General features: G+C 62.0%; 52 protein-coding genes (1 of these 52 running past the window's edge). 27 read left to right on the top strand and 25 right to left on the bottom strand.

Annotated elements, in window-relative coordinates:
- Both CK627_RS02210 and CK627_RS02205 read right to left on the bottom strand, forming a co-directional pair.
- Positions 1-480 carry the 5' portion of a DMT family transporter gene (locus tag CK627_RS02210; RefSeq protein WP_017785514.1) on the bottom strand. 420 nt of this gene lie to the left of the window's left edge, so only the first 480 of its 900 coding nucleotides appear in the window; it begins with the start codon at positions 478-480; its stop codon lies beyond the left edge, outside the window.
- A gap of 148 nt (positions 481-628) precedes the next feature.
- Positions 629-1,069 carry a DUF2214 family protein gene (locus CK627_RS02205; RefSeq protein ID WP_005306181.1) on the bottom strand — a complete coding sequence of 147 codons (441 nt, stop codon included), beginning with the start codon at positions 1,067-1,069 and terminating at the stop codon, positions 629-631.
- A 109-nt stretch (positions 1,070-1,178) separates the two neighbouring features.
- Here CK627_RS02205 and CK627_RS02200 point away from each other — a divergent pair, with 109 nt between their 5' ends.
- Positions 1,179-2,789, top strand: coding sequence for a sensor domain-containing diguanylate cyclase (locus CK627_RS02200; RefSeq protein WP_095591582.1), 1,611 nt, complete (start codon positions 1,179-1,181; stop codon positions 2,787-2,789).
- Positions 2,790-2,804: 15 nt separating this feature from the next.
- Here CK627_RS02200 and CK627_RS02195 read toward each other — a convergent pair whose 3' ends face one another.
- From CK627_RS02195 to CK627_RS02170, 6 genes are read right to left on the bottom strand one after another with little or no spacing between them, the layout of a single operon-like run.
- Positions 2,805-3,464, bottom strand: coding sequence for an HAD family hydrolase (locus tag CK627_RS02195; RefSeq protein WP_095591581.1), 660 nt, complete (start codon positions 3,462-3,464; stop codon positions 2,805-2,807).
- Between the two features lie 39 nt (positions 3,465-3,503).
- Positions 3,504-4,511 (bottom strand): ABC transporter ATP-binding protein, encoded by a 1,008-nt coding sequence (locus CK627_RS02190; RefSeq protein ID WP_095591580.1) that lies wholly within the window; start codon positions 4,509-4,511, stop codon positions 3,504-3,506.
- A 6-nt stretch (positions 4,512-4,517) separates the two neighbouring features.
- Positions 4,518-5,294: an ABC transporter permease gene (locus CK627_RS02185; RefSeq protein WP_095591579.1), complete on the bottom strand. Its 777-nt coding sequence runs from the start codon at positions 5,292-5,294 to the stop codon at positions 4,518-4,520.
- Positions 5,287-6,186, bottom strand: a complete 900-nt coding sequence (locus CK627_RS02180; RefSeq protein ID WP_095591578.1) for an ABC transporter permease — start codon at positions 6,184-6,186, stop codon at positions 5,287-5,289. Before CK627_RS02180 ends, CK627_RS02185 begins: the two co-directional genes overlap by 8 nt.
- Positions 6,186-7,019 (bottom strand): alkaline phosphatase family protein, encoded by an 834-nt coding sequence (locus CK627_RS02175; protein ID WP_065017566.1) that lies wholly within the window; start codon positions 7,017-7,019, stop codon positions 6,186-6,188. Before CK627_RS02175 ends, CK627_RS02180 begins: the two co-directional genes overlap by 1 nt.
- A 10-nt stretch (positions 7,020-7,029) precedes the next feature.
- Positions 7,030-8,076, bottom strand: coding sequence for an ABC transporter substrate-binding protein (locus CK627_RS02170; protein ID WP_005306158.1), 1,047 nt, complete (start codon positions 8,074-8,076; stop codon positions 7,030-7,032).
- A 213-nt stretch (positions 8,077-8,289) separates the two neighbouring features.
- On the opposite strand from CK627_RS02170, the gene CK627_RS02165 reads away from it, so the two are divergent.
- Entirely contained in the window at positions 8,290-9,093 is an 804-nt protein-coding gene (locus CK627_RS02165) for a UTRA domain-containing protein (RefSeq protein ID WP_095591577.1), read from the top strand.
- Between the two features lie 70 nt (positions 9,094-9,163).
- Here the strand turns inward: CK627_RS02165 and CK627_RS02160 are convergent, their stop codons facing one another.
- Both CK627_RS02160 and CK627_RS02155 read right to left on the bottom strand, forming a co-directional pair.
- Positions 9,164-9,928 (bottom strand): helix-turn-helix domain-containing protein, encoded by a 765-nt coding sequence (locus tag CK627_RS02160; RefSeq protein ID WP_005306152.1) that lies wholly within the window; start codon positions 9,926-9,928, stop codon positions 9,164-9,166.
- Positions 9,929-10,373: 445 nt separating this feature from the next.
- Positions 10,374-11,288: a LysR family transcriptional regulator gene (locus CK627_RS02155; RefSeq protein ID WP_010635876.1), complete on the bottom strand. Its 915-nt coding sequence runs from the start codon at positions 11,286-11,288 to the stop codon at positions 10,374-10,376.
- Between the two features lie 257 nt (positions 11,289-11,545).
- On the opposite strand from CK627_RS02155, the gene CK627_RS02150 reads away from it, so the two are divergent.
- From CK627_RS02150 to CK627_RS23180, 9 genes are all read left to right on the top strand, one after another.
- A complete protein-coding gene (locus tag CK627_RS02150; protein WP_011707661.1) occupies positions 11,546-11,878 on the top strand; it encodes a hypothetical protein in 333 nt (110 codons plus the stop codon).
- Between the two features lie 30 nt (positions 11,879-11,908).
- The gene (locus CK627_RS02145) at positions 11,909-12,595 is read left to right on the top strand and encodes a pirin family protein (RefSeq protein ID WP_005306141.1); all 687 of its coding nucleotides are present in this window, start codon (positions 11,909-11,911) and stop codon (positions 12,593-12,595) included.
- Between the two features lie 40 nt (positions 12,596-12,635).
- Entirely contained in the window at positions 12,636-13,028 is a 393-nt protein-coding gene (locus tag CK627_RS02140) for a DoxX family protein (protein ID WP_024941255.1), read from the top strand.
- Between the two features lie 223 nt (positions 13,029-13,251).
- Positions 13,252-16,617: an exodeoxyribonuclease V subunit gamma gene (recC, locus tag CK627_RS02135; RefSeq protein WP_095591576.1), complete on the top strand. Its 3,366-nt coding sequence runs from the start codon at positions 13,252-13,254 to the stop codon at positions 16,615-16,617.
- Positions 16,617-20,222 (top strand): exodeoxyribonuclease V subunit beta, encoded by a 3,606-nt coding sequence (recB, locus tag CK627_RS02130; protein ID WP_095591575.1) that lies wholly within the window; start codon positions 16,617-16,619, stop codon positions 20,220-20,222. Before recC ends, recB begins: the two co-directional genes overlap by 1 nt.
- Entirely contained in the window at positions 20,219-22,258 is a 2,040-nt protein-coding gene (gene recD / locus CK627_RS02125) for an exodeoxyribonuclease V subunit alpha (RefSeq protein ID WP_095591574.1), read from the top strand. Before recB ends, recD begins: the two co-directional genes overlap by 4 nt.
- Positions 22,259-22,318: 60 nt before the next feature.
- Positions 22,319-22,885 (top strand): hypothetical protein, encoded by a 567-nt coding sequence (locus tag CK627_RS22455; protein ID WP_157737149.1) that lies wholly within the window; start codon positions 22,319-22,321, stop codon positions 22,883-22,885.
- Positions 22,849-23,208 carry a Shedu anti-phage system protein SduA domain-containing protein gene (locus CK627_RS02120; RefSeq protein ID WP_157737148.1) on the top strand — a complete coding sequence of 120 codons (360 nt, stop codon included), beginning with the start codon at positions 22,849-22,851 and terminating at the stop codon, positions 23,206-23,208. The genes CK627_RS22455 and CK627_RS02120 overlap by 37 nt, the downstream gene beginning before the upstream one ends.
- Positions 23,209-23,216: 8 nt before the next feature.
- Complete coding sequence (locus CK627_RS23180) at positions 23,217-23,354, top strand: hypothetical protein (protein ID WP_367643835.1); 138 nt, start codon at positions 23,217-23,219, stop codon at positions 23,352-23,354.
- Positions 23,355-23,744: 390 nt separating this feature from the next.
- Here CK627_RS23180 and CK627_RS02110 read toward each other — a convergent pair whose 3' ends face one another.
- Positions 23,745-24,689 carry a LysR substrate-binding domain-containing protein gene (locus tag CK627_RS02110; RefSeq protein ID WP_095591571.1) on the bottom strand — a complete coding sequence of 315 codons (945 nt, stop codon included), beginning with the start codon at positions 24,687-24,689 and terminating at the stop codon, positions 23,745-23,747.
- Between the two features lie 71 nt (positions 24,690-24,760).
- Here CK627_RS02110 and CK627_RS22790 point away from each other — a divergent pair, with 71 nt between their 5' ends.
- Positions 24,761-24,937 carry a hypothetical protein gene (locus CK627_RS22790; protein WP_162851583.1) on the top strand — a complete coding sequence of 59 codons (177 nt, stop codon included), beginning with the start codon at positions 24,761-24,763 and terminating at the stop codon, positions 24,935-24,937.
- A gap of 418 nt (positions 24,938-25,355) precedes the next feature.
- Here CK627_RS22790 and CK627_RS02105 read toward each other — a convergent pair whose 3' ends face one another.
- Entirely contained in the window at positions 25,356-25,754 is a 399-nt protein-coding gene (locus tag CK627_RS02105) for a VOC family protein (RefSeq protein ID WP_095591570.1), read from the bottom strand.
- Between the two features lie 75 nt (positions 25,755-25,829).
- Here CK627_RS02105 and CK627_RS02100 point away from each other — a divergent pair, with 75 nt between their 5' ends.
- From CK627_RS02100 to CK627_RS02090, 3 genes are all read left to right on the top strand, one after another.
- The gene (locus CK627_RS02100; protein WP_167385241.1) at positions 25,830-26,768 is read left to right on the top strand and encodes a helix-turn-helix transcriptional regulator; all 939 of its coding nucleotides are present in this window, start codon (positions 25,830-25,832) and stop codon (positions 26,766-26,768) included.
- A 188-nt stretch (positions 26,769-26,956) separates the two neighbouring features.
- Positions 26,957-27,958, top strand: coding sequence for a sensor domain-containing diguanylate cyclase (locus CK627_RS02095; protein ID WP_095591569.1), 1,002 nt, complete (start codon positions 26,957-26,959; stop codon positions 27,956-27,958).
- A gap of 149 nt (positions 27,959-28,107) precedes the next feature.
- Complete coding sequence (locus CK627_RS02090; protein WP_005306108.1) at positions 28,108-28,527, top strand: hypothetical protein; 420 nt, start codon at positions 28,108-28,110, stop codon at positions 28,525-28,527.
- Positions 28,528-28,584: 57 nt separating this feature from the next.
- Here the strand turns inward: CK627_RS02090 and CK627_RS02085 are convergent, their stop codons facing one another.
- The 3 genes from CK627_RS02085 to CK627_RS22785 all read right to left on the bottom strand — a co-directional run bounded on the left by CK627_RS02085 (position 28,585) and on the right by CK627_RS22785 (position 29,725).
- The gene (locus CK627_RS02085) at positions 28,585-28,935 is read right to left on the bottom strand and encodes a hypothetical protein (RefSeq protein WP_005306105.1); all 351 of its coding nucleotides are present in this window, start codon (positions 28,933-28,935) and stop codon (positions 28,585-28,587) included.
- Positions 28,936-29,154: 219 nt separating this feature from the next.
- Positions 29,155-29,481 carry a hypothetical protein gene (locus CK627_RS02080; protein WP_005306102.1) on the bottom strand — a complete coding sequence of 109 codons (327 nt, stop codon included), beginning with the start codon at positions 29,479-29,481 and terminating at the stop codon, positions 29,155-29,157.
- Positions 29,482-29,551: 70 nt separating this feature from the next.
- Positions 29,552-29,725 carry a hypothetical protein gene (locus CK627_RS22785; RefSeq protein WP_017780879.1) on the bottom strand — a complete coding sequence of 58 codons (174 nt, stop codon included), beginning with the start codon at positions 29,723-29,725 and terminating at the stop codon, positions 29,552-29,554.
- Between the two features lie 179 nt (positions 29,726-29,904).
- Here CK627_RS22785 and CK627_RS02075 point away from each other — a divergent pair, with 179 nt between their 5' ends.
- The 3 genes from CK627_RS02075 (at position 29,905) to CK627_RS02065 (ending at position 33,613) form a co-directional block, all read left to right on the top strand.
- Entirely contained in the window at positions 29,905-30,627 is a 723-nt protein-coding gene (locus tag CK627_RS02075; protein WP_005306095.1) for a response regulator, read from the top strand.
- Between the two features lie 10 nt (positions 30,628-30,637).
- On the top strand, positions 30,638-32,023 hold the full coding sequence (locus CK627_RS02070; protein ID WP_005306091.1) for an ATP-binding protein: 1,386 nt from the start codon (positions 30,638-30,640) through the stop codon (positions 32,021-32,023).
- Between the two features lie 102 nt (positions 32,024-32,125).
- Positions 32,126-33,613, top strand: coding sequence for a transporter substrate-binding domain-containing diguanylate cyclase (locus CK627_RS02065; protein ID WP_095591568.1), 1,488 nt, complete (start codon positions 32,126-32,128; stop codon positions 33,611-33,613).
- A gap of 34 nt (positions 33,614-33,647) precedes the next feature.
- Here CK627_RS02065 and CK627_RS02060 read toward each other — a convergent pair whose 3' ends face one another.
- From CK627_RS02060 to CK627_RS02045, 4 genes are all read right to left on the bottom strand, one after another.
- Positions 33,648-35,594: a ligand-gated channel protein gene (locus CK627_RS02060; RefSeq protein ID WP_095591567.1), complete on the bottom strand. Its 1,947-nt coding sequence runs from the start codon at positions 35,592-35,594 to the stop codon at positions 33,648-33,650.
- Between the two features lie 370 nt (positions 35,595-35,964).
- Positions 35,965-36,174, bottom strand: coding sequence for a transcription antiterminator/RNA stability regulator CspE (cspE, locus tag CK627_RS02055; RefSeq protein WP_005306081.1), 210 nt, complete (start codon positions 36,172-36,174; stop codon positions 35,965-35,967).
- A gap of 488 nt (positions 36,175-36,662) precedes the next feature.
- Positions 36,663-36,947 carry a YjbD family protein gene (locus CK627_RS02050; protein ID WP_017765555.1) on the bottom strand — a complete coding sequence of 95 codons (285 nt, stop codon included), beginning with the start codon at positions 36,945-36,947 and terminating at the stop codon, positions 36,663-36,665.
- Positions 36,948-37,042: 95 nt separating this feature from the next.
- Positions 37,043-37,921: a cation diffusion facilitator family transporter gene (locus tag CK627_RS02045; RefSeq protein WP_005306075.1), complete on the bottom strand. Its 879-nt coding sequence runs from the start codon at positions 37,919-37,921 to the stop codon at positions 37,043-37,045.
- Between the two features lie 451 nt (positions 37,922-38,372).
- Here CK627_RS02045 and CK627_RS23135 point away from each other — a divergent pair, with 451 nt between their 5' ends.
- A complete protein-coding gene (locus CK627_RS23135) occupies positions 38,373-38,495 on the top strand; it encodes a hypothetical protein (RefSeq protein ID WP_005306071.1) in 123 nt (40 codons plus the stop codon).
- A gap of 83 nt (positions 38,496-38,578) precedes the next feature.
- Here the strand turns inward: CK627_RS23135 and CK627_RS02035 are convergent, their stop codons facing one another.
- Positions 38,579-39,337 (bottom strand): substrate-binding periplasmic protein, encoded by a 759-nt coding sequence (locus CK627_RS02035; RefSeq protein WP_095591566.1) that lies wholly within the window; start codon positions 39,335-39,337, stop codon positions 38,579-38,581.
- A 169-nt stretch (positions 39,338-39,506) separates the two neighbouring features.
- Positions 39,507-40,082, bottom strand: coding sequence for a single-stranded DNA-binding protein (locus tag CK627_RS02030; protein ID WP_005306061.1), 576 nt, complete (start codon positions 40,080-40,082; stop codon positions 39,507-39,509).
- A gap of 516 nt (positions 40,083-40,598) precedes the next feature.
- Between CK627_RS02030 and CK627_RS02025 the strand changes: the two genes are divergently transcribed.
- The 6 genes from CK627_RS02025 (at position 40,599) to CK627_RS02000 (ending at position 50,757) form a co-directional block, all read left to right on the top strand.
- Positions 40,599-41,258: a LuxR C-terminal-related transcriptional regulator gene (locus CK627_RS02025; RefSeq protein ID WP_024942757.1), complete on the top strand. Its 660-nt coding sequence runs from the start codon at positions 40,599-40,601 to the stop codon at positions 41,256-41,258.
- A 95-nt stretch (positions 41,259-41,353) separates the two neighbouring features.
- Positions 41,354-44,182, top strand: coding sequence for an excinuclease ABC subunit UvrA (uvrA, locus tag CK627_RS02020; RefSeq protein WP_095591565.1), 2,829 nt, complete (start codon positions 41,354-41,356; stop codon positions 44,180-44,182).
- Between the two features lie 141 nt (positions 44,183-44,323).
- A complete protein-coding gene (locus CK627_RS02015; RefSeq protein WP_167385239.1) occupies positions 44,324-46,009 on the top strand; it encodes a sensor domain-containing diguanylate cyclase in 1,686 nt (561 codons plus the stop codon).
- Between the two features lie 447 nt (positions 46,010-46,456).
- Complete coding sequence (locus CK627_RS02010; protein WP_005306049.1) at positions 46,457-47,068, top strand: OmpW family outer membrane protein; 612 nt, start codon at positions 46,457-46,459, stop codon at positions 47,066-47,068.
- Positions 47,069-47,287: 219 nt separating this feature from the next.
- The gene (locus CK627_RS02005; RefSeq protein WP_095591564.1) at positions 47,288-49,267 is read left to right on the top strand and encodes a HAMP domain-containing methyl-accepting chemotaxis protein; all 1,980 of its coding nucleotides are present in this window, start codon (positions 47,288-47,290) and stop codon (positions 49,265-49,267) included.
- A gap of 8 nt (positions 49,268-49,275) precedes the next feature.
- A complete protein-coding gene (locus CK627_RS02000) occupies positions 49,276-50,757 on the top strand; it encodes an ABC transporter substrate-binding protein (protein WP_054543619.1) in 1,482 nt (493 codons plus the stop codon).
- Between the two features lie 63 nt (positions 50,758-50,820).
- On the opposite strand, the gene CK627_RS01995 is transcribed toward CK627_RS02000, so the two are convergent.
- Positions 50,821-51,612: a GNAT family N-acetyltransferase gene (locus CK627_RS01995; protein ID WP_095591563.1), complete on the bottom strand. Its 792-nt coding sequence runs from the start codon at positions 51,610-51,612 to the stop codon at positions 50,821-50,823.
- A 328-nt stretch (positions 51,613-51,940) separates the two neighbouring features.
- Between CK627_RS01995 and metF the strand changes: the two genes are divergently transcribed.
- Positions 51,941-52,837 carry a methylenetetrahydrofolate reductase gene (gene metF / locus CK627_RS01990; RefSeq protein WP_005306036.1) on the top strand — a complete coding sequence of 299 codons (897 nt, stop codon included), beginning with the start codon at positions 51,941-51,943 and terminating at the stop codon, positions 52,835-52,837.
- A gap of 62 nt (positions 52,838-52,899) precedes the next feature.
- On the opposite strand, the gene CK627_RS01985 is transcribed toward metF, so the two are convergent.
- Positions 52,900-53,964, bottom strand: coding sequence for a DUF3103 family protein (locus tag CK627_RS01985; protein WP_011707631.1), 1,065 nt, complete (start codon positions 53,962-53,964; stop codon positions 52,900-52,902).
- 150 nt (positions 53,965-54,114) lie between these two features.
- Entirely contained in the window at positions 54,115-55,266 is a 1,152-nt protein-coding gene (locus CK627_RS01980) for a benzoate/H(+) symporter BenE family transporter (protein WP_043172008.1), read from the bottom strand.
- A gap of 121 nt (positions 55,267-55,387) precedes the next feature.
- On the opposite strand from CK627_RS01980, the gene CK627_RS01975 reads away from it, so the two are divergent.
- Positions 55,388-55,957 (top strand): helix-turn-helix domain-containing protein, encoded by a 570-nt coding sequence (locus tag CK627_RS01975; protein ID WP_005306022.1) that lies wholly within the window; start codon positions 55,388-55,390, stop codon positions 55,955-55,957.
- Between the two features lie 10 nt (positions 55,958-55,967).
- On the opposite strand, the gene CK627_RS01970 is transcribed toward CK627_RS01975, so the two are convergent.
- A complete protein-coding gene (locus tag CK627_RS01970; RefSeq protein WP_095593440.1) occupies positions 55,968-57,164 on the bottom strand; it encodes an NnrS family protein in 1,197 nt (398 codons plus the stop codon).
- Positions 57,165-57,242: the final 78 nt, after the last annotated feature.

The following is a 57,242-nucleotide window of genomic DNA, read 5'->3' as shown; positions in this document are numbered from 1 at the left end:
TGCCCAGAACAGGGCCCCCACCACCTGCAGCAGGTCGCCGTAGCCGATGGTGAAATCCTCGGTGACGCTGAGGTAGTAGAGTCCCGCCATGGCGATGAGGGCGCCAACCCAGGTGTTGGCCCCCGTCTTGTGGCGCAGGGCCAGGCCGATGACGGGCACCAGTATGATGTAGAGGCCGGTGATGAAGCCCGCCTTGGCGGCCGTGGTGTAGAGCAGCCCCACCTGTTGTAGCGATGCGGCGCTGAACAGCACGGTACCGGCGATGAGGCCGCCGGTCAGCAGCAGGCGGCGATCTCCGGCCTGCCCGCCCGGCTGGCGGGATTTGAGCCACCACAAGAGCGGCAGCAGGGAGAGGGCCCCCAGCAGAAAGCGCAGGCCGTTGAAGGTGTAAGGGCCCATGTGGTCCATCCCGAGCCGCTGGGCGACGAAGCCCAGCCCCCAGATGGCGGCGGCCATCAATAACATCATGTTCGAACGCATAGATTCATCCCTGAAAGACGGACGGGCAGGGCCGTGCCGCAAAGCTCCAGCCTCCAAGATAACCGTGAGCGGGGGGATTTGTCTTGCGCTGTCGGTGAGGTTGGCGGCGTGAGCGGTTATCCCGCTGCACTGCCGCAGGCCGGGGGACTTAGCCGTTGGCGATTCTGGCCAGCAGGGGAATGAGGGCGAGCAGCAAGAGGTTGCCGCGCAGGATCCAGATCACCCAGAACTGCTGCTGAATGGAGACCATGGGGGCGCGTCCCTGGCGCAGGGAGCGGCGCCAGCGATAGAAGAGGCGGCTGGGGTAGCCAAAGCTGATGGCCATCACGAAGAACAGCAGCAGCTTGGTGCGGTAGCCCGGATTGGCGAGCAGCACGGCCGGTTCGTCGGGGTGGGCGAGCACCTGCAGCACCCCGGTGATGAAGATGAGCAGCAGGGCCAGCGCCGCCAGGCCGTCAGCCAGCAGCAGCTTGCGCACCTGCTCGATGGACATGCCGCGGCGGAACAGGAAATATTCGGAGGTGATCGCCCCGGTCAGGGTGATCACGGCGCAGTAGTGCAGCGCCATCAACAGGTCTGGGTTCAGCATCCGTGTCGATTACCTCTAATTGAGCAGATAAACAGCTTCCTTTTGGACGCCATCTCGCGCTGCTGATATTCTGACACTACGCGTGGTCTGGCAATAGCAGGAGTCAGGATTGGTTAAACGAGCGGTCGCCAAAAAAACCTGGTCCCTGGTAACCAGGATGCGTCTGGGCCTGCTTTTGCTGTTCATTCCGGTGCTGATGCTGGGTGGCATCTACTACCTGCACATGGAGCGGAGTCTGCAAAGCGAGCTGCAGCAACGCCTGCTCGCCACCAACCACCAGCTTCGTCACGTCTTCATCGAGCCCTATCTGCACGAGATGGAGCGCCAGTTCACCCTCATCTACGACAGGGTCAAGGTTGAGGACATCAGCGGCCCCCGCCTGCTCAACACCGAGACCTATCTGAAGGAGTGGCAGCTCTACAAGGGGATCATGGCCGATCTGGTCTACATCTATGTCGGCACCGCCGAGCGTCAGATGCTGATCTACCCCGATTGGCAGGCGGATGCCAACTTCGATCCCAGAGTGCGTCCCTGGTATCAGCTGGCCAGCCAGCACGTGGGCAAGATGGTCTGGACCGAGCCCTATTACGACTACACCAACGGCAACCTGGTGATCGCCCTGGCGCGGGCCCTGACCGACAGGGAGGGCAAGGTGCGCGGGGTCCTTGCGGTCGATGCCATCCTGGCTCCCTTCTCCGCTCAGCTGAATCGTCAGCTGGGGGAGGGCTACCAGATGATCGTCAACCAGTCCGGCAAGGTGCTGGCTCATCCTGACGCGGCCCAGCTGCTCAAGCCCATGACCCATCCAGAATGGCTCGCTCGCTTCACCCAAGAGGATGGCATCTTTCTGGACAAGGACTCCCGCCAGTTCGTGGCCTACAGCAGGCTGCAGGAGCGCAACTGGGTACTGATCAGCGTGCAGCCGGCGGCCAGCGTGATGGCGGTGGTGGACAGGGTCTCCCTCAACGTGCTGCTGATGGTGGCGCTGGCCTGTGTGCTCTACCTGATGCTGGCGCTGATCTGGTCCCGCTATTTTCGCCGCATGCTCGACGAGATCTCGAGCATGATCCGGGCCAGCCGGATGGAGCCTGACGGGGTGCCCCTGGGGGGCATGCGCGAGCTCAGGCACGTCTATGCCGAGCTGGCCGAGGTGAGCAAGGATTATCACGAGGCGCGCCAGCAGGCCAACCTGGACAAGCTGACCGGCCTTTACAATCGCCGCTTCTTCGATGAACGTTTCAACCGACTGCTGCAGGATCAGCAGCCGTTCTGCCTGGCCATGGTGGATCTGGACGACTTCAAGCGGGTCAACGACACCTTCGGTCATCAGACCGGAGATGTGGTGCTCAAGCGGGTGAGCCAGCTCGGCCGGGCCCTGCTGGGGGATCACGGCTGGGTCTGCCGTTACGGTGGCGAGGAGCTGGTGGTGTTGCTGGTCAACCCGGACATCCACTTCTGCCAGATGCTGCTGGAGCAGTTCCGCAAGGGGGTGGAGTCGCTGGACTGGCGCGAGCCGGGGCTCAGGATCACCTTGAGCGGCGGGCTGGTGGCCTGCCGGGCGGGGATGGATGGCAAGGCGCTGCTGGCGGCGGTCGATGCCGAGGTGTATCGCGCCAAACGTGACGGCAAGAACTGCATCCATCTGGGCCGAGCAGAGGCGAAGGGGCAGGAGGAGACGCCCCCTGCCGACGATGCACTGCTGAGCAACGAAGAGGCCTGAGGGCCTCTTCTTCATTCAGGAGGCCAGCTGCCAGTCGAGGGTGGGCCAGGCCTGTTCGGTGGCGATCTGGCGCAGCCCCGGGGCGGGATTGACCGCGTGGGGGTGGGTCACCGCCTGCAGCAGCGGCAGGTCGTTGTGGGAGTCGCTGTAGCCGTGGCTCTCCCGCCAGGGGTCGGCGCTTGCGGCAAACAGCTGGTTGATGCGGGCCACCTTGCCCTCGCGAAAACTGAGGGTGCCGCGGGTCTGGCCGGTCAGTATGCCGGCCTCTTCATCCAGCAGGATGGCCACGCAGTGATCCATCCCCAGCATCTGCACCATGGGGGCCACCAGGTGCTCGCCGGAGGCGGAGATGAGCACCAGCTCGTCGCCCCGCTTGCGGTGCCACTCGATGCGCTCCACCCCCTCAGGGTAGATGCGCTCGCGCAGCACCTGCTCGGCAAAGCGGGCACAGAGCGGGTCGAGCCACTGGCGCGACTTGCCTGCCAGCGGCTGCAGGGTGAAGGCCATGTACTGGTGCATGTCCATCTTGCCCTGATGGTAGAGGGACATCATCGCCTGCTCCTCGGCGATCATGCCGGCCGGCGCCAGCTCCTCGGTCACCATGTACTCCAGCCAGAGGCTGGCGGAATCCCCCGCAATCAGGGTCTCGTCCAGATCAAACAGTGCCAGTGCCATGGGTGCTCCTCGCAGTGAAAATGGAAATGTAATGGGGCGTCATGCTACCTCACAGAGTTGATCCCGGGCCACCGCCAGGGTCACGGCGCTGCCCACCGGCAGCAGATCCCGGGCCGAGCGGTTGAGGCAGTCCACCGTCAGCAGGCCCGCCGCGCAGCTCACCTGATAGCGGATCACGTTGCCGAGCAGCTGCTGCCCGCTGATAACCCCCGGCAGGTGCGGCTCGTCGCTGCGGGCGCCGGCCAGCAGCAGGGAGAGGGACTCCGGTCGCAGCGCCAGCTTGCCACGACAGTGCTGGCCGAACAGGGCCTTGGCCTGCTCGCCATCGAGCAGGTTGTAGTTGCCGATAAAGCCCGCCACGAAGGCGTCGGCGGGGCGGGTGTAGATCTCCTCCGGCGTGCCGCTCTGGACGATGGATCCCTTGTTCATCAGGAAGATCCGGTCCGACATGGTGAGCGCCTCCTCCTGATCGTGGGTGACGAAGATGGTGGTGAGCTCGAGGCGCTGCTGGATCTCGCGGATCTGCTGGCGCAGGCTGCGGCGGATGCGGGCATCCAGCGCCGAGAGCGGTTCGTCCAGCAGCAGGATCCGCGGCTGCACCACCAGAGCCCGGGCCAGCGCCACCCGCTGGCGCTGGCCACCGGAAAGCTCGGCCGGATAGCGGCGCTCAAAGCCGGTCAGCTCCACCAGCGCCAGCGCCTCCTGCACGCTGGCGGCCAGATCTCGCCCCGGCTGGGGCTTCATCTTGAGGCCGAAGGCGACGTTGTCCCGCACCGTCATGTTGGGGAACAGGGCATAGCTCTGGAACACCATGCCGATGCCCCGCTTCTGGGGCTCCTGCCAGGTAATGTCCTCACCGGCCACCCGCACCTGGCCGCCATCCACCGGGGTGAGCCCGGCCAGCGCCCGCAGCAGGGTGGACTTGCCGCAGCCGGAGGGGCCGAGCAGGGTCACCAGCTCCCCCTTGCGGATGCCGAATTCGATCCCCTCGAACACTCTGGTGTCGCCGTAGGATTTGTGCAGTTGATTCACTTCTAGATGGAACATCTTGATTCACCTATGAAATCTGTTCGCCGCCCAGGTGAGCAGCAGGGTCAGCAGGAAGTAGCTCATCACCAGCGCGCTGGTGAAGTGGCCCGAGGTGGCGCGCATGTTGTAGAGGTAGACCTGCAGGGTCTCGTAACGGGTGCCCACCAGCATGTTGGCGAACACGAACTCGCCGAGCAGGAAGGAGAGGGAGAGAAACAGCGCCGCCAGCAGCCCCTTGCGCAGGCAGGGGATCACCACCAGCAGGAAGGCGCGGCGGCTGCTCGCCCCCAGCAGGTGGGCGGCATCCATCAGATCCCTGAGCGGAACCCCTTGCAGGCTGTTGGCCAGCGCCCGGTACATGAAGGGGAGCACCACGGTGAACCAGGTGCCGATCAGGATCCACGGCGTGCCGATAATGGGCAGAACGCCGTCGGCGTAGATCTGCAGCAGCCCTACCGAGGAGACCACAGGCGGCACCGCGAAGGGGAGCAGGATCAACAGGTTCATCCAGGGATCCAGCTTTGGGAAGTAGTAGGCCACCACCAGCACGGTGGGCACCAGCACTAGCGTGCCGAGCAGCAGGGTGGCGAAGCAGACCAGCAGGCTTCGGCCAAACGCTGCCAGAAAGCGCGGATCGCCCCAGAGTTTGAGATACCAGTCGAGGGTGAAGCCGTCTGGCAGCAGGGTGGCCCCCCAGCGGGTGGAGATGGAGTAGAGAAAGGTGGCCAGCAGCGGCAACAGCAGGGTGGCCACCAGGGCCCCCAGCACCCAGCGCGGCCAGCCAGGTTTCAAGTCATGCATGGGATTGCCCCTTGTTCACGTAGCTCTTTTTCAGCAGCCACTGGTTGGCGGCCGTCACCACCCCCAGCAGCACCATCAGGATCACCGCCAGCGCCGCCGCCATATTGGGCTCGAGGAAGATGTCGCCGGAGACCAGGCTGGCCACCCGGATGGTCACCAGGTTGAAGTTGCCGGTGGTGAGGGCATAGGCGGAGGCATAGGCCCCCACTGCGTTGGCAAACAGGATGATCAGGGTGCCGAGCAGCGCGGGAGTGAGCACCGGCAGCGCCACGTGCCACACATATTGGCTCTTGCTCGCGCCGAGCAGGGCGGCGGCCTGCGGCCACTCATCCTGCAGCGCATCGAACGCCGGGTAGAGCAGCAGCAGGGCGAGCGGGATCTGGAAGTAGGTGTAGATGAGGATGAGGCCGCTGCCGGAGTAGAGGTTGAAGCCGTCGATGAGGCCCCAGGATTTCAGCAACAGGGTCACGGCGCCATTGATGCCGAGAATGATGATGAAGGCGAAGGCCAGCGGCACCCCGCTGAAGTTGCCGGTCATGGTGACGAAGGCCAGCAGCAGCCGTTTTACCCGCTCACCGCTGTAGCGCAGCGCCGCCGCCCCCAGAGTGCCGATGGCGAGCCCCGCCAGGCTGGCGATACCGGCGATGCGCAAAGAGTTGCCGAATGATTGCAGGTAGAAGGGGGAGCTCAAAATCTCCCGGTAGTAGTCGAGGCCCCAGCCATCGGGGGTCTGAAAGCTGCCCACCAGCACCCACACCATGGGGGCGAGCTGGAACAGGATCATCAAGAGAATGAACGGCAGCAGCACCAGCGCGGGCAACCAGTGGCGACGCAGCCGGCGCCGGGTGATGGCGGGTTGATCCGCCAGGATCTCGGTAGTCGCGGGCATCATCAGTGTACCTCCGGCAGGTTGCCGGCCTTGAGCAGCGGCGGGCAGCCCGGCTTGTCGTGGGAAACCCCCAGCAGATCGGCCATCAGGGCGCAGAGCTGGGTCTGCTGCATGGCGGGACCGGCCGGCCACTGGGCCACGAACGCATCGCCAAACAGCCAGAGCGGTACCCGGCGCTCCTCGGTCAGGGTACCGCCGTGGCTCAAGTCGTTGTTCATGCCGTGATCCGAGGTGATCACCACCTGATACCCCTCCGCCAGCCACTGGGGCAGCAGGTCGGCCAAGAGGCTGTCCATCCGGCGTGCCTGATTGCGGTACTGACGGGAGTCGAGGCCGAACCTGTGGCCCGCATCGTCCACCCCCATCGGGTGGATCAAGAGAAAATCGGGGTCGTACTGGCTGCGCAGCCACTCGCCATCCATCAGCAGATGGCTGTCGGGGTAGCCGTCATCCCAGTAGAAACAGCCGTGCTGGATGGGCAGTCGCTCGTCATGGGTGAAGCGATCGCGGGCTGCTTGCCAGGGGCTCTGGTTGTAGAGCTCGCTCACCCAGTGGTAGGCCGCCGCCGCGGTGCGTTTGCCGCCCGCGCGGGCCAGATGGAAGATGGACTCCTGCCGGCTCAGACGGCTCACCCCGTTGTGGGTGATGCCGCTCTCCACCGGCGTCGTCCCGGTCAGGATGCACTCGTAGAGGGGCCGGGAGAGGGAGGGCAGGGCGCAGCTCAGGGTGGCCTGCAACCCCTGTCCCGCCTCCACCATGCCCGCGAGGTAGCCCATGCAATGGGCTACCTCGGCAGAGAGGCCATCCACAAGTACCACTATCACCTTGTGTTGCACTGGCCGCTCCTTACTGCATGTTGATCATGACGGTTTCCTGCCACTGGCGCGGCAGGGCCTTGGAGCTCTGCTCCCAGGCGGCGTGATCCTGGACCGGTTTGGCATTGGCGTACTGCTCGGCCGGCAGCAGCTTGGCCTTGACGTCGTCCGGCAGGGTCACGTTGCTGCGGATGGGACGGGCGTAGCCGCGCGCCAGGTTGATCTGACCGGCGTCGGAGAGGATGTATTCCCGCGCCAGCTTGGCGGCGTTGGGGTTTTTGGCCCACTTGTTGATGATGGTGGTGTAGCCGGCGATGACGGAACCGTCGCTCGGGATCACCACATCAAACTTCTTGGGGTCGATCTGGTCGCGGTAGTTGAGCGCGTTGAAGTCCCACAGCACACCCACTTCCACTTCGCCCTTCTCGATGTTGGCGATGGTGGGGTCGTTCAGCGACAGACGGCCCTGCTGGGCCAGCTTGCCGAACAGCTCCAGCGCAGGCTTGAGGTTCTTCTCGCTGCCGCCGGTGGCATAGGCTGCCGCCAGCACGCCGTTGTTGGCCTGGGAGGCGACACCCACGTCACCCAGGGTCACCTTGTAGTCGCCGCCCAGCAGGGATTGCCAGCTGGTGGGGGCTGCCTTGACCAGATCCTTGTTGATCAGGAAGGCGATGGTGCCGGTATAGGCCAGCATCCAGTGACCGTCCGCATCCTTGGCCCAGTTCGGAATGTCGGCCCAGGTGGAGGGCTTGTAGGGCTGGGTGACTCCCTGCTTGACCGCGACCGGGCCGAAGGCACCGCCCACGTCGCCGATGTCGGCGGTGGCGTTGCCCTTCTCGGCGGCGAACTTGGCGATCTCCTGGGCCGAGCTCATGTCGGTGTCCTGATGTTTGATGCCGTAGATGCTGCCGAGCTGCTGCCAGGTATCCTTCCAGTTGGCCCAGCTGTCCGGCATGCCGACGCTGCTGAGCTGGCCTTCACCGCGGGCGGCCTTCTCGAGATCCGCGATGTTCTCGGCGGCAAACAGTGGCTGACTGATGGCCACCAGGGCCAGTGCACTTGCGATCACGCTTTTCATCATTCCATCCCTCTGGACTAGGTCAGTTAAGGTTCGAGAGGGATGCTAGAGGGGAAATATGACGGTGGCGGGGCGCTTTGATGGCAGTTTGATGACAATCGCCCTGTCATGGCGCTGTCATCCTGCACGGTTACAACTCTCAATCCGAGTGAGGCTGGACTACTCCAGCGAGAGGTTGAACCAGCCACGGCAGCCAGGATGATCGACAGGAAGATGAGCGTGATCGAACCGAGATTGAGCGAGCGGGCAGTGGCCGATGGCCGCGCCTCCAAGTGTGAACAGATTTGCCAGACCCTGCGCCGCTATATCGGCAGCGGCCAGCTGGGTGCAGGGCAGCAACTGCCGGCCGAGCGGGCCCTGAGCGAGCGCTTCGCCACCACCCGCATCACCATCAAGGAGGCGCTCTCCAGCCTCGAGGCGGACGGCCTCATCTACCGGGCCGAGCGGCGCGGCTGGTTCGTGGCGCCCCCCAGGCTCACCTACGACCCCGCCATCCACACCCACTTTCACCAGTGGATCGGCGAGCAGCAGCGCACCGCCGAGACCCGGGTGCTGGCCCACGGCGGCGAGCTGGCCAGCAGCGAGCTCTGCCGCTGGATGGGGCTGGAGCCTTTCACCCCGCTCTATGAAATCCGCCGCCTGCGCCTCATCGACGGCCGCCCCGTGCTGCACGTCAGCCACCATCTGCTGGCCAGCCGCTTTCCCGACATCGCCAGCGCGCCGCTGGCCAGCTCCCTCACCGAGCTCTATCGGGAGCGCTATGGCATAGGCCAGGGTGGCGCGAGCCTCGAGATCACCCCCTCGGCGGCGCGCGGCGCCATTGCTCGCGCCCTCAATCTGGCAGAGGGGAGCGCCGTGCTGCGGCTGGTGCGGGTCAACTACGACGAGCGGGGAGCGCTGGTGGATTGCGACATCGAACACTGGCGACCGGACGCCATCCGCATCTGTTTCGATACGCGAGCATTGCAGCCCCTCGCAGGCAAGCTGCAGCAAACCCGGCTCGTGGATCAGGGGTGATCCGGCGTGTCCTGGCGGGTCATGCCTGTGCGGAAAGGAGGGGGAGCGGATCCCGCGGGACCCGCCGGGATCAGTTGTCGATATTGGGGATCAGATCGTCGAAGCTCTGGTAGCCGCAGTCGGCCAGTTGCAGCGACATGGTGTAGGTCTTGCTGCCCTCCCGCTGGCCGATGGCGGGGCGGTTGAGCTTGAGCTCCTGGTGCCAGTACTCCTTCATCCGCTCGATCAGCGCCATCGCCTCGCTCTCGTCCAGATGGAGCTGACACAGCGCCATGTAGTTGTTGGGCCTGTGCATGTTCTCCACCAGATAGTCCCCCAGCACCGACATCGCCTGGCGCGCCTGCTGACGGGCGAAGCGGCTGTGCTGCTCGAAGCTGATCCGTTCGCTGATGAGGAAGTGGTAACTGTTGTCGATGCCGAGCTGCAGGATGCCGAGCTTCTCCAGCTTACGAAGGTAGAGGTAGCAGGAGGCATCGGTCAGGCCGTACTCCCGCTTGAGATCGATTAACGTCTTGTCGCGCCAGAAAATGTTGGCGAGAAAGGCGTAGAGGCCGGGCTCTCTGTGGAACGCCTCGTCCTGCTCCTGGGTGAAGACGGCGCGCCGGCTCTGGGCGTCCTGGGTGCGATCCAGCAGCTCCTCGAACGACAGCCCCACCAGGTGGCACACCTCCAGCAGGGTATCGAACGGCAGGGAGGGCTTGTTCATCATCCGTTTGACGGTGGCGATGGAGACCCCCATGGCTTCTGCCAGGGTCTGATAGCGGATCCCCTTGTCGGTCAGGGTCTTCTTCAGGGTGTCGAGAATATTGTTGGCCAGGGTCTGGCTGTAGGTCATGCAACTATTCCTTTATCTGCATTTTTATGTTGTGTCAGAAATTGAGTTATTTTGTCGTTGTGGGCTCAGATACTGACACTTTAAAAAACCAGAGGAAACAAACCCGACCTAATCGATTGAAATGGCCAGACCAGTCGCGCTCGAAGGTTGCAGATAGTGATACTCTGCGGTGCATATCCTTCAACCGTTCAACATTTTGCTGGTGGCGCATAAAACATCGCGCATAATTCAAAACGAATCGGATTCAAGACCTTCCTGGTTGAGAAATCGATTGTTTGCTTCCAATTTAAGGGTTTTTTAAACCGCAAGGTTTTTTATTCTTTCCTGGCATTGAGCGGAACTCGCAAGAGGGCCGCTTTTTTCTTTTCCTAGAATCTGAGCCCGCCGTCAAGACAGGGGCTCAGTTTCGGCACTTCCTGCGCCGCCGCCCTCGCGTGGCAGACATTTATTCCCCCTTGCAGGGAAACAGCTTGGGTATCTCCCGGATCAGCCAGCTCTTGGCCTTGCCCATGGTGTCGCGCCGCCAGGCCAGTACCACTTGGATCTGGTGGCGATACTCGGGGCCGATCACCTTGAGCCGTCCGGCCCGGATGTCCTCTTCAATCCAGCTCAGCGGCATGGTGCCGACCCCGATCCCCGCCAGCAGGGCGTCGCGCTTCTCGCCCATGGTGCTGACGGTCAGCCGCGGCTGCTTGTCGAGCAGGCGATAGGTGAGCACCGGCTTGCGCAGCGCCGTATCGGCCACCGCGATGGCCCGGTAGCGGCGCAGGGTATCGTCCGCCAGGGGCTCGGGTTCCTGATGCAGGGGGTGATCCGGGTGGGCGACGTAGAGCATCACCTCCTCCTGCAGCGGCTGGTGCTTGATGCCGGTCATCATGATGTCGGGGTTGAGGGAGGAGATGAGCAGGTCGGCCCGGCCATCCTCCAGACACTCCCAGCTGCCCGCCAGTACTTCGGCCCGCAGCCGCAGCCGGGTATCGGTCAGCTCGGCCAGTCGTTCCACCAGCGGGTAGAGCGCCTGCAGCGGCACCAGCGCATCGACGGCGATGGTGATGTCGGTCTCCCAGCCGCGGGCCAGCGCCCGGGTCTCGCCCACCAGATGCTCGGCCGCCTCCAGCAGAATCCGGCCGCGCTCCAACAGCATGCGGCCGGCCGGGGTGAACTTGGTTCTGTGGCCGCTGCGGTCGAACAGCATGGCGTCCAGCTCGTCTTCCAGCTTCTGTACCGTGTAGCTCAGCGCCGAGGGCACCTTGCCCAGTTCGTCGGCTGCCGCCGCGAAGCTGCCGCGGCGATCGATGGCATCCAGCACCCGGATGGCTTCCAGGGTCAGCGCCCGTTCCTTGTTCAGTTCCTTGGCCATAAATTGCCTTCAATTTTTTTGAACATGTTTGCCAGTTTATCTCGCTAACAAGTTAGGCCAAGTGTCTTTAATATTCAATCAACGCTTAGGCAGGAGCGCCAAGCAGCCAAATAAACGGGTAGTTCCAGACTGTGACCCCCTCAATCAGGGCGTCTGACTTCGGTGAAAGAACAACACACTATTTGAATGACCTCTTGCATGGATGCATTGATTCTGGCCACAGCGGCCTTGGCAATGACATAAAACCAAGAGAGTGAATGAACATGAAAAACGTAATCAAGATGCTGGCCGTTGCAGGCCTGATGACCGCAGGTTTTGCTCAGGCTTCCGTCCCGGCCGACCTCAACGCCGCCCCGGGCGTGCTGTTTGTAAACTGGCACGCGACCGCCGCGGTGGAAGGCAAGGGCAACCCCATGCTGGAAGTGCGTGACGAGTCTGGCGACCTGGTTGCCTCCGTCCACGCCAACCTGATGGGCAGCCAGCAGGTCCAGATCCCGAGCCGCACCCAGGGCAACCTGACCGTGAGCCTGGGTGAGCAGAGCAGCGACTACCGCATTCCGTTCGGCATCGGTAGCGGCAAACAGCGTTAATCAACCGTATCGGTACGTGAGGAGCACACCATGATGAAATTGAGAGCCGCAGAAGCGCGCGGCAAGGCCAACTTCGGCTGGCTGGATGCGCGCCACAGCTTTTCCTTCGGGCACTACTACGACCCGGACTGGATGGGGCATTCAGTGCTGCGGGTCATCAATCAGGATCTGGTGGCGCCGGGTGGCGGTTTCGCGACCCACCCTCACGCCAACATGGAAATCCTGACCTGCGTGCTGCAAGGCACCATAGAGCACAAGGACAGCCTCGGCCATGCCGAGCAGATCCCGGCGGGGGATTTCCAGCTGATGAGCGCGGGGTCCGGCATCCGGCACAGCGAGTACAACCCCTCGCAGACCGAGCCGCTCTCCCTGCTGCAAATCTGGATCGAGCCGAACGAACACGGCACGACACCCGGCTATCAGCAGAAGAAGATTGAAGCCAACCCGGGCATGACGCTGGTGGCGTCACCGGACGGCGAAGCAGGATCCTTCAGGATCCGCCAGCAGGCCCGCGTATGGCGGTTGCAGCTTGAACCGGGTGAGAGCCTCACCTGGGAGCTGGCCGGCCGACACGGTTACCTGCAGATGATTTCAGGGGAGCTTGCCGCCAACGGTCTGGCTGCCCGACCCGGCGACGGGGTACTCAGTCGTGATGAGCCCAAATGGGATCTGGTGGCCATGAGTGCCAGCCAAGCCCTGTTATTTGACCTACCCTGAAGCAGTCAGCGGTGATGTGACGCAAAACGAGGATATTGAAATGGACAAGATGAAAGATTTGGCACTGCTGGTGGGTCGCGTACTGCTGGCTCTGATGTTTGTGATTGCGGGCTGGGGCAAGATCGGCGGTTACGCCGGTACTCAGGGGTATATGGAAGCCATGGGCGTGCCCGGTTTCATCCTGCCGCTGGTGATCCTGCTGGAGCTGGGCGGTGGCCTCGCCATCATGCTGGGCCTGTTTACCCGCAGCCTCTCCGTGCTGATGGCCGGTTTCACCCTGATGGCCGCCTTTATTTTCCACTATCAGCCTGCCGACCAGATGCAGATGCTGATGTTCATGAAAAACGTCTCCGTGGCCGGTGGTTTCCTGGCCCTGGCGGCGGCCGGTGCAGGTGCCTTCAGCCTGGATGCCCGCCTCGGCAAGAACTGGTAAACCCCGCAGGCTCGAGTTTTCCAACGCCTTTTGGCCGGTGCAGTTGCACCGGCTTTTTTATGCCCGCCACATTTGCCTGCGGCAGATGGGCGATGTGATCGGCGACAACAAGCGCCTTTTGCATCTTATCCCCCGATCCCCGACAATCCCGATACCTGTGACGTGACGGGGATCCTTGAGGTTTTCCCGCGCTGACCCCTCTTTGCACTGGCGGGAATTGCCCATGTTTACCCTCTACCACTCCAATCAGCTGGATCTGCTCAAAGAGTTGCTGGTGAGCCGCATCCGGCAGACCCCCCTCGCTCACCCTTTCGAGCGCGAGCAGATCCTGGTGCAGAGCCCGGGCATGGCCCAGTGGCTCAAGCTGGAGCTGGCCAAGGCCTTCGGCATCGCCGCCAATATCGACTTCCCGCTGCCCGCCAGTTTCATCTGGGAGATGTTCACCCGGGTGCTGGCGGACGTGCCTCGTCAGAGCCCTTACAACAAGGGATCCATGAGCTGGCAGCTGATGACCATCTTGCCCGCCCTGCTTGACCGCCCCGCCTTTGCGCCGCTGGCCGCCTATCTGGGGAGTGGGGATGATGCGGATCCTGCCCCGGATTCCGCCAAGGCGCCCGAGCAGGTGCGGCTGTGGCAGCTCTGCCAGAAGGTGGCGGATCTGTTCGACCAGTATCTGGTCTATCGGCCGGACTGGATCGCCCGCTGGGAACAGGGGGAGGGATTGAGCCAGGAGCTGGCCGGGGTGAGCGGTCAGGATTGGCAGCCGGAGCTGTGGCGCGAGCTGGTGGCCCGCACCCTGGCGCTCGCCCCCAGCGGCTACCACCGTGCCAACCTCTACGAGGAGTTCATCCACGAGCTGGAGCGCACCGCCGAGCTGCCGGGCACGCTACCCCGGCGGGTCTTCGTGTTCGGCATCTCGGCGCTGCCGCCGCGCTACGTGGAGGCGCTGCTGGCCCTCGGCAGCCGGGATGAGGTGGAGGTGCACCTCTTCGTCACCAACCCCTGCCGCTACTACTGGGGGGACCTGCTCGATCGCAAGACCCTGGCGCGCCTTCAAAACAAACTCAAGCCCGGTACCGATCTCGAGACCCTGCAGGGCCCCGCCAACCCCTTGCTCGCCTCCATGGGCAAGCTGGGGCGCGACTACCTGCACCAGCTGATGGAGCTGGAGGTGCCGCAAATCGAGGCCTTCGTCGATATCGACGATCAGGATGAACAGGGCCAGGCCAGGCTGCTGCGCGCCATTCAGAAAGATGTGCTGGAGCTGGCTGAACGGGGGGCTGGCGAATTCGAACTGGATAGCAGTCACCACAAGAGCCCGATCGATCCGGCCGATGGATCCCTGCAGATCCACGCCTGCCACGGCCCGATGCGGGAGCTCGAGGTGCTGCACGACCGGCTGCTGGCGCTGTTCGAGCAAGACCCCTCCCTCACCCCGAAAGACGTGGTGGTGATGATGCCGGATGTGAACAGCTACGGCCCCTATATCCAGGCGGTGTTCGGGGCGAGAGGCCAGATCCCCTTCGCGGTGTCGGATCGGGCGGCGAGCCAGGAGAGCCCGCTGCTGCAGAGCTTCCTCGCCCTGCTGAGACTCCCCAACGCCCGGCTGGGGGCCGGCGAGCTGCTCGCCATCCTCGAGGTGCCCGCCGTGCTGCGCCGCTTCGAGCTTGATGACGACGAGTTCAACCAGCTGCGGCGCTGGGTGCAGGAGACCGGCATTCGCTGGGGGCTGGATGACGGCTACCCGGAGCGCTTCGATCTGCCGCGCCTCTCTGGCAACAGCTGGCTGTTCGGCCTGCGCCGCATGCTGCTCGGTTTTGCCATGGGCGACGGCGAGCCGGTGGCAGGGATCCTGCCCTATGCCGATATCGAGGGGCAGCAGGGGCTGGCGCTCGGCAAGCTCGCCTGGTTTGTCGACTCCCTGGCGGAATTTCTGCCCCGCCTGCAACAGGCGCAGGGGCTGCCCGAGTGGATCGCCTGCCTCAACGAACTGCTGGAGCGCTTCTATCAGGCCGACGAGGATGAAGAGCGCCAGCTGCAGCTTATTCGCAGCCAGCTGGCGGACTGGCTCGCCCAGCTCGGCGAGGCCCGCTTCGAGCAGCCCATCAGCGCGGATCTGCTACAGGACTACCTCGGCAGCGTGCTGGGGGAGTCACGCTCCAGCCAGCGCTTCCTCGCCGGTCAGGTCAACTTCTGCACCCTGATGCCGATGCGCTCCATCCCCTTCCGGCAGGTCTGCCTGCTCGGCATGAACGACGGCGTCTACCCGCGCACCTTGCCCCCCATGGGGTTTGACCTGATGGCGGTGGCGGGCCGGCGCGGGGATCGCTCCCGTCGCGACGACGACCGCTACCTCTTCCTCGAGGCGCTGCTGAGTGCCCAGCAGGGGCTCTACATCAGCTATCAGGGCTTCAGCGCCCAGGACAACAGCGAGAAGGTGCCTTCCGTGCTGCTGGCCGAACTCATCGACTATGTGCGTCAGGGCTTCGTGCTGGCGGGGGATGAGAACCTCGATGACGAGACCTCCGGCAAGCGGCTGCTCGAGCACCTGATCGTCGAACACCCGCTCACCCCCTACAGCCGCAGCTACTTCTATCCAGAGGCGGATTCCGGCCTCTTCACCTATGCCGCCGACTGGCTGCCGGCCCTGAGCCCGCAGCGCGGGGCCGCCAACTTCCAGAGCGGCGAGCTGCCTCTGCCCCCCGAATGGGGGAAAGAGCAGGGGCTGGAGCTGGCGGAGCTGCTGCGCTTCTATCGCCAGCCCGCCAAGTATTTCCTCAACCGCCGCCTCAAGGTGTGGTTCGAGCTGGACGAGGCCGAGATCGAGGACAGCGAACCGTTCGAGCTGGACGGCCTGCAGCACTACCAGCTCAAGGCGCTGCTGCTCGATGCCCATCTGGCACAGGGGGAAAGCGAGGAACGTCGCCAGCGCCTGCAACTCTCCGGCCTGCTGCCCCAGGGCTGGTTCGGCAGCCTGCTGCTGGACGATCTGGACGCCGAGATGGGCAAGCTGGCTGCGCGCCTGCGCCCCTGGGTGGCGACCAATGAGGCGGACAAACAGGCGGTGGAGATCGATATCTCCCTGACCCAGGGCCAGCTGCAGGGGTGGATCGACACCCAGAAGGGGCGCTTGCTGGTGATCAAACCGGGCAGCTTCAACGGCAAGGATCTGCTGCTGGGCTGGATCCAGCACCTTTGCCTCTCCCTGAGTGATGCCCCCGGTGACACCCTGCTGTTCGACGCCAAGCAGAGCCTGCGACTGGCCAGGCTCCCGGCTGATGAAGCCCGCCCCAGACTGGCGGCGCTGGTGGCGCTCTGGACCCAGGGGATGAAGCGGCCGCTGCCGTTTTTCCCGAGCACTGCCTGGGAGTGGATCAAGGGGATCGAGAAGGATCCGGAGAAACCGGAGGCCGCCGACAAGGCGGCACTCGCCCGCTTCAACGGCGGCTACATGGTGACGGGGGAGGGGCAGGACGTCTACGTCTCCCGCTGCTTCCCGGAACTCGATGACGAGGTGCTGGCCCAGCTGCAGGCGCTGGCCCGCGAACACCTGACCCCGCTGATCAAGGCGCTGGAGGAGTTGCAATAATGGCTAACCCGCTCAATACCCTGCGTTTTCCCCTCCATGGCGAGCGGCTGATCGAGGCTTCCGCCGGCACCGGCAAGACCTACACCATCGCCGGCCTCTACCTGCGTCTGCTGCTGGGCCATGGCCCGCTCATCGAAGAAGGCGCCGATGCTGGTCAGGCGAGCGCCCACGAGCGGCCCCTGTCGGTGACCGAGATCCTGGTGGTGACCTTTACCGAGGCGGCCACCGCCGAGCTGCGCGGGCGGATCCGCGACCGCATCCACGAGGCGCGCCTCGCCTTTATGCGCGGTCACAGCGGCGATGCCCTGCTGGCCCAGCTGCTGGAGGAGGTGGAGGATCACGAGCTGGCGGCCCGCCGCCTGCTGGCCGCCGAGCGGCAGATGGACGAGGCGGCCGTCTTCACCATCCACGGCTTTTGCCAGCGGATGCTGAAACAGAACGCCTTCGAGTCGGGCGCCCTCTTCGAGACCGAATTTCTCACCGACGACAGCCAGCTCAGGCTGCAGGCGGTGAGCGACTACTGGCGCGCCGAGTTCTATCTGGTGGATAAAACCCTGGCAAGCGCCGTGCGCGCGCTCTGGCCAAGCCCCGCCGCGCTGCTGCGGGAGATGAACGGCTGGCTCGACAACAGCGAACTGGAGATGCGCCCGCCGGTGGGGGACGAGACCCTGGCGGCCCGCCATCAGGTGGCCATGGCCCGTATCGAGGCGGTGAAAGCGGCCTGGCTGGCGCAGGTGGACGAGATCCGCCGCCAGACCGACGGCCATATCAGCCGCTACACCGGCAAGAACTACGAAGGCTGGCTCGCCAAGATAGCCGACTGGGCGCAAGACGAGACCAGCGGCTACGCCATTCCCAAGGAGCTGGAGCGTTTCGGTCAGACGGTGCTGGAGGAAAACCTCAAGAAGGGGGGGGCGGTGCCTACCCTGCCGCTATTCAGCGAGATCGACGCGCTGCTGGCGAGCCGCCCCGGTATCCGAGATCTGATCCTGCAGCGGGCCGCCGTGGTGGTGCGCAGCCGGATGCATGCGAGCAAGCGCCAGGCCCATCAGCTCTCGTTCGACGATCTGCTCAAAGACCTCGACGGGGCGCTGGGTTCTAGCCTTGGCGAACGGCTGTGCGATCGTATTCGCGCCACCTACCGGGTCGCCATGATCGATGAATTCCAGGATACCGACCCCCAGCAGTACCGTATCTTCCATCGGCTGTACGGCGGCCATCAGGACACGGCGCTGCTGATGATCGGTGACCCCAAGCAGGCCATCTATGGCTTTCGCGGCGCCGACATCTTCACCTACATTCAGGCGCGGCGAAATGTGAGCGCCCACTACACCCTGGGGCGCAACTGGCGCTCCAGCGGCGCCCTGGTAGCGGCGGTCAACGGCCTGTTCGAGCGGGCCAAGGATCCCTTTATCTACGAGGCGGATATCCCCTTCCTGCCGGTGGAGGCGCAGGGCAAGAGCAAGGCGTTGCGCCTCGATGGTGAAACCGCCCCCGTGCTGCACTGCTGGCAGCTCACCGGCCAGCCCACCTTCAACCGGGGGGACTACCAGAGCAGGATGGCCCGCGCCACGGCGGCGGAGATCCACCGCCTGCTGAGCCTGGCCCGCGAGGGCAAGGCGCTGATCGGCAGTGAGCCGGTGAAAGCGGGCGATATCGCCGTGCTGGTGCGCACCGGCGCCGAGGGCAAGCTGGTGCAGCAGGAGCTGGCACGCCTCGCCATCGCCTCGGTTTATCTGTCGAATCGCGAGAGCGTGCTGGAGCAGGTGGAGGCGCGGGAGATCCTGCTGATCCTGCACGCCTGCCAGAACCCGAGCGAGGAGAGAAGTTTGCGGGCGGCGCTTGCCACCGGCCTGTTCGATCTCGACGCCAAGGCCCTCGACGAGCTTGCCTCGGACGAGCGGGCGTGGGAGAACGCGGTGCAGGAGTTTATGGAGTACCGCAAGGTCTGGCACAAGCGCGGTGTGCTGGCCATGCTGCGGGCCCTGCTGCACCGGCGCAATCTCGCCTCTTCGCTTTTGGCGAGCCCCTACGGTGAGCGGCGGCTGACCAACTTCCTCCATCTGGGGGAGCTCTTGCAGCAGGTGAGCAGCGAGCTGGACGGCGAATACGCCCTGCTGCGCTGGCTGGGGGAGGCGGTGAACCGCCAGAGCGGCCAGGATGCGGAGCAGATACTTCGCCTGGAGTCCGAGCGCAAGCTGGTGCAGATCGTCACCATCCACAAATCCAAGGGGCTGGAGTACCCGCTGGTGTTCCTCCCCTTTATCTGCAGCCACCGCAGCGCCGACACCCCGCTCTATCACGAGGCCGATGAGGCGGGCAACCGCACCATCCTCGATCTCACCGGCGCCGAGGATTCCTTGGCAGAGGCCGACAAAGAGCGCCTCGCCGAAGACTTGCGCCTGCTCTACGTGGCGCTGACCCGGGGCGTTTACGCCACCTGGCTGGGGCTGGCGCCGGTGCGCTCCGGCAACGGCAAGTCGGAGAAGACCGACCTGCACCAGACCGCCATCGGCTACCTGCTGCAAAAGGGGGAGGAGGGGGACGCAGCGACCCTGGCCACCGCCCTCAGTGCGCTTGCTGAGGATCTGCCCGGGGTGGCCGTCGGTGAGCCCTCGCTCACTCGCCCGGCCCCGTTGCCGGCCGAAGAGGAGCAACTGGGCGAGCCCAAGGTGCGCCGCTTTGGCGGCACCCTTGAGCGGGACTGGTGGATCAGCTCCTACTCCGGTCTCGCGGCCCAGGGCCACGGTCACAGCAAGGGCGTATTGGCCAATCCCGGCTTCGATGACGAGGTGGTCACCGAGGCGGCGGCGCTGGCTGCCGAAGAGCCAGTGCAGGCGCCCCAGCCCTCCATCTTCACCTTCCCGAAGGGGGCGCGTCCCGGTACCTTGCTGCACAGCCTGTTCGAGACCATCGACTTTGAGAGTGCCGCAGGCGAGCCGCTGGCACAGCATATCGCCACCCTGCTGGCGCAGGACGGCTTCGACGAGAGCTGGGCCCAAGTGCTGCAACAGCAGGTGGAGGCGGTGCTGGATACCCCGCTTGAAACGGGCTTTGGCGAGCCGGTACGGCTGCGGGATCTGGCCCCCGAGCGCAAGCAGGTGGAGCTGGAGTTCTTCCTGCCCATGGGGCGGGTGACGGCCCCTGCGCTGACCGCGCTCTGCCAGCAGCACGACCCGCTGTCACGGGGCAACAAGCCGCTCAGCTTCGCCACCGTGCAGGGGATGCTCAAGGGCTTTATCGACCTGGTGTTCGAGTGGCAGGGGCGCTGGTATCTGCTCGACTACAAATCCAACCACCTCGGCATGAGCCCGGCCGACTACAGCCGGCCGGCGCTGGAGCAGGCCATGGTGGAGCATCGCTACGACCTGCAATACCAGCTCTACTCCCTGGCGCTGCACCGGCTGCTCGCCCTGCGTCTGCCGGGCTACGACTTCGACCAGCACTTTGGCGGGGTCTTCTATCTGTTCCTGCGCGGCATGCCACAAGGGGGGATCTTCCATACTCGCCCCAGCCGCGAGCTGGTGCAGGGGCTGGATCGGCTGTTTAGCGAGGGGGCGGCGTCCGCCTCTGCACAAGAATGGGATAACGGGGTAGAAGCATGAAGAGCGCAATCATGATCGAACGGCTCAAGGCCCTGGCGCTGGCGGGGCGCATCCGCCAGCTGGATCTGCAATTTGCCAAGCTGGTGGCCGATCTGGGCGGCGGCCCCGAGCTGGTGCTGGGGGCCGCGCTCGCCTGCTTCGAGCTGGGGCGCGGCCATGTCTGTCTGCCGCTGGAGATGTTATCTGCCGGATCCTTGCGCCCGTTCGGGCTGGATCCGGATCAGGGCCGGGATCTGCTGGCCGATCTGGCGGATCCGGCGAGCTGGCCCGCCCTGTTTGCGGCAAGCCCCCTGGTTGGCGGCGAGCAAGATGAAGGGGAAGCCCCGCGCTGGCCGCTGCGGCTCTGGCACGGCCGCCTCTATCTCACCCGCTACCACGATCATGAGCAAGGGGTGGCCCGCCATCTTCGTGCCTTGAGTGAACGCGCCGAATGGCCCGAGATCGCCCCGGCCCTGTCGCGCCTCTTTGCCCGCGACTACGGCCTGGTGTTCGGGGCGCTGCTCAAGGCCCGCCTCGCCCCCGACTTTTCGGCCCGCCACTTTATCGAGAAGTATCTGGATCTGGTGTTCCCAAGTGAGGTGGAGTGGCCCGCCATCGAAGGGCTGCTGGCCAGCGCCCAGGCCGCAAACGACCTGAGCAAACTGGATGCACTGGTGCCCGAGGCGCTCTGCTGCAACGGCCAGAAGCTGGCGGCGGCCACCGCGGCGGCGCGCCCCTTTGCGGTCATTTCCGGCGGCCCCGGCACCGGCAAGACCACCACGGTCGCCAAGCTCTTGGCCATTCTGGTGGAGACCGGTCTGCAAGCGGGCAAGGCCCCGGCGATCCGGCTGGTGGCCCCCACCGGCAAGGCGGCGGCGCGCCTCACCGAGAGTATCGGCTCTGCCCTGCAGGCCCTGGACTTGCCCCCCGAGTGGGTCGAAGCCATTCCCACCGAGGCGGGCACCCTGCACCGGCTGCTCGGGGTCATTCCGGGCCGCAGCCAGTTCCGCCATCACAAAGGCAACCCGCTGCACCTCGATTTGCTGGTGGTGGATGAGGCCTCCATGGTCGACCTGCCCATGATGGCGCGCCTGCTCGATGCGCTGCCGAGCCACGCTCGCCTGATCCTGCTCGGCGACAAGGATCAGCTCGCCTCGGTGGAGGCGGGGGCCGTGCTCGGCGATATCTGCAGCTTTATCGAACAGGGCATCAGCCCCGCCCAGGCGGACTGGCTCTCCCGCCAGACTGGCTATCGGTTGCAGGGCACACCTGGTGGTGCACCGGTGCGTGACAGCCTCTGTTTGCTGGCCAAGAGCTGGCGCTTTGATCAGCATTCGGGCATCGGCCAGCTGGCGCGCGCCTGCAACGGCGGTGATGCGGCGGCGGTGGAATCAGTCTGGGGCATGGGCTTTGCCGATATCAGCCTGCACCCCTGGGCCGGGGAGGCCTACGACGAATTGATTGCCCAGGGGGTGGCCGGTTACGGCAGCTATCTGAAGGCGGCCCGCGCCGGGGAGGCACCCGCCGCCGTGTTCAAGGCGTTCAACGGTTTTCAGATCCTCTGCGCCCTGCGGGACGGCCCGTTCGGGATCGAGGGGCTCAACGAGCGCCTCGAACTGGCCCTGTCACGGGCGGGGCTGATCGCCCGCGATAGCGACTGGTATGCGGGCCGCCCCGTGATGGTGGTGCGCAACGACCACGGGGTCGGCCTCTACAACGGCGATATGGGGCTCTGCCTGCCCGATGAAAGCGGGCGGCTCAAGGTCTGGTTCGAGCAGCCGGACGGCACCCTGCGGGCGCTTTTACCCAGCCGGCTGCCACCTCACGAGACGGTCTACGCCATGACCATCCACAAGTCCCAGGGCTCGGAGTTTGCCCATACAGTGCTGGTGCTGCCCGACAGTCCCAGCCCGCTGTTGACCCGCGAGCTGGTCTACACCGGCATCACCCGCGCCAAAGCCCGGCTCGATCTCTACGGCGATCGCGCCCTGCTGGCACAGGCCGTGCGGAAAAAGACCGAGCGTTATTCGGGATTGGCACAGAGGTTGGGGGAGTGAGTGATGAGATTATTCAGGCTTCATCATCACCGACACGACAATAACTGAAGGAGTTATATTTTGTTCAGTGAAGAAAGAATGGCTGAGGTCATGAGAATACTTGAAATATCTGGTGATCTCAGAAAAGCCAGTGTGAATGATGAAGAGTTGATTTTTGCCGCTATCAACAATTTATTAATGCACTCTCCTGGAAGTTTAGCCTACTCTGTCGAGCATCTATCTGAGCTCAGAGATTTGATTGATGAAAATATAGAGCAGAGGGTTAATGAGGAAGTCATCAGGTTGCCTGACACTGATAAAATTAAAGACTATCTTAATAAAAACAGAGCGTTGATTAGGGACGTTTCTGTTGGGCGGACGGCAAAAAATAGTATATCTGAACTAATTGATTTTATTAATGAGTATGAGCTAGACAGTGATGCTGAAACTTTTGCCGGTTTCTTGACTGAGGCAATGTCTAGCATCAATGACTTCTATATATCTACCAGAATTGTTCCAATGGTACAAAGAGGAATATATGCCACAAGTATCGGTGATTTAATTGGGTCTATGGATCGTGACTTCTTAGAAAAAAGAAACAACGAATCTTTTTGGCAAAAAAATTTTATTTTAATAAAAAGCTTTTAGAGCATCTTCTGGGTGGTAGTATTAGTCTGTGTTACAGAGAGTTTGGAGTCGGTAGTACGGACATCTCAGGGAAAGGTAATCGGCGAACTGATTTTGCATTACTTCATTCTTTAAGTAGAAATATTAATCTGGTTGAAATAAAAACGCCAGGTACAGCTCTTTTATCTAATAGAAGATATAGAGGCACTTTTGGAATTTCAAATGATTTATCAGGAACCATTGCTCAAGTGTTAATACAAAAATCTGAATTGATGAAAATTTTTATAGTAAAAAGTATAATGATGAAGTTGACTTTGAAGTTTTTGCACCACGTTGCTATATAATATGCGGTTTGTTATCTGACCTCAATGATGATAAAGATAAATTACGGGCATTTGAAATCCATAGAGATGCAGTGTCTTCTCATGTAAAAATAATTACTTTTGATGAGTTGTATCGTAATTTTTTAGATTTCAATCGTTCTAATTAGGATGGGTTTCGTAGATAGGTCTCTTACGTTGGGCTTCACAGATTCAGCACCAACCTACCGATTTTGTAGGTTGTGGCTGAGCGTAGCGAAGCACAACGTTTACCGCGAAATCTCTTTTTCCTTCCCCTCATCCCCAACCCTTCTCCTCCTTTTTTAATAAACGGGAGAAGGGAGGCTGGGCATCATTTTATATCTTTCGCACCACGGGATTATCCGGCATTTGTAGGTTCGATTAGCGAAGCGTAATCGGACGGTCGCGTAATCGGACAATCGCGTAACCGGATAATCGCTTAACCCGACGCTCACCTAATTGGAGGTTCCCTTAAGCGGGATTTCGACAAACCAGATATTCGGGTCGTCGGATATCCACACTCCCCAACCGCCTCTGGCTTATGGTCCGGCCTGTATATCCGGCTGGCAGCCGTGGCCCTGGGCGACCTCCTCCTTGAGCCAGTCGGTAAAGCAGCGGATCCGGGTCAGTCGGGGGGAGTCGGGATCCCAGATCAGGTGGTAGTCGTTGTCGGGGTTGTAGCTCTTGGTGAAGAGGCGGGTCAGCAGGCCGCTGGCGATCAGATCCCCCGCCAGCACGTTGCGGCTCAGGGCGACCCCCTTGCCGGAGAGCACCATGTCGATCGCCAGGCTGTTGTTGTTGACCTCGAAGCGCTTGATCCGGCTCAGGTCGAGCCGATAGCCCGACTCCTGCAGCCACTTCTCCCACGAGACTCCGGCGTAGTCGGGCCCGGAGACGATGACGGTGTCGTAGAGATCCTCGATACGCTGCAGCCGCTCGGCCAAGGCCGGCGAGCAGACCGGAAAGACGCACTCCCGGATCAGCAGGCAGGAGCTCAGCTCGGGGTCGACCCGGTTGCAGTAGCGGATTGCCAGATCCATGCCACCCCGGCCTATGGGCTGCACCTGGGGGTTGGCGTTGAGGCGCACTTCGACCTCGGGGTGGCGTTCGACGAAGCGCCAGAGCCTCGGCATCAGCCAGCGGCTGGCGAAGGAGGGGATGACGGTGACGTTCAGCACCCCTGCCAGCGGCTCACACTCGAGGGCGGCCATGCCCTGCTCGAACGCCGCCATGCCCTGGCTGACCCAGGGGAGCAGGCGTGCACCCCGCTCGGTCAGACGCATGTTGCGCCCCTCGCGGACAAACAGCTTGACCCCCAGACTCTGCTCCAGCCCCCGGATCTGCTGGCTGACCGCCGCCTGGGTGATGAACAGCTCCTCGGCGGCGCGGGAATAGCTGCCGTGGCGGGCCGCCGCCTCGAAGGTGTGCAGGGCACCGATCTGGGCGATGTATAACTTGCGCTTATGTGTCTGGTTAGCTTTCATCGTTGGCCTTCCTGGCCCGGATTAATAACACTCGACGTCCAATCAAACGGCGAAATCAAGGCGAGGTTATCATGGAAACGGCAGGAAGCAATCTGATCGAATCGATCATGAAAATATTGACCAGAAGGGCCGACAAGACCCGCACATTCAAGCAGGAGAATATGCCAGACTGGTTGCGACACGATATGGGGCTGCACAACGATGACAATCAAAAGCAGCACCACGCCAGAGACAGGATTAAATATTGAGACGCTGTTTTTTGTTCCATACGCCAATGCAGATTTATTTTTCTGAATATAATATTGAGTAGTGCTGGTCTCACTCTATCTGAAATATGTATGGCGCCTCAGGTGATATGATCTGGCGATAGGTGGTCCCGTATATATTTCTGCACGAGACCGCATCAATCAATCTGTTGCGAAGGTGGTGGCTGAACGAAGCCCAACGTTTACTGTTAAATCTCTTTTGCCTTCCCCTCATCCCCGACCCTTCTCCCGCAAGGGGAGAAGGGAGCAAATACGCTGTCCGATTACGCTTCGCTAATCGAACCTACCTGGCTGATGGTATTGCGGTTAACTGAACCGGTGTGGTGAGCGATCATGCTCCCGATACCGCATGATCCCCTCTCCCGTTGGGAGAGGGCAGGGTGAGGGGAGATCTCTGGGATTAGATGGTCAGCTCCAGCCGGTTGCCTTCCGGGTCGAGAAAGGTGCTCTCGTAATAGCCGTCGCCGGTCCAGCGGGGGCCGTCCAGGTGTTTCACCTCGGCCCCCTTGAGCAGCTTGAGGCGGGCGGTCATCTTGTCCACCTCCTCTGTGCTGCCGAGGGAGAAGGCGAGATGGGCCAGCCCCTGCAGCGGGTGTGGCAGGCGCAGATCCGCCGGAAACAGGATGGGGGTGTGCATCAGCTCCAGACTGGCCCCCCCCTCGAAGCGCACGAAGTAGGAGCTGAACTGTTTGCTTGGATTGTGGTAACGCTCATTGGCCTGCCCGCCAAACAGGGTGCAGTAGAATGTTGTGAGCGCCTCCAGATCCTGCGCCCAGATGGCGACGTGATGGATATGCATGGCTTATCTCCTGTGACTTGATGCCCTTAATGCTATGCTGGGGCCTGCCCCTTCGACATGGTTGAGTCCGTCCTGATGATGTCTGAAACTGCCAACATCGAGCTTATCGATGTCTCCCCCGACTGCCGCGAGCAGATCTGCTGTGACAGCCTGCTGCCGGCCCTCGCGCAGGAGCAGGTGTGGCTGGCGGGCTATTCTCGCCTCAAGACTCGCTACCGCATTGCGCGCCGCTTTGCCGATATGCACTGCTTCTTGCTGACCCTGGGGGGCGAGGGGGAGGTGCTGGTGGGCGATCGCATGGCGCGGCTGCAGGTGGGTGAATGGGCGCTGATCCCGGCCGGGGAGCCGCTCTGCTACCAGCTTAGTGAGCAGTTGAGTGATGAGCCGTTGAGAGAGCAGCTTAGTGAACAGCCGAGCGAGCCGTTGAGCCAACAGTCGAGCGAGTGGGAGCTGGTGTGGCTGCTGCTGCACAAGGACTCCCCCTGGGATGCCTTCGCCAGCCAATCCCGGTTGGGTTGCACCTCCCAGCAGGCCACTCTGCTGCGCACCATCGAGAACCTCTATGCGGAGCAGGAGCGCCATCAGGACCCGCTGCTCAGTGCCCTGCTGGTAGAGCAGCTCGGCTTCTATCTGCGCCGTCTGCTGCAGAAGGGGGAGGGGCAGCGGCGCGGCGAGCGGCTGGCGCTGCGCCTCGAACTGCTGCTCAAGGAGGCGCTGGCCGAGCCCTGGGACATAGCGCGCATGGCCAGCGCCCTGCATCTCTCCGAGCGCCAGCTCTACCGGCTCTGCCAGCAGCACTTCGCGCTGGCACCCATGGCGCTGCTGCAACGGCTGCGGCTGCAACGGGCTGCGCTGTTGCTGGCCAGCCGGGCCGATTCGGTAAAGCTGCTGGCCGAGCAGTGCGGCTTTCGCAACGAGTACCACTTCTCCACCGCCTTCAAACGCCAGCACGGCCTGGCGCCCAGCCACTATCGCCACCGGCATCATCCCGCCTTTAAAACCGGAAAAGGCTAGTGTATTGAGTCACACTGGTTGCTACTGTTGTTCAGACGAACCTGATTGCGGCCGATAACCGGAGACGGGCCATGAGCCGGCTGGCCGCGACAGAGTTGGGTTTCATGGGAGTCGTCTCCCCATAGTCGTTTTTCTTCAATCAGATTGCATTTCCCGCAGTTGGGGGTGAGAGGGCAAGGATGGTCTCTATGCTGCAAGACAGTGACACGATCAGGATCTCGGACGTCAGCGAAGCCGTGGTGCACGGCATCCTGGCGGTGGTGAGCGACGGTATCTGGGACTGGAACGCCAACACCGGGTTCGTCTATCGCAATCCCGGCTGGTACCGGATGCTGGGCTACGAGCCCCACACCCTCGGCAACACTGTCTTCACCTGGGAGAGCGTGATCCATCCCGACGACATGGAGCAGGTGATGGCCTGCTTCGACGCCTACCTGAGCGGCGCCGCCCCCGACTACCGGGTCGAGTATCGCTGCCGTAGCCGTAGCGGCGACTACATCTGGATCGAGGATTGCGGCCGCATCATAGCCCGCAACCCGGACGGTTCTGTGGCCCGGATGATCGGCGCTCACCGCAACATCCACGCCCAGAAGCTGCTGCTGGAGCAGCTGGAGCGGCGCAATCACACCCTGGAGCAGCAGATTGCCTTGCGCACCGCCGAGCTGGTGCGGCTCAACGAGGCGCTGCAGCAGAAGGCGGAGGAGAATCGCCAGCTGGCGGAAACCGACGCCCTGACCGGTGCCGCCAGCCGCTACCGGTTGGAGCGCACCATTCGGCAGGAGTGCGAGCGTGCCAAGCGTTTTCAGCAACCCTTCTCCGTCATCGCCATGGACGTGGACGACTTCAAGCAGATCAACGACAGCCACGGTCACCAGGCGGGGGATCAGACCCTGATCAACATAGTGGCGCTGGTGCGGGCACATATTCGCGAAATAGACCTGATTGCCCGCTGGGGCGGGGACGAGTTCATGGTGGTGCTGCCCAATACCGGCCTGGCCGATGGCTGGCGGGTGGCCGACAAGCTGCGGCAGTTGCTGATGGATACGCCGGTGTGCGAGCACTTTCCCATCACCATGAGCTTCGGGCTGGCCGAGTACCGGCCGGACGAGAGCATGGGTCAGCTGATGGTCAGAATGGATCGGGCCCTCTATCAGGCCAAGCAGACGGGCAAGAACCAGATCTGCCAGTAGCCGGCCGTCTCACCCCTCTCAGGCAGGCCGCCGGCTGCCGAATGGTGCTAATCCTTCCCCCCGAATGCGTCTTGACCGCAGCCTCATCTTGACTCCGTACGGGTACGCTGGTCTGATGCGCGCTCTTTAATCCCGTGAGACATGAAACGATGAAAAAGAGCATCCTGGTTGCCCTGACTGCACTGCCCCTGATGGCCAACGCCGGCCTGATGGACTCCCTGACCGACACAGTGACCAGCAGCGTGACCAGCACTGCCAAAGAGATGGCCGGCACCGCCATGGACAGCGCCTCCAACGAGGCGATCAAGAAGGCGCTGGACATCAAGGAAGGCGGCTCCAACAAGCAGGCCATCAAAGAGAAGCTGGGCGCACCGGCCAGCACCAAGACCGAAGCCGGTCTGGAAGTGTGGACCTATGATCTGGGCGCCCTGAACAAGGTCTCCCCCATGCTGGCTGAGACCTCCAAGAGCCTGTTCAAGGAGTCCGAAGTGGCCCAGAAAACCGTGCTCATCAAGTTCGAAGGCGAAACCGTCAAGACCCTGAACCTGGCCGACAAGACCAAGGCCTGAGTCTGAACGACGTGCATGAAAAAAGGGGCCCGCGGGCCCCTTTTTGCTGCTTTCGAATTACTGGTGCGCTTCGGCGAACTGCTTCATCGCTTCGGCGTGCTTGGTCATGCCGTCGGCACGCAGATTCAGGTTTTTCACGAACTCGGCCTTCTTGGCCGGATCTTCGATCTTGTCGTAACGCTGCTGCAGGTTCGCCTGGATTTGCTCCGGGGTCATGTTCTGCATGCGGGCCATCTTGTCGTGGCGGCCGCCATGGTGCTTGCCGCCCATCATGCCGCTGCCGTCCATCGGGCAGTCGGTCATCATGCCGGGCTGGGCAGTGCTGACGGCTTCGCTGGCGGCATAGGCGCCAAGCGGCAGGCCAAGGATCAGGGTGGCGGTCAGCAGAGTCTTGGTCAGTTTTTTCATGGTCTATCTCCTTGCGGATTGAGTTCGGGGTCGGCTTGCTCGCCTTGACCCTGATTACACACCAGACAGGTGTCTGAACTTTGCCAGTTGAAGCCTATTTTGTAGCAGAGTGTGACACCATGACCCTGTACCGGGCATTGACCGGGCCCATGCTGGGCGGGAAATAAAATACCCCGTCAGCGTTGGTCGCTGGCGGGGTATTTTTCCGGATGGGCGGGCTTAGCGCTGGCGACCGCTACCGACGCTGTAGGGCATCCGATAGCTGCTGCTCTCACCGTCCAGGCTGAGGGTCAGGTCACCCTGGGCCCGCATTGGCAGGCGTACCTGCTGCATGCCGTTCAGCCGGGCGGGGACCCGCTTGATCAGATCGCCGGCGGCATTGTGGACCTCCAGGGTCGGATGGGCATCGCCGCTGCTGGCGGTGTCGTGCCAGTTGACGAACAGCAGGCCGGGGGCAACGCTGACGTCGGCCGGCAGGGCGGCCTGGGCCAGCCCGGTGTGGGCCAGTCCGGCCAGCATGAACAGGGCCATGGTCTTGTTGATCATGAGTCGATTCTCCTTGATGAGATGCCGCAGGGGCGGCGGGAAGGTCAGGGTGCGCACCGGAGGGGGCGCATCATGACGAAGGGGGCTCGGTCGCCTGGTCGGCGGGCACGCCGGTATCGTCTGCTGCCGCGTCGACGGCGCCGGCTTGCACCGGGTCGTTCTGGCCAGATGTGCGCCTTGCCTGTCTGGCAAGGGCTTCGCTGGCGGCAAAGGCCAGCAGCAAGGGGGTGGTGAGGGCCAGCATGGCCTGTCTGCTCCTGCAACCGATGGGGTGGTCACAGTAAACAGCCGGTCTGTGTCTCAACTTTGCCGAGCGGCCGCTTTTTTGTAGCAGAGTGTGGCATCTTGCTGATCTGGCACACTTTGACACAAACCGCCCGGCGGATTTTCGTATACTCGTGCCAGCTCTAACAGGAGGTCCCCATGAATCAAAACAGCACCCACATTCTGGTGGTCGACGATCACAGCGAGATCCGCGATCTGCTGAAGCGTTTTCTGGAACAGCACGGCCTGCGGGTCAGCTGTGCCCGCGATGGCAAGGAGATGAAGCGGTTGCTGGAGGAGCGGGAGTTCGATCTGCTGGTGCTGGATCTGATGATGCCGGGAGAAGACGGCCTGACCCTCTGCCGCGAACTGCGGGCCAAGTCCAGCCTGCCCATCATCATGCTTACCGCCATGGGGGAGGAGACCGACCGTATCATAGGGCTGGAGATGGGGGCCGACGACTACCTCGCCAAGCCGTTCAATCCGCGCGAGCTGCTGGCCCGCATCAAGGCGGTGATGCGCCGCACCCAGGTCGAGCCGCAGCCGGTGGCCGAGGCCTTGACCCGGGATCTGCGCTTCGATCGCTGGCTGCTCGACATCAACCGGCGCGAGCTGGTGGACGAGGAAGGGGTGGGGTTGAGCCTCTCCACCGCCGAATTCGACCTGCTGCGGGTCTTTCTGGAGCGCCCGCAGCGGGTGCTGAGCCGGGATCAGCTGCTGGATCTGGCCCGCGGCCGCGAGGCGGTGGCGTTCGACCGGGCCATCGACACCCTGGTGAGCCGGCTGCGGCGCAAGCTGGAGCGGGATCCCAAGAATCCGGAGCTTATCAAGACCATCTGGGGCGGCGGTTACCTGTTCGCCGCCGATGTAACCCAGGTATAAGGCGGTGGGGATGTTAAGACGCGGCTGGTCGAAGCTGTGGCCCAAGGGGCTGACCGGCCAGATCATCCTGGTAGCGCTGGCCGGGCTGGTGCTGATCCAGCTGCTCAGCATCCAGATCTATCGCACCGATCGGGAGGAGGCGCTCGGCTACGTCAACAGTCGCAACGCCATGCAGCGCATCGTCTCGGTGGTGCGGCTGCTGGCCCTCTCGCCCCCCTCCCTCTATGACGAGATCCTCAAGGCGAGCCGCAGCGAGACCCTGCTGCTGCGCATCGCCGACGAGCCGCTGCAGCCGGACAACCGTAGCCCCCGTTTCGAGCAGTTGGTGCGCTCCCGGTTGGGTTACCCCTCGACCCTGATGGTGGAGATCAGCGCCGAGCTAAAGCAGGATGCCCAGCGCAGCCGGGCCTGGCAGCACCACAACCGGATGATGAAGGACCGCAAGGGGGTGCCGCCACCGCAGGACATGCGGCTGTACGGCTCCATCCAGCTGCCGCGCGGCGGCTGGCTGCAGTTCAGCTCGCTGGTGGACAAGGAGTCGGCCAGCTGGTCCTGGCAGACCACCTTCAACCTGATGCTGGTGGCGAGCCTGGTGATCGGCATGATGATCTGGCTGTTCCGTCGTGCCACCCGGCCGCTCAAGCAGCTGGCCGCCAACGCGGACCGGCTCGGCCGCGGCGAGGACATAGAGCCGCTGCGGGAAGAGGGGCCGACCGAGGTACGCGAATCCATCCAGGCCTTCAACCGCATGCACACCCGGCTCGATCGCTTCGTGCAGGACCGTACCCGCATGCTGGCGGCCATCTCCCACGATCTGCGTACCCCCATCACCAGCCTGCGGCTGCGCACCGAATTTCTGGACGAGGGGGAGGACAAGGAGCGGATCCAGCAGACCCTGCAACAGATGGAACAGATGCTGGCGGCCACCCTCAGCTTCGCCCGGGAGGAGGGGCAGCAGGAGGCGACCCGGGAGCTGGACCTGGTCAGCCTGCTGGAGAGCCTGTGCGACGATTATGCCGACACAGGTCAGCCGGTTACCTGCCTGGCCGAGGGCAAGCAGGTCTACGCCTGCCGCGCCAACACCCTGCGCCGGGTGCTGCAAAACCTCATCGGCAACGCCATCAAGTACGCCGGCAGCGCCGAGGTGTCGCTGGAACGCACCGACAGCGAGCTGGTGATCCGGGTCTGCGATCAGGGGCCCGGCATCGATCCGGCCCGGCTGGAGGATGTGTTCAAGCCGTTCGTGCGCCTCGACGAGGCCCGCAACACCGAATCCGGCAGCGTGGGGCTGGGGCTCTCCATCGCCCGCACCCTGGTGCACCAGCACGGGGGCGAACTGACCCTGCACAACCGGGAGCAGGGCGGGCTGGAGGCTCGCATCAGCCTGCCGCTGTGAGGGGCGAACGAGTCGATGGAAAGGGCGCCTGCGGGCGCCCTTCTCGTTTTTGGTCTTGTACTGGTCCGGCCGGCATCACGCTCGTTTCATACTCGCTCATGCTTGTTCTCCTATGCTGAAGATGGTGATAATCGATGGCCGCGCAGACGGCCAAACAGCAGGGTCGGTACAGGGATGGCAGGTGAGTCGGGAGTCAGGTGGCGAGTCGGATACGGGTGGTTGCTGCTGCTCTGGGCGCTGGTATCGCCGGCATGGGCGAACACAGCGCCCAAACCGCTCATCGTGGCCAACTCCAAGGCCTGGCAGCCCTTCTCCTATCTCAATGAAGCGGGTCAGCCCGATGGCCTGCTGATCGATCTGTGGCGCGAGTATGGCCGCGTCACCGGTCGCCCCATCCAGTTCAAGCTGGTGGACTGGCAGAGCTCGCTGGACCTGGTTCGCAACGGCCAGGCCGATGTCCATGGCGGCCTGCTCTGGTCGCCGGAGCGCAATATGGTCTACGACTATGGCCAGGCCCTCTCCCACCTCGACGCCCAGCTCTTCTTCGCCAACTCCCTGCGCGGTTCGGACGTGAACTACTACCTGCTGCACGAGAGCGTGGGGGTGGTGGCGGGAGGGTTCGAGGAGTACTACGCCCGCAAGAACTTCCCGCGCACCCGGCTGCGCACCTTCGATGACAACGACGCCATGCTGCGCGCTGCCTTGAACGGCGAACTGGAAGCCTTCATCGCCGACCTGCAGGTGGCCAACTTCTACATCTACACCGCGGCGGATCCCACCCGTTTCATCCCGGTGCGCCACCTCTACAGCGATGACGTCCGTTTTGCCGTCGCCAAGGGCAATCAGGCGCTGCTGCAGGAGCTGGAGCAGGGTTTCGCCCGCATCGGCGAGGCGGATCGGGAGCGGATCATCCGCAAGTGGATGCATATCGAGACCGTCTACCCGGCTCATCTCTGGCCCTGGCTGCTGGCCGTCGGCGGCCTGGTGCTGATGGCCTACATCATCCAGCTGCGGCGGGCGGTGGCGAGTCGTACCGCCGAGCTTATCCAGGCCAACGCCAGGCTGGAGCGTCTCGCCAGCACCGACTCCATGACCGGCATCCTCAACCGGCGCGCCTTCTTGCCGTTGTTTGAGCAACGACTGACCAGCAGCGAGCCGTGTGCCCTGCTGCTGTTCGATCTCGATCGCTTCAAGGGGATCAACGATCACTTCGGGCACGGGGTCGGCGACGAGGTACTGTCGGCCATGGTGGAGCGCGTGCAGCGGGTGTTGCCCGCCAGCGCCCTGTTCGCCCGCATCGGCGGCGAGGAGTTCTGCATCAGTCTGCTGGTGGCCGACATGGCGACGCTGCAGCAGTGGGCCGAGCGGATCGGGCGGGAGGTCAATGGCCGCAAGCTGTCGACCAGCGCCGGGGAGCTTGGCATCTCCATCAGCACGGGGGCTGTGTGGGTGCCGGCAGAGGTGAGGGCAGAGGGCCGACGAGTGCTGCTGCAGGCGGATCAGCTGATGTATGGCGCCAAGTCGCTGGGGCGCAACACCTGGCAGGCGGCAAGCTATGTGAAAGAGATGGCAGACGAGGCGGGGCAATAAAGAACCGCCGCCCAGGGTGGGCGGCGGTGAGTCATCAGAAGTTGTAGGTCATGCCCAGGGTGTAGCGGCGACCATCCAGCACGGTGCCGAAGCTGCTGTAGTCCACTGTCTTGTCGAACAGGTTGTAGACGCCTGCGGTGACGTTCAGATGTTCGTTGGCCTTGTAGACCAGACCCGTGTCGAAGAAGGTGTAGGAAGGGGTGCCGTCGGCCATTCTGACCCGGCTCAGGTAGTCCGAGGTCTTGCTGCGGAAATTGACCCGTGACCAGAGGCTGACGTCATCGGTACTCTTCCAGTCGACCGTGGTGTTGAACATGTGGCGCGGCATCTGGTTAAGCGCCTTGCCCTCGTTCGGACCGCTCTTCTGCTCGGACTGGGTGAAGGTGTAGCTGGAGGCCAGCGACCACTTTTCGTTGATGGCCCAGTTGGCTGTACCTTCCACCCCGCGCATGTTCGCCTTGTCGACGTTGATGCGGTCGCTGATGAAGTCATAGGTGTGACCGTTCAGGGTGCAGGAGGGATCATCCTTGCTGGTGCAGCGGCGGATCTCGGAGATCTTGTCCTCGAAGTCGGTATTGAACAGAGTCAGCCCTGTGCTCAGCCCCTCCTGACCATCCCACAGCAGGGCGATCTCCTGGCTCACGCTGGTTTCCGGTTTGAGCTGCGGGTTGCCGACCAGCATGCCGTCCTGGGTGCCGCCGCCGGTGGCCTGGCCCCAGTTGGCGGCCGACATGCGCAGGTCCGGTGAGCGGTAGCCGGTGGAGACGCCACCCTTCAGGGTCCAGAATTCGGCCGGGTGCCAGACGCCGTACAGACGCGGGCTCCAGTGGGTGCCGTAGTTCTGGTCACGGTCCATCCGCACGCCGCCGGTGAGGGCGAAGCTGTCGGTCAGCGACCACTCGTCTTCCACGAACAGGGCCCAGCTCCAGCGGGTCAGCTGATTGGCACGGTTGGCCACGTTGAGCTGGTTGCCCTCATCCTGCAGATCCTCGTGACGGTATTGACCGCCCACGCTCAGGTAGTGAGCCCCCAGTTCGAACTGGGTATGGGTGTCGGCGATGGTGTTGATGAGCTTCATCTGACGGCCGGGGTTGGTGTTCTCTTCCCGTTGCAGGTAGCTGGTGGAAGAGCCAAAGTCATAACGGCCGTCGTGGGTGATGGCGTAGTTGGTGCGCCCGTAGGTGTTCAGGCTGGGCTTGTCTTTGGCTGCCAGAGAGTCGCCCGGGGTACGGTTGCGATCCTGCAGACCGCGGCTGGCCTCGAAGTCAAAGCGGTTGTGCTCGTCCGGTGTCAGGCTGAACACCACAGTGCCGCTGCGCATCTCCTGTTCGGCGAACCCGTTCTGGAACTGATCCTCGCCGCGGTGGGAGAGCAGACCGTTCACTCGCACCCCCAGCAGGCCATCCACCAGGGCGCCAGCGGTGTAGGCGTTGCTCTGGAAGATGTTGCCGGAGCCCTTGTTCTCCTGGAAGGTGGAGTCGGCCTGCACCGAGCCCTGCCAGGCCGTCATGCTGGCGGTCTTGCGGGTGATGATGTTGATGACGCCGCCCATGGCGTCGGAGCCGTAACGGGAGGACATGGGGCCGCGCACCACCTCGAGCCGCTCGATGGCCTGCAACGGCGGCAGCCAGCCCTGCTCGATGCCGGGGCCATCGCTGTTGGGACGGGTGCCGCGGCTGTCGACCCGCTTGCCGTCGACCAGCATCAGTGTGTACTTGGAGCTCATGCCGCGAATGCTGATGTCACTGCTGCTGCCGCCGCCGGTGATCACCACCCCCGGCACGTCCTTCAGGGCGTCGGTCACGTCACGGTAGGCGCGTTTCTCCAGTTGCTCGCGCGTCACCACCGAGATGGAGGCGGCGGTGTTCTCGATCTTCTGCTGGAAGCCGGAGGCGGTCACCACCATGACCTCCTGTTCGGCGGCATGGGCGTTGGCGGCGAGGACGGCGAGAATGAGCGTGGTCAGCTTGTTGCGGTGCATTGTTATCATGTTGGCCTGAACTCTTTTTTAGTAAGAAGATGCATTCATCCTTTGGGTGAATCGATGGGGGGTCTCGCCGCATCCCGCGTGAAACCCGGACCAGGCAGGTTCAATCGAATAGTGATCCCGGCGGTCGGCAGGCATTGTAGTGATCACTGATGACTGTGTAAATGATAATTAATCTCATTAATATTGTGCGGTTATCCTCTCGCCAGCAGAGAAACGGAGGTATGCAAGGATGGGAGCAGGGCGGGGATGGCGGGCAGGGTGAATTCGAGGCAACAAAAAACCCGCCGAAGCGGGTTTTTTCAATTCTTGCAGTGGATCCGTTCAGCCGGCAGAAGCGGGGTGACGGTATCCCTGACTTGAATTACAGGGCAACTACGTTGGCAGCAGCCGGGCCTTTCTGGCCTTGCTCGATGGTGAACTCAACGCGCTGACCTTCTTCCAGGGTTTTGAAACCGTTGGACTGGATAGCGGAGAAGTGTACGAACACGTCTTTGCTGCCGTCAACCGGGGAGATGAAGCCAAAACCTTTTTCGGAGTTGAAGAATTTTACGGTACCAGTCACTTTGGACATAATAATTACTCTCAAATTTAGTGTTTGAAATGCCATCAGATGGCAAGTTTTGATTTTTCGTCAGCAATACGTAGGGGAAGCACTAAAGAAGGAGAATTATTCGTCAAGCATCATCGAAATAACACTTGCACTAATCACTGCTTTACTAAAATGACTGCCTAACATAATCAGGACTGAACTGCCGAACTATCGCTGTCGATTAGAACACGCACGCTTTGTTAAAGCAAACTTTATCTCTCAGTTGGTACTCTGTGCCGGATGACTGGATTTTCAGGACGATTTTACCTTTTATATCAATAGCATGAATATCCATTTCAGGTGCTTTTCGGGGTGGTGTGAATCCCTTTGTGCGCAGAAAAAACGAGATAAAGGGTCATGCGAGTCGACAGATAATGTCACGTCAAGGGTCAGAACCTTCCCCTTCCATCATGAAAAAGCCAGCCCGTCGACAGGGCGTGGGCTGGCTACATTCGGTTGAAACGGCATGATCAAGGCTTCTTTCGAAAGCGATTGCTGACGGAGTCAACCCAGCTGAATGTCTCGGGCAGTACCTGATTGGCGGCCCGCTCCTTGGCTTTCTCTCTTGCGAGTTGTGTCGCCGCTTTCGCAGCCGCCGCCCGGTCGGCGACCACCTTGAGCCGGCCTTCCTCGCGTATGCGATTGCGCTCGGCATTGGTCAATGGGTGGTCCGCGTTGGCCTGTGCTTTTTGCAGCAGCAGGGTGATCCCGGCCTTTTCGGCGTCGGTGAGATCCTTCATTTCCAGCTTTTTCACGGCGTGTACCTGATGACGGGGAGGGAACACCCTACCACGTCACCTGGCTGTTTATTGTGCTGTCGATGGCATTCCCGATGATTTCCCCGGTTGGACTAGGCGTGACCGGTTGGTTCGACATGGATCAGCACGATGGCGTGGGGCAGATGGCGCTGGATCCCCTGCTCTATGCGGTCACAGATGGCGTGGGAGTGCTCGATGCTCATCTCCTTGGGCAGTGTCAGGTGGAAGTCGATATGACGGCGACGCCCCGCCTGACGGCTGCGCAGATCGTGGAAGCCGCCGTGCTCAGGGCAGCACTCCTCGATCACTTGAGTGGTGATGGCCAGCTCCTCCTCGCTCATGCTGTGATCCAGCAGGGGCTGGAAGGCCTGGTTGAGCATGGTGATGGCCTCTCTGAGGATGAAGAGCGCGACCCCGATGGCGACGAGGGGATCCAGCAGATAGAGGTTGTAGCCCAGCGCAGAGGCGATCCAGATGCCGAGCAGACCGGCAGCCACCCCGAGCGAGGTCAGCACATCCGCCTTCAGATGCAGGGCATCGGCGGCCAGCGCCACCGACTCTTCTTCCTTGGCGACCCGGTAGAGATAGGCGGAGACGCCGCTGTTGACCAGCGCCGACAACAGCATGACCAGCACGCCGAGTCCGACGCCTTCGATAGGGGTGGGGGTGATCAGCTTGCCGACGGCCTCGAAGATGATCCAGCCGGCGGCCAGCAGGATCAGCAGTGCTTCGATCACGCCGGAGACATTTTCTATCTTGTCGTGGCCATAGGGGTGGCGCGGGTCGGGTGGAATATCCGACTTGCGCACGGCCACCAGCGCGATCAGGGCGGCCACCAGATCCATGGCCGAGTGGATGGCTTCGGAGATGATGCTGACGGAACCGCTCAGTATGCCGGCAATTATCTTCATGACAATCAGGCTGATATTGGAGCAAACCGAGACCAAGGCGGCTCTGGTTTTTCTGGTCATGGGATATCCCTATTCTCGATGAAATAGTTTGAAAATAAGGCCTGATAATATCAGCTTGCGTTAATAATGACTTCTTGAGGTTGTAACTTTTTGTTTCCGGCGATAGTGAGAATGCTTATCCAAATTAACACCGCTCGTTTAAATAATAGTTGTTTTGGTTTTTGGTGATTTATTTCAGCTGGTCGCCAAATAATATTGATAATCGCTACTTTATAAGGCTTCCGGTGTTTTTACGGCCGTTCCTTCCCCGGCCAGGAGTGCCTGACAGGGGTCATCGGCCCCGGTTTGGTGCGGCGTGACGGATGAGGGTGGATTCTTGCGCAAGATTGGGGGTATGCTGGATTGAGTGCGATCTTGGGATCGTCACTGAAAGCGTACTGTAGTCTACGATTCGGATGGCATGCTGGAACCTGGGTTCCAACTGTCTGGGTAACATTTTTGGAGTTTGATGATGAGTAACAAAGAACATCACAACGGCAAAGATGCCAAGAAAAAACCGCAGATGTCACTGAAAGAGAAGCGCGAAGCCAAACGTCAGAAAGCAGAACTGAAAAACGGCAGCGCGATGAAGTAACGCTCCCCATGCTGTAGTTCCTTTGGAGCCAGTAACAAAAAGCCAGCCTGTTTCGGGCTGGCTTTTATGTTTTTGGCGTGGGCTCAGGGGGTCGCGCCGTAGCTGGCAAATATCCGTTCGTAGCGGCCATCGGCTCGCATCTTGCCGAGCTGGCGATCGAACCAGCGTTGCTGCGCGGCCTGGCGAAAGGCGAAATGGTAGTGGGTGGGAGCGAACAGATCATATTGTCTGACCCGGCTGGGGGCATAGAGCTCGGCGCCATACTTGCTGGTGGCCAGTTGCGCCAGATAGTAATAGAACACCCGTTGCTCCAGGATCACCGCATCCACCCGCCCCAGCATCAGTCTGTGCACCTGTCCCTGCTGCTTGGCGACCTCCTCGTAACGGGGATTCTGGTCGGCCATGCTGGCGAAGGCTCCCCCCAATACCTGGCGTGCCCGCTGAAAGGCGCTGACCCTCAGCTCTTTCATGTCGTCCAGCGTGGCGATGTGGGTCTTGCTCAGGGTGAACACCCGGTTGTGAAAGGCGATGACGGGCTGCGACAGGAAGACGTTGTCCAGCATCCCGGGTTTGACGTTGATGATGGCATCGAGCCTGCCGGACTCCAGCATGCGAAAGGTGCGCTCCAGCGGCAGATATTCGAAGCTGGGTTCGTAACCGCTGCCACGAAAGGCTTCCCGCAGCAGATCGAGCTCGATGCCGCGTCCCTCTTCCTCAATCACATAGGGGGGAATGGCGAAACTGACCCCCACCCGCAGTGGCTCGCCGGCCAGCAAGGGGGGAGAGTGAAACAGCACGGCAAGGCTTGCCGCGAGCAGCAGGATACGAGACAAAAACCCCATGCGTTCTCTCTGACAAACGAATTGCCCTGATGATAAACCCTGGGCGGGCGACAGGGGGAGCAGGGTCGGCGACTCTGGTCGGGGGAGCCGGCTTGCGTGTCGCGCCTGCGTCAATAACGGGCAAAAAAAGGCCCTGCGTGAACAGGGCCCTCTGAACTGTGAGCTTCCCTTAGAACGGGATGTCGTCGTCGAAATCCATCGGCGGCTCGTTGTATACCGGCGGAGCGGACTGCGGCTGCTGGGCCGGACGGCTATAACCGCCCTGCTGTTGCTGCATGTTCTGCTGCGGAGCCGGGCGGGACTGGTTCATCGGCTGTTGGGACTGCATGCCCTGTTGCGGCTGACCCCAGTTGCCCTGGGACTGACCGCCCATGCCCTGACCGGCGCCTTGCGGACGGCCACCCAGCATCTGCATCACGCCGCTGAAACCATCGACCAGCACCTCGGTGGTGTAACGCTCCTGGCCGCTCTGATCCTGCCACTTGCGGGTCTGCAGCTTGCCTTCCACATAGACCTGGGAACCCTTCTTCAGGTACTCGCCCGCCACTTCGGCCAGCTTGCCCATGAAGACGACGCGGTGCCACTCGGTACGCTCTTTCTGCTCACCGGTCTGCTTGTCGCGCCAGGTGTCGGAGGTGGCCAGGGTGATGTTGGTCACGGCACCGCCGCTCGGCATGTAGCGCACTTCCGGGTCTTGCCCCAGGTTACCGATCAGAATGACTTTGTTGATGCCTCGACTGGCCATAATCTCTCTTCCACCCTTTGTATTCCGGCCAGGCCATATGCCCGGACCAATTCAACATTTCGTTTGTTTTCTGCGAGATACGCAAGAACGCCGCAGGCGCTTGCGACTCATGTGATGACTGAACCCGGGGTGGCTAGCCTGTCGACTGCCATGCCGTTTCCAGATTTTGCCCGCAATAGTAACAGTTTTTGGGGAGAAAGACGTCTTCTTCGTCGCCAGCTTCTCCGGACCGAGGGGTTAACTTACACGAGGCGGGCCTTGGCCAGCAAGTGAGCCGCAGAGGGGGATACCTAGCATCGAAACCCGGGCGCGAAAAGGGGATTCGATGACGCTGCGACAGCCTCTGTCTGCCTGGATGCCAGCATTCCACCCAAATGGGGGGGGGCTGCTAGTTATTTGTATTGCTTGGAAAATTGGTGAGTTTCAAAGGAGGCGCATCACCGTCTAATACTTTTTTAATGCTGCACCCTACGGGGGGCTTGGTACTCTCTGCTGCCGAAAAAAACCATGGCCGCAATGTTCAAGGACCAGCCTTTCATGAGCACCCCATATCCCATCGTACTGGTAACCGAAAACAATGTGCAGGCAACCAGCTTCCAGAGCTATCTGGCCGAGCAGCTGGCACTGCCCATTGTGCTGGTAAGCGCCCTGGAGGAGCTACCGCAACCGGACGAGCTCGAGCCTCGTCCGCTGTTTCTGGTCGATCTGGACTACCTCAAGTCGAGCCAGCAGGCAGGATGGCCGCGGGAGATCTCCAGCCGCTTCGGGGAGGCCAATACGGTGCTGCTCAATGCCCCGACCAGCACCGATCGGGAGCTGCTGCTGATGTGGCCCCATACCAGCGGGCTCTTCTTCTGTCAGGATCCGCTGGATCGGCTGGTGCTCGGCATTCGCAAGGTGCTGGAGGGGGAGTACTGGATCCCGCGCCACCTGCTGTGCGATCTGGTCAACTACTACCGCAAGGGTGGGGAACATCACCTGCGCAACCAGACGCTGCTGACCGTGCGCGAGCAGGAGATCATCCGCTATCTGATGACGGGCGCCTCCAATACCGAGATCGCCGACAGCCTGTTCGTGAGCGAGCACACCATCAAGTCCCACCTCTATAACGTCTTCAAGAAATTGAACGTGAAGAACCGCTTGCAGGCGGTGAGCTGGGCCAAGGAATATCTCTGAAATCGATGGGGATGATGGATAAAACCTGTCTATTCATCCAGTAGTCTCTATGCCATACTGACTCGCTCAGGTTTCCGTATCGAGCGTGCAACAAGATGGAAAAGATCGTGGTCCGGGGTGCTCGCACCCACAACCTCAAGAACATCAATCTGACCCTGCCCCGCGACAAGCTGATCGTGGTCACCGGCCTCTCCGGTTCGGGCAAATCCTCTCTGGCGTTCGATACCCTCTATGCCGAGGGGCAGCGCCGCTACGTGGAGTCGCTCTCCGCCTATGCCCGCCAGTTCCTCTCCCTGATGGAGAAGCCGGACGTCGACCATATCGAGGGGCTTTCGCCCGCCATCTCCATCGAGCAGAAGTCCACCTCCCACAACCCGCGTTCGACCGTCGGCACCATCACCGAAATCTACGACTACCTGCGTCTGCTGTTTGCCCGGGTCGGTGAGCCGCGCTGCCCGACCCACGCCATTCCGCTCGCCGCCCAGACCATCAGCCAGATGGTGGATCAGGTGTTGGCCCAGCCGGAGGGGAGCAAGCTGATGCTGCTGGCCCCTGTGGTGCGCGATCGCAAAGGGGAGCACACCAAGCTGCTGGAAAACCTGGCGGCCCAGGGTTACATCCGTGCCCGCATCGACGGTGAGGTGTGCGACCTGTCTGACCCTCCCGCGCTGGAGCTGCACAAGAAGCACACCATCGAGGTGGTGGTGGATCGCTTCAAGGTGCGCGAGGACCTGGCCCTGCGTCTGGCCGAATCATTCGAGACGGCGCTGACCCTCTCCGGCGGCATCGTGCTGGTGGTGCCCATGGACGGCGAGGAGGGGGTCGCCCCCATGACCTTCTCCGCCAACTTCGCCTGCCCGGAGTGCGGCTACTCCATGTCGGAGCTGGAGCCGCGCATCTTCTCCTTCAACAACCCGGCCGGAGCCTGCCCCACCTGTGACGGCCTCGGGGTGCAGCAATATTTCGATCCGGCCAAGGTGATCGGCGATCCGGCCATCAGTCTGGCCAACGGCGCCATCCGCGGTTGGGACAAGCGCAGCTTCTACTACTTCCAGATGCTCAAATCCCTCTCCGAGCACTACAAGTTCGATCTGGAAACGCCCTGGGAAGATCTGCCGGTCAAGACCCAGGAGGTGATCCTGCGTGGCTCCGGTCGCACCGAGATCGAGTTCCGCTACATGAACGATCGCGGCGATGTGGTGGTGCGCAAGCACCCGTTCGAGGGGATCCTGCACAACATGGAGCGGCGCTATCGGGAAACCGAATCCAACTCGGTGCGTGAAGAGCTGGCCAAATACATCGCCAACAAATCCTGCACCAGTTGCGGCGGCAGCCGGCTGCGGGAAGAGGCGCGCCACGTCTTCGTCGACAACCGCAACCTGCCGGCCATCGCCGAGCAGTCCATCGGCGATGCGCTGGCCTTCTTCGAAGGGTTGAATCTGACCGGCCAGCGCGCCCAGATTGCCGAGAAGATCTTGAAAGAGATCGTCGAGCGGCTCGGCTTCCTGGTGAACGTGGGTCTCAACTACCTGAGCCTGTCCCGCAGTGCCGAGACCCTCTCCGGTGGCGAGGCGCAGCGGATCCGGCTGGCCAGCCAGATCGGGGCCGGTCTGGTGGGGGTCATGTATGTGCTGGACGAGCCTTCCATCGGCCTGCACCAGCGGGACAACGAGCGCCTGCTCAAGACCCTGACCCATCTGCGCGATCTCGGCAACACGGTGATCGTGGTGGAGCACGACGAGGATGCCATTCGCCTCGCCGACCATGTGCTCGATATCGGCCCGGGGGCCGGGGTGCACGGTGGGGCCATCGTCGCCCAGGGTACGCCGGAAGAGATCATTGCGAACCCCGAGTCCCTCACCGGTGACTACCTCTCCGGCCGCAAGCAGATCGCCATCCCGGCCGAGCGCACCCCGCTCACCGGCAAGTGGCTGAAACTCAAAGGGGCGAGCGGCAACAACCTGCGCAACGTCAACCTGGACCTGCCCATCGGGGTGATGACCTGCGTCACCGGCGTCTCCGGCTCCGGCAAGTCGACCCTGATCAACGACACCCTGTTCCGTATCGCCCACCGCGAGCTGAACAAGGCGACCGAGTCCACCCCGGCCCCCTATCGCAGCGTCGAGGGGCTGGAGCACCTGGACAAGGTGGTGGATATCGACCAGAGCCCTATCGGCCGTACGCCGCGCTCCAACCCGGCCACCTACACCGGCCTTTTCACCCCGATCCGCGAGCTGCTCTCCGGCACCCAGGAGGCGCGTTCCCGCGGCTACCAGCCGGGCCGCTTCTCCTTCAACGTGAAGGGGGGCCGTTGCGAGGCGTGCCAGGGGGACGGTGTCATCAAGGTGGAGATGCACTTCCTGCCGGACGTCTACGTGCCGTGCGACGTCTGCAAGGGCAAGCGCTACAACCGCGAGACGCTGGAGGTGAAGTACAAGGGCAAGAACATCCACGAGATCCTCGAGATGACGGTGGAAGATGCCCGCGAGTTCTTCGATCCGGTACCGGCGGTGGCGCGCAAGCTGCAGACCCTGATGGACGTGGGCCTCTCCTATATCCGCCTCGGCCAGTCGGCCACCACGCTCTCTGGCGGCGAGGCGCAGCGGGTCAAGCTGGCGCGCGAGCTCTCCAAGCGGGATACCGGGCAGACCCTCTACATCCTGGACGAGCCCACCACAGGGCTGCACTTCCACGACATCCAGCAACTGCTCAAGGTACTGCACCAGCTGCGGGATCGCGGCAACACCATCGTCATCATCGAGCACAATCTGGACGTCATCAAAACCGCCGACTGGATCGTCGATCTGGGGCCTGAGGGGGGCGCCGGTGGTGGCCGTATCCTGGTGACGGGGACGCCGGAACAGATCAGCCGTTGCGAGGATTCTCATACGGCCCGCTTCCTGGCACCTCTGCTGGCCAGATAAAGCGTTCAATAATTGTGACAAGGGGCCCTGGGCCCCTTGTTTTTATTGTGGTAATTCAGTGACCTCTCGGCGGGCCTATCCTCCATACTTGGGGCAAGACCCTTCCCGCTTCGCATTGCCATTCAAAGGATATTGGCGCTCATGGCTCAACCGTCCCGCTCCATCGACCATCTGCTGGCCTACTCCATGTTTCCGGTTTGGGCCGGAGCCATCCTGATGCTGCTCATCGTGATCGCACTGGCCCAGGTGCCGGCGGCGCAGCGGGTCGAGGAGCGGCGGATGGAGGAGCACCTGCAGCGGGTGATCAGGGCGGTGCAGAACGACATCGGCGCCATGAATGCCTTTACCCGGGACTGGGGGATCTGGGATCAGAGCTACCATTTTCTGGCCCACCCCAACCAGGCCTACATCAACTCCAATCTGCTGGTCGACACCCCGATGCGGGACTTTGAACTCAACGTGTTGAGTTACATGGATTTGCAGGGTTCGGAGATCTGGACCCGCACCCTGTTGCCAGATGCGCCGGACGCGGATACCACCCTGTTGCCCTCCTTTCTGGACGATCTCAAGCTGCAGCTGCTGCGCGAGTCACGGCAGGCGGGCATCAGCAACCTGAGTGGCGTCAGGCGCTCCCAGTGGGGACCGCTCATCTTTTCGCTGCAGCCGGTGACCGATACCCTCGGCAGCGTCAAACACAACGGCTATCTGCTGGCGACTCGCTGGCTGGACAAGCGCTATCTGCAGGATCTGGGGGAACGGACCGCGCTCACGCTGACCATAGCCCAACCAAGAACGCGCGAGCATCTGGGCTCCTTCAAACCGCTCGGACCGCACATGAGCTACCGGCTGGTCGATCTCGGGTTGCAGCAGGTCAGAGGGGAGGGGTTGCTGCTCGACAACGACGGCGAGCCTGTATTGACCCTGATCGTGGACGAGGAGCGGGACGTGTTGCTGGGGGCGATGGAGGGGGCGATCTGGACCTTCATCGGCATGCTGCTGATAAGCTTCGCCTGCATTCTGATGGCACTGGCCCGGCTGCGGGCCATCGTGCTGGGGCCGATCGGCGAGCTGGTGGGGGCGCTGCACCAGTTTACCGAGAAGCAGGACGCGAGCGTGCTGCCCATCATCGACAGCAGCCAGGAGATGGCGCTGCTCAGCCGCAAATTCCGCGAGATGGCGGCCAGGATCAGCCTGCACCACAGTGCCCTGCTGGCCCACTCCTCCCGCATGGAGGTCGCAGCCTATACGGATCCACTGACTCATGCCTTCAACCGCCGTTATCTCGATGAGTGGCTGCTGAACCGCCAGGATCCGGCGGCAGGCTGGGTGCTGGTGATCCTGGATCTGGATCACTTCAAACGGGTCAACGATCGCTTCGGCCACGACATCGGCGATCTGCTGTTATGTCAGCTGGCCGAGCTGCTGCGAGGGGCGCTGGATGAGGAGGAGCCGCTGATCCGGCTGGGTGGCGAGGAGTTCATGCTGTTGCTGGCCAGAGAGGAGCCAGGACAAGTGGCGGGACGGATCGAGCGCCTGCGCCGCAAGATCGCCGACTGCCGTTTCGGGCGGGAGGAGCTGCCGCTGCGCATGACCGTCTCGCTGGGATTCTGCGATTATCCTCTGCATGCGGAGCTGGAGGACTCTTTCTGGAGTCTGAGTTTCAAGCTGGCGGACATGGCCCTGTACCGGGCGAAACAGGAGGGCCGGGATCGCTGGCGTGGATACAGCGGCGAGCTGGGGCGGGCACAGTGGAGGTTGAGCCCGGAGCAGCTGGCGGAAGGGGAGTGGCTGTTGTGCCAGGCCTCCCACGCCAACCAACCGGTCTAATGGGTCAGGATCAGCAGGGCCATGCCGAGCACGAAGCCCAGCAAAATAAACAGAAAAGAGCCAATGCCCCAGATGGCTGCCAATATGGCTACTATTTTGTCCCTTCTGGTTTGTGGTTTCATAAAGAATTACTTACAGCCCGGCTACATGGCCCGCAAAAATACTCTTGTTGGACGAGTGAAACAACCGTTTTCAGTCGTTTTTATCCCCAATAAGATATATTGAAATTATTTCTTATTGTGGTTGGCAAGGCGGAAAATCTATCCAGTTAATTGTTTTTATTTGATATTTTTGGTGTTTTTCTCGATGCTCAGCATGGCTGGAAGCTGCTGTACACATCTATCTATTTCTTGGTAACGTTTGAGCTAAATCAATAACTCGGCATTCACATCCCTTTATAGTTTTCGGGCTTGCAACATATAAAACGAAAACTAAAAGGAATACGTGATGAAAAAGATCCTTCCTCTGATGATCGCAGCAGCGCTTGCGTCCCCCGTCGCCATGGCTCACCAGGCCGGCGATTTTCTGGTGCGTGGCGGCCTGGCTTTCGTTTCTCCGCAAACGAGCAGTGACAACGTGCTGGGTACCGGCGAGCTGGAAATCGACAGCAATATGCAGCTGGGTCTGACGCTCTCCTATCTGATCACCGACAACTGGGGTGTCGAGCTGCTGGCGGCCACGCCCTTCTCCCACTCCGTCTCCACCGCCGGTCTGGGCGAAGTGGCCAAGGTCAAGCACCTGCCGCCGACCCTGATGGCGCAGTACTACTTCGGTGATGCCAACAGCAAGGTTCGCCCCTATATCGGTGCCGGTATCAACTACACCACCTTCTTCGACGAGCAGGGCCGCGGTGCGCTGGATGGTACCGACGTGAGCGTTGACTCCTCCTGGGGCATGGCCGGTCAGGTCGGTCTGGACATGGCGATCAATGATCGCTGGTTCGTCAACGCTTCCGCCTGGATCATCGATATCGATACCGATGTGCACACCGCCGTCGGGACCATCAATACCTCCATCGATCCCATGGCCTTCATGTTTGGTGTCGGCTATCGCTTCTGATAGGGCACAGGGTTGGCCTCCCCACGGGCCATTACAGCTAGCATGTCTCTTTGGCCCGGCACAGTCCGGGCCCTTTTACGGTCAGGCCACCCCCCGTCAACTGTGATCCAACCCCATATAGATCAATAAAATACCCTCTGTCTCCCCTCTATAATTCGCCCCTTGTGCCGATAGTGTCTATGTTCACGTTACCTTTCCCCCACGAGTGAGGATGTCTCCATGGGTTTATCTATTGTGCAGCGGATCATCGCCGGATTTGTGTTGATGCTGCTGCTGTTGATCCTGCTGGGTGTGATCAGCACCCTGAAGATCAGGGGCATCAACGACGGCTTGTCGCAGGTCTCCGACCGGGCAACCCCCCTGGTGATTGCGGTGGCCGGCCTGAAAGGCGCCCTGCAGGACAGCAACCGCTGGGTGCTGGTCTACCGGACCAACGAGGATGCAAGCCAGCTGCCGCAGCTGGCCAGCCAGTTCAAGGAGCAGCAGGCGCGTTTCAGTCAACTGAGCCAGGAGATGGACAAGTTTAGCGGGGTGGCCGAGGCCGACTCTCGTTTTCAGCAGGTCGATACCGCCACCAAGCAGTTCTACGGCCTGGCCGAACAGGTGCTCTCCCAGCACAGCCAATGGGTCAATGCCCAGGATCAGCGCCACAAGCTGGAGATTGCCTTTATCCGGCTGGAAGACACCTACCAGTGGGCGGCGGACTTGTTGTTGCAGCAGACGGCCAGCAAGCGCTCCATGCGCAACAAGGCGGAGCTCATCACCTCGGGCATCGCGCGCGACCTGAAGAACATTCGCCGGGCCGATGCCAAGACCGACCTCAACGAACTGGAGAAGGTGCTGAGCAAGGACATCGAGATGGCGCGCAAGCGGCTTGACCGGGTGCTGGTGCCGGATGACGTGAAGCAGCGCTTCGTCTCCAACCTCGACCGGATGCAGGAGCTGGCGCTCGGCCCGCAGGGGCTGCTCGCCACCATGCGCAATGCCCAGCAGTTGGCCGCTTCGCTGCAGACCCTCAATCAGCAGCTCGACGCCAGCCTGATCAACAGCCTGGGGCTGCTCGACGAGATGGGACAGTCGGCCGGCTCCATCGCCAGCCAGAGCCGCACCACGGCGGATGATGCGGTCAGCAGTGCCAGCTTCTGGATCCTGATCGTGGCCGCCATCTCGGCTGCCGCCGCTCTCATCATCGGCTATACCACGGCGCGCAGCATTCAGCGCCCGCTGCAGATGATCAACAAGGAGCTGGATTACATGGCGGCCGGGGACATGACCCGCCGCATCAATTACCGCAGCAGTTGCGAATTCGGCGCCCTGGCCCGTTCCATCGACGTGCTGGCCGGCAAAACCGGCGAGCTGCTCTCCCAGATCAATGCCGGCTCCCGTCATCTGGTGGAGGAGGCGAGCCGCGCCGCCGAGATAAGCGAAAGGGCGGTATCCCGGGTGCAGGATCAGAAGAGCCAGACCGATCAGGTGGCCGCCGCCATCACCGAGCTGGAGGTGAGTGCCACCGAGGTGGCCCGCTCCACCGACGGCACCAAGCGGGAAGTGGATCTGGCGGATGACGAAGCCAGAACCGGTCGCCAGAAGGTTGCCACCACCCGTCGCATCACGGAACAACTGGCCGGTGCCATGGAGGAGGCCGTCGGCATCACCTACAAGCTGGGCGAATTCAGCGACAACATCGGCAGCATTCTCGACGTGATCCGCAGCATCGCCGAACAGACCAACCTGCTGGCGCTGAACGCAGCCATCGAGGCGGCGCGGGCTGGCGACGCCGGCCGCGGCTTCGCGGTGGTGGCCGACGAGGTGCGGGCGCTGGCCAACCGGACCCAGACGTCGACCGAAGAGATCCAGGCGATGATCGAAAACCTGCAGAGCTCGAGCAAGCTGGTGGTGGAGGTGATGGGACGCAGCCAGGAGCAGACCCACAGCTGTGTCGAACAGACCCGAGAGATGGATGTGGCCCTGCAGTCCATCGCCGACCGGATGAGCGCCATCAAGGCGATGGCGGATCAGGTGGCGCATGCGGCTCAGGAGCAGATCTCGGTCAGCCAGGGGGTGGCACGTCACATCTCCGGCATCGCCGAGGTGGCCTACGAGACCGAGCGGGAGGCACGGGAATCGGCCAGCAGCAGCGAGGTACTGGCGGATCTGGTGGCCAAGCAGCAGCAATTGATCGCACATTTCAAGGTTTAGGAGGGCTTATGTCTAACAAGTGGATCGGGGCCCTGAGTCTCCTGTTGTGTGGTCAGCTGATGGCCAGCGAGCTGGTGATCGAGAGCTGGCGGATTGATGACAAGGCCTTGTGGGAGCAGAAGATCATCCCTGCCTTCGAGGCCTCCCACCCGGGCATCCAGGTGAAGTTCAACGGGGTGCAGAACGTCGACTACATGCCGACCCTGTGGGCCAGCCTGAAGGAGGGCAAGGCGGGGGATCTCATCACCTGCCGGCCGTTCGACGACTCCCTGGCCCTGTTCAAGGCGGGCCATCTGGCGGAGCTGACCGAGATGTCGGGGATGGAGAACTTCCCGAGTTTTGCCCAGTCTCCCTGGCAGACCGACTCCGGCGCCCAGACCTTCTGCGTGCCCATGGCCTCGGTGATTCATGGCTTCTTCTACAACAAGAAGATTTTCAGCGAGCTGGGGCTGAGCGTGCCGCAGACCCGGGATGCCTTCTTCGCGGCGCTGGACAAGGTGAAGGCCGATGGCCGCTATGTGCCGCTGGCCATGAGTGGCTCGGAAAGCTGGGTATCCTCCGAGCTTGGCTTCCAGAACATAGGCCCCAACTACTGGAAGGGGGAGGATGGTCGGCTGGCCTTGATCGGTGGGCAGGAGCGCTTTGACAACCCGCCCTACATCAAGGTGTTCGAGGAGCTGGCGCGCTGGCGACCCTACCTCGGCGAAGGTGGCGAGAGCCGTGACTATGCCGCGACCAACGAGCTGTTTACCTCGGGCAAGGCTGCCTTCTACGTGGCGGGTTCCTGGGAGATCGCCCCCTTCACCGGCAAGGTCGATTTTGGCGTGATGCGCCCGCCCGTGGCAAAACAGGGCGATGGCTGCTTCTTTACCGATCACACCGACATCGGGATGGGCATGAACCCGGCCAGCAAGAACAAGGAGGCGGCCATGGCCTTCCTGCAGTGGCTGACCACGCCCCAGTTCGCCGAGCTCTATACCAACTCGCTGCCCGGCTTCTTCTCCCTCTCCAACCACTTCTTCGAGGTCACCAACCCGGCGGCGAAGGAGATGATGGAGTGGCGGGATCAGTGCGACTCCACCATCCGGGTGGCCACCCAGATCCTCTCCCGCGGTACGCCCAAGCTGGGGGACGAGCTGGCCGAAGTGAGTCAGGCCGTGCTGCTCGGCAAGATGGAGCCCAAGGCGGCAGCCGATCGGCTGGAGCAGGGACTGAAGGGCTGGTATCCGCCTCATCAGGGCAACAAGGTGAAAGGGGCTGATTGCCAGTGTGACGCTCCTGCCGCCGTGCCTGCGGTGTCGGCTGCAGCGGCGACCACCGAGCCTGCTGCTGCACCTGCCACGACGCCGGCGGTGACAGATACACCAGCCGCCCCGGCGCCGTCAGCAACGCCTGCCGCAGCGGCCTCTGCGGCGGCAGCCCCGCTACCGGCGCCGTCGGCCGAGGTGGAGCAGGCGCTCTCCAACGAGCTGGAAACGCCGCAGCAATAGCTGCCGGCAGATACACCACGGGAGGCATCAGCCTCCCGTTTTCTTTGCTGCCCGTGGTCTGATTCATTGCTCCGTACGGGGCCAGCGGCAGAGACTGCCGATGCGGGCCACCGGGGCAAAGCCGAGCGAGCGATAGACCCGCTGGGCGTGATAGTGCTCGTCGGCCACTATGATGAGCCGGTCGACCCGCGTCAGCCCGTGCCTGGCAACCTGGCTCAGCAGCTGGCGGCACAACCCCTGATTGCGCCATGCCTGCCGGGTGCGCACCAGCTGGAAGCGGCCCAGAGTATCGGTGAAGAAGAGACCGCAACTGGCGACCAGCAGCTCCTGCTGCCAGATCCCCCACCACTGACCCAGCCCGTCCCCGATCATCGCCTCATACAACTGGCGGCGTGACTGCAGATAGGGCAGGTAGCTCTGCTCCGAGTGGCCGGGATCCCGTTCCTCCAGTTCAAAGGCCAGCCACTCGTCCCAGTCGGTCGGGGTAAAGGGGCGCGCAGCCACCGTCGCGGCTGGCGGTTGCCAGTCGGTGGCCTCCAGTGCCAGCACCACGCACTCCATGTACTGGTATCCCGCCGCCACGAAGCCGGCGACCCGGCTGTTCTGACCGGCCGCGAGAGGCCACTGGAAGGTGCGGTGTCTGACCCGGGGATCTTGCCCGATCAGCTTGTCGAAACTGGCCTCGAGCCAGCCCTTGTCGTGATCGCTGGGGGGAAAGGGGAGCAACAGATAGTTGCCAAAATAGTAATCGGGAGCATCGGGAGTGCGCACGGCCCAGAACTGCTCATGGTCGACCACGTTGCCCTGATAGCGATCGAACAGCAAGTCGGTGGCAAAGCCGGGGTGGGTGTCCATGATGATGCTCCTGCGAATGGTTCAATTGGTTATCGGCAGGAAGGGGAAGAGGTTGAAAAGGGGCCGGAGAAACCTCCGGCCAAACAATCACACGCAGATTCAGAACGTCCAGGACGATCTGCGTTCATCATAACGCGACTCGCCGGATTTTGGGATGGGGTGCCAATCGTTACTTTGGCTTTATTGCCAAATAAAAATCGGCGGCCTTCATCTCGCTGTAAAACAGTGTTGACTTTGTGTCATTTTCTCATAAAGATGGAAAGACGTTTAGACGTCCAAACATTCGTTTTGACGTAGAGAAATGGATTGCAGGGCAGGGAGAGAGCAGATGGGATTTCACAGCGCACGTCAGGTTGAGGCACTCAACCAGAGTCTGGCAGATTTGAGTGGCGACATTTCGGTCAGTTTCGAGTTTTTTCCGCCCAACAGCGAAGGGATGGAAAATACCCTGTGGCAATCCATCGAGCGATTGAAGGTGCTGGAGCCCAAGTTCGTGTCGGTGACCTATGGTGCCAACTCGGGCACCCGGGATCGCACGCACAAGGTGATCAAGGACATCAAGGAGCGGACCGGTCTGATCGCCGCCCCTCACCTGACCTGTATCGACGCCAGCCGCGACGAGCTGCGCACCATTGCCCGCGATTACTGGAACAGCGGCATCCGCCATATCGTGGCGCTGCGCGGCGACCTGCCCCAGGGGCTGGAGAAGCCAGAGATGTATGCCACCGACCTGGTAGCCCTGCTCAAGGCCGAAGCGGACTTCGATATCTCGGTGGCCGCCTACCCGGAAGGTCACCCGGAAGCGCGCAGTGCGCAGTCGGATCTGCTCAACCTGAAGCGCAAGATTGATGCCGGTGCCAACCGCGCCATTACCCAGTTCTTCTTTGACGTCGAGACCTACCTGCGTTTTCGGGATCGCTGCGCCGCCATTGGCATTGATGCCGAGATCGTGCCGGGGATCCTGCCGGTCTCCAACTACCAGACCCTGGCCAAGTTTGCCGGTTTCACCAACGTGAAGATCCCGCGCTGGATGCATCAGCGTTTCGAGGGGCTGGATGATGATCAGATGACCCGCAACATGGTGGGGGCGAGCATCGCCATCGATCAGGTACGGGTGCTGAGTCAGGAGGGGGTGAAGGATTTCCACTTCTATACCCTGAACCGCTCCGAGTTGACCTACGCCATCTGCCACACCCTGGGGGTGAGGCCGAAAGGCCAGCCGTAACGGATCGCGGGTACAAAAAAAGCCAATGAGTCGCTCATTGGCTTTTTTGTTATGGCGACCAATCAGGGTCTGGTGGGAGCAATCTCTTTGGGTTCGAGATCGATCACCGCATTGCCGGCGGCGCCGGGGTACTGGTGATAGCTCTGGTCCTGCTCCAGGGTGTAGAAGGTATCCAGATAGTCATCGTTGTTGGTCATCCAGGAGTCGGGCAGTGCCTTGACGATGCGACCGCCGAGATCGAGGAAGGGCAGAGCCTCGGGCACGCCGCCAGCGGTGAAGGCCAGCTTGAGGGCATCGATGAACAGGCCGCTCAGCTCCTTGTAGTTGACGTTGTCGTCCTGCTCCATCATGACGATGTCGACGGCACCCCAGCGATAGCGATCCCAGTAGACCAGGATCTGGTTGGGGGTGTAGTCGGTGTTGTCATAGTCGAGATAGGGCATGTCGACGATGTCGACCACGGGCTCATCCCGGCTGGGATTGACCCCTGCGACCACTGCATACACCTCGGCCGCACCCAGCAGCCAGGGCTCCTGATCATCCTTCAACCGAATTTTCTTCAGGATGCTGGTCTTGAGCGGCGCCGTGCTGGCAGCCGCACGGGGAGCCACCTGCATGTCGGCGGCAGCCAGCGCCTTGCGGATCACCTTGAGGCCGGCGTTCTTGGCCTTGACGGGATCGGCCTCAACGACCAGGACCGGACGGGCCGGTGCCTTGTCCACATCCAGATAGACGGGGTTGCCGGCGCTGTCGAAGGCTTCGATGGCGCTCCAGCTCTTCTCATCTCCGCTCGGTACATAGGCGACCAGCGGCTCGACACCCTGCTGCAGCGCGGCGGCCTGTTCCGGGTTGGCCAGTCGCAGCTGCATCAGCTCCTTGACCTCACCGTCCAGCCCTTGCCTGCTGATGGCCGCCTGGTTGGCATCCCGAGCCTGGCGTTTCAGGCGCGGACTGGCCTTTTGCAACAGGTTGGGCAGTGGGCTCTGGTACTCCTGATTGCTCAGCAGCGGCAGCAGGTTCTTCTGCTGCAGCGCGAGCTGGCGGGCCAGCTCCCGATCGGTGTCGGCAGCGTGGGCGGTGGTGGCGCCCAGCAGTGCCAGTAACAAAATGACAGCCTGATTCCTCATTATTATTCTCCAGTTTATGAGTCTGACATGAGGCACGCATCGGGGAAGAAGAAGTGCCTCGCCACCACTTAATGGCAATTAGTTTCAGCTGTGAACCAAATTCTCTGAATTATGTGCGGTGTCTCACGGGGGGCTCCCCAGATGGTCAGGTCAGTTTCTCCGCTGGTTGACTTGATGCAGGATGATGCCGACGAGCAATCCCCAGCAGGCGGCGCCGATGCCGAGCAGGCTGATGCCGGAGGCGGTGATGATGAAGGTCAGCAGGGCGGCCTCACGGGCATCGTCGTGTTGCAATGCGGTGTGCAGGCTGCTGCCGATGGTGCCGAGCAGCGCTAGCCCGGCGACACAGGTCACCAGCGTGGCCGGGAAGGCCGTGAAAAGGGCCGCCACCGTGGCCCCGAAACAGCCGGTCAGCAGATAGAAGCCCCCGGCCCATACCGCAGCGGGCCAGCGCCGGTTGGCGTCCGGATCCACCTCTTTCCCCATGCAGATGGCTGCAGTGATGGCCGCCAGGTTGAAGGCGTAGCCGCCGAAGGGGGCCAGTAACAGGCCGGTCAGGCCGGTCCAAGTGATAAGAGAGGAGGTGGCGGGTTGATAGCCGTGGGCCCGCAAAATGGTAATGCCGGGCATGTTCTGGGAGGTCATGGTGACGATGAACAGCGGCAGGGCAATGCCGAACAGGGCATCAAAAGAGAACGCTGGCCAGACCATGACCGGGCCGGCCAGTTGCCAGTGAATGGCGTCAAGCTGCAGCTCCCCTCGCAACAGACAGATGAGGATCCCGACTGCCAGCACCAGCACCATAGTATAGCGTGGCCAGAGATGGCGGCCGAGCAGGAATGCCAGCAACAGGCTGCCGAGCAGCAAGGGATCGGCTGGCGCAACCTTGAACAGATCCAGTCCGAACTTGAGCAATACCCCGGCCAGCATGGCCGCCGCCAGTTGGGCCGGGATATGACGCATCAGCCGATCGAACCAGCCGCTGATGCCGCACAGGGTGATCAATAGAGAAGAGATAACGAAGGCGCCGATGGCCTCGGCCAGGGTGAAGTTGCCGAGACTGGTGATGAGCAGGGCGGCACCCGGGGTCGACCAGGCGGTCAAGACAGGGATGCGGTAATAGAGGGAGAGGCCGATGCAGCTGATACCCATGCCGATGCCCAGTGTCCATAGCCAGGAGGCGAGCTGGGCAGCATCGGCCCCCGCTGCCGTGGCTGCCTGAATGATCAGGATGACCGAACTGGTGTAGCCAACCATCACGGCGATGAAGCCGGCGACCAGGTGGGGAAGGGCAAAGGGCATGGTGACGTCCTTGTGGGGTTGTGACGGCTTGTGCGTTATTGCGTACAATATTGCTTCAGACTATATCGCTGTGCGCTATAGCGCACAAGGCGATTCAAGCAAGCGCAACAAAGAGGCAGTCATGCAAGAGATGAATCAGCATCTGGCCCAACGTCTAAAAGGCTTGCGCAGCGAACTGGGCTGGAGCCTGGATGTCGCGGCGCGGGAAACGGGAGTGAGCAAGGCCATGCTGGGCCAGATTGAGCGGGGGGAGTCGAGCCCGACGGTGGCCACGCTGTGGAAGATTGCCACCGGCTTTCGAGTCTCTTTCTCCAGCTTTATCGAGCCGGCTCCCACGGCGCAGGACGATGTGCTTTATCGCACCGCCGATGCCATTCGCCAACAACCGGCGGGAGAAGGCATGCAGGTCGCTCCCCTCTTCCCTTATGAGGGGCGTTTTGGTTTCGAATTGTTTGAGCTGACTCTGTTGCCCGGCTATCAACGAGAGTCAGAACCCCATGAACCTGGGGTGACCGAACATGTCATCGTCATCAGCGGCCAGATGGAAGTGCTGGTGGAAGGGGAGTGGCGCTCCTTGACGCAGGGGGAGGCGGTGCGTTTCGCGGCCGACCGCCCCCATGGCTATCGAAATCAGGGGGTGGCCCCTGCCATCTTCCACAATCTGATCCACTATCCGGCCAGCAGATCTTGACCCTCACGGGTCAGCCAGGACGCCCATCTGCCCGGGGGCTGGTCAGTATGGGGGTATAGACCCAGACAAACAGAGCATATGCCAGGCTCCAGGCAAGGCCGCTCAGGTTCCAGCCGTACAGGGTATAGGCAGGCCAGAGCAGCGGGATCAGCACCCGGAGCAGGGTGGCCATGATGACCAGCCCGAACGCGCACTGGATCCTGCGCCCCACCTGCAAGGCTCGACCGCTGTGGCCGAGGGAGACCCTGGCTATCATCCCCAGGATCATGGTCCCCATGCAGCCGGCACTGAGCAGGTGGCTGGCCAGCGACAGGCTGATGGGCAGGCCGGCAGCCAGAGCTCCAAGGGCGAGCAGACCGAGAGGAATAAACAGGTAGGCTAGGTGCAGCGACCACAAGAGGGGTTGGCCAAGGGTGGACGGCAGTCGCCAACGCAGCTGGCGCCACAAGTGCAAAACGGTCGCCACCATATATAGAGGAAGCATATAGAGGCTGGTCACCCATGGGGTGGGTAGCAGCAGCCAGCTCACCAAGGTGAGCCACAGCGTGGTAAGGGAAGCCCGCTCCAGCCAGAGAATAGGGACGGCTTTTTCCATCCCGGTGGCTCTGGCGGTAAAGAAGGGAATGACTCGTCCTCCCATCACGGCGATCAGGGTCGTGAACAGCAGCACAGTGGTGATGAGCAGATGTTCCAGATCTGCCCACTGTGTCTGCCACAGCCAGCTGGCGGCGTTGAGCAGTGTCAGAACGACAAGCAGAGGTACAAAGAAGAGGTTGCGCCACTGCCTGGTTACCACTATGGGTTTGGCCAGATACCAGGCGCAAAGAGGCAACCAGAGCAGGTCTGCCGTCATCAAGAAGGTATTGTGCTCACCCAGCCAGGGCAGCAAGGCCCTCGGCAATGCCCATAGTACGACGATCAGCACCAGGGGCCAGCTTCTGACCCCGGGGTGAGCGGTCCAGTTTTGCACTGCCGTCAGCAGAAATCCCGCGACGATTGCCGCCCCGAAACCAAACAACATCTCGTGGGCATGCCACCAGATGGGGTTGCCAATCCCCGGCAAAACGAACCAGCCATTGAGTTGCCCCAGCCAGCCCAACATCGCCAATGCCGAAAACGAGGCGCCAAGCAGAAAGAAGGGCCTAAACCCGAGGCGGAACAGAGGAACGATTTTCTCCTCTTTGCGGCTATCCAGGATCTGATGCATGGCGAGACCTAAATTGAACATTTGAAAAGCCAATTATAAAGTGGCTTTTCAAATGTTCAATTTAAATCCAATGAAAGC

The sequence above is a fragment of the Aeromonas dhakensis genome (assembly GCF_002285935.1).
Lineage (GTDB): Bacteria > Pseudomonadota > Gammaproteobacteria > Enterobacterales > Aeromonadaceae > Aeromonas > Aeromonas dhakensis.
This window is presented reverse-complemented; position numbering and strand designations above follow the sequence as displayed.

Coding starts and splice junctions, on each gene's coding strand:
- CK627_RS02205 (WP_005306181.1), bottom strand. CDS start 1,069: ATGCTGAACCCAGACCTGTTGATGGCGCTGCACTACTGCGCCGTGATC.
- CK627_RS02195 (WP_095591581.1), bottom strand. CDS start 3,464: ATGGCACTGGCACTGTTTGATCTGGACGAGACCCTGATTGCGGGGGAT.
- CK627_RS02190 (WP_095591580.1), bottom strand. CDS start 4,511: ATGTTCCATCTAGAAGTGAATCAACTGCACAAATCCTACGGCGACACC.
- CK627_RS02185 (WP_095591579.1), bottom strand. CDS start 5,294: ATGCATGACTTGAAACCTGGCTGGCCGCGCTGGGTGCTGGGGGCCCTG.
- CK627_RS02180 (WP_095591578.1), bottom strand. CDS start 6,186: ATGATGCCCGCGACTACCGAGATCCTGGCGGATCAACCCGCCATCACC.
- CK627_RS02170 (WP_005306158.1), bottom strand. CDS start 8,076: ATGAAAAGCGTGATCGCAAGTGCACTGGCCCTGGTGGCCATCAGTCAG.
- CK627_RS02165 (WP_095591577.1), top strand. CDS start 8,290: ATGAGCGTGATCGAACCGAGATTGAGCGAGCGGGCAGTGGCCGATGGC.
- CK627_RS02160 (WP_005306152.1), bottom strand. CDS start 9,928: ATGACCTACAGCCAGACCCTGGCCAACAATATTCTCGACACCCTGAAG.
- CK627_RS02155 (WP_010635876.1), bottom strand. CDS start 11,288: ATGGCCAAGGAACTGAACAAGGAACGGGCGCTGACCCTGGAAGCCATC.
- CK627_RS02150 (WP_011707661.1), top strand. CDS start 11,546: ATGAACATGAAAAACGTAATCAAGATGCTGGCCGTTGCAGGCCTGATG.
- CK627_RS02145 (WP_005306141.1), top strand. CDS start 11,909: ATGATGAAATTGAGAGCCGCAGAAGCGCGCGGCAAGGCCAACTTCGGC.
- CK627_RS02140 (WP_024941255.1), top strand. CDS start 12,636: ATGGACAAGATGAAAGATTTGGCACTGCTGGTGGGTCGCGTACTGCTG.
- recC (WP_095591576.1), top strand. CDS start 13,252: ATGTTTACCCTCTACCACTCCAATCAGCTGGATCTGCTCAAAGAGTTG.
- recB (WP_095591575.1), top strand. CDS start 16,617: ATGGCTAACCCGCTCAATACCCTGCGTTTTCCCCTCCATGGCGAGCGG.
- recD (WP_095591574.1), top strand. CDS start 20,219: ATGAAGAGCGCAATCATGATCGAACGGCTCAAGGCCCTGGCGCTGGCG.
- CK627_RS02110 (WP_095591571.1), bottom strand. CDS start 24,689: ATGAAAGCTAACCAGACACATAAGCGCAAGTTATACATCGCCCAGATC.
- CK627_RS22790 (WP_162851583.1), top strand. CDS start 24,761: ATGGAAACGGCAGGAAGCAATCTGATCGAATCGATCATGAAAATATTG.
- CK627_RS02105 (WP_095591570.1), bottom strand. CDS start 25,754: ATGCATATCCATCACGTCGCCATCTGGGCGCAGGATCTGGAGGCGCTC.
- CK627_RS02100 (WP_167385241.1), top strand. CDS start 25,830: ATGATGTCTGAAACTGCCAACATCGAGCTTATCGATGTCTCCCCCGAC.
- CK627_RS02095 (WP_095591569.1), top strand. CDS start 26,957: ATGCTGCAAGACAGTGACACGATCAGGATCTCGGACGTCAGCGAAGCC.
- CK627_RS02090 (WP_005306108.1), top strand. CDS start 28,108: ATGAAAAAGAGCATCCTGGTTGCCCTGACTGCACTGCCCCTGATGGCC.
- CK627_RS02085 (WP_005306105.1), bottom strand. CDS start 28,935: ATGAAAAAACTGACCAAGACTCTGCTGACCGCCACCCTGATCCTTGGC.
- CK627_RS02080 (WP_005306102.1), bottom strand. CDS start 29,481: ATGATCAACAAGACCATGGCCCTGTTCATGCTGGCCGGACTGGCCCAC.
- CK627_RS22785 (WP_017780879.1), bottom strand. CDS start 29,725: ATGCTGGCCCTCACCACCCCCTTGCTGCTGGCCTTTGCCGCCAGCGAA.
- CK627_RS02075 (WP_005306095.1), top strand. CDS start 29,905: ATGAATCAAAACAGCACCCACATTCTGGTGGTCGACGATCACAGCGAG.
- CK627_RS02070 (WP_005306091.1), top strand. CDS start 30,638: ATGTTAAGACGCGGCTGGTCGAAGCTGTGGCCCAAGGGGCTGACCGGC.
- CK627_RS02060 (WP_095591567.1), bottom strand. CDS start 35,594: ATGCACCGCAACAAGCTGACCACGCTCATTCTCGCCGTCCTCGCCGCC.
- cspE (WP_005306081.1), bottom strand. CDS start 36,174: ATGTCCAAAGTGACTGGTACCGTAAAATTCTTCAACTCCGAAAAAGGT.
- CK627_RS02045 (WP_005306075.1), bottom strand. CDS start 37,921: ATGACCAGAAAAACCAGAGCCGCCTTGGTCTCGGTTTGCTCCAATATC.
- CK627_RS23135 (WP_005306071.1), top strand. CDS start 38,373: ATGAGTAACAAAGAACATCACAACGGCAAAGATGCCAAGAAAAAACCG.
- CK627_RS02035 (WP_095591566.1), bottom strand. CDS start 39,337: ATGGGGTTTTTGTCTCGTATCCTGCTGCTCGCGGCAAGCCTTGCCGTG.
- CK627_RS02030 (WP_005306061.1), bottom strand. CDS start 40,082: ATGGCCAGTCGAGGCATCAACAAAGTCATTCTGATCGGTAACCTGGGG.
- CK627_RS02025 (WP_024942757.1), top strand. CDS start 40,599: ATGTTCAAGGACCAGCCTTTCATGAGCACCCCATATCCCATCGTACTG.
- uvrA (WP_095591565.1), top strand. CDS start 41,354: ATGGAAAAGATCGTGGTCCGGGGTGCTCGCACCCACAACCTCAAGAAC.
- CK627_RS02015 (WP_167385239.1), top strand. CDS start 44,324: ATGGCTCAACCGTCCCGCTCCATCGACCATCTGCTGGCCTACTCCATG.
- CK627_RS02010 (WP_005306049.1), top strand. CDS start 46,457: ATGAAAAAGATCCTTCCTCTGATGATCGCAGCAGCGCTTGCGTCCCCC.
- CK627_RS02005 (WP_095591564.1), top strand. CDS start 47,288: ATGGGTTTATCTATTGTGCAGCGGATCATCGCCGGATTTGTGTTGATG.
- CK627_RS02000 (WP_054543619.1), top strand. CDS start 49,276: ATGTCTAACAAGTGGATCGGGGCCCTGAGTCTCCTGTTGTGTGGTCAG.
- CK627_RS01995 (WP_095591563.1), bottom strand. CDS start 51,612: ATGGACACCCACCCCGGCTTTGCCACCGACTTGCTGTTCGATCGCTAT.
- metF (WP_005306036.1), top strand. CDS start 51,941: ATGGGATTTCACAGCGCACGTCAGGTTGAGGCACTCAACCAGAGTCTG.
- CK627_RS01985 (WP_011707631.1), bottom strand. CDS start 53,964: ATGAGGAATCAGGCTGTCATTTTGTTACTGGCACTGCTGGGCGCCACC.
- CK627_RS01980 (WP_043172008.1), bottom strand. CDS start 55,266: ATGCCCTTTGCCCTTCCCCACCTGGTCGCCGGCTTCATCGCCGTGATG.
- CK627_RS01975 (WP_005306022.1), top strand. CDS start 55,388: ATGCAAGAGATGAATCAGCATCTGGCCCAACGTCTAAAAGGCTTGCGC.
- CK627_RS01970 (WP_095593440.1), bottom strand. CDS start 57,164: ATGCATCAGATCCTGGATAGCCGCAAAGAGGAGAAAATCGTTCCTCTG.